Below are 57,671 nucleotides of genomic sequence, written 5' to 3'. Positions count from 1 at the left end.
CAAAGTACTTCACTTTTGCTTCTCCTAAACCTCTAGCTACATCTCTTACTTGCTGCTCTGTAAATGCATGTCGCATAGAATGACTGCCATCCCGCAATGTAACATCTAACACTGTTAGTTGTTTTGTCATCATGCCCACCTCCATTAGTTCGACTTAACTGTTTCATGTTGCTGCTTAGCCATTTGATTACCAACTTGAACAGCTGCCGCCGTCATAATATCAAGATTTCCTGAATACGGTGGGAAGAAATCCCCCGCCCCCTCAACTTCTATAAAAATCGAAATTTGATTACCGTCAAAAATTGGCGCACTTGTCATGCGATATCCAGGTACATATTGCTGTACAGCGCACACAATATCTTCAATCGCTTTTGTAATCTCTTCTTCCTTGCCCACTTCATTTACTAATACATGTACAGTGTCGCGCATCATAATTGGTGGCTCCGCAGGATTTAAAATAATAATAGCTTTGCCTTTTTTTGCTCCGCCTACTTCTTCTATTGCCCTTGCTGTTGTCCGTGTAAATTCATCAATATTAGCCCGTGTGCCAGGTCCTGCACTTTTACTTGCAACTGTAGCAACAATTTCTGCATAAGCGACATCCGCCACTTCGTTAATGGCATAGACAATCGGAATCGTTGCTTGCCCCCCGCAAGTCACCATATTGACATTGTCAACGTCCATATATTTTTCTAAGTTTGCACAAGGTACAACAAATGGCCCGATAGCTGCTGGCGTCAAATCGACTATCTTTTTGCCAAGAGCAAGTACCTGCTCACTATGCAACGTATGCGCATTGGCAGTTGTCGCGTCAAACACAATATCAAAAAGCTCAGGACATGCAACTAAGCCCGAAATCCCATTTGTAATTGTATGATAACCACGATCCTTCGCTCGTCGAATGCCTTCCGATGTGGAATCTATTCCAACCATGACACTCATCGTTAAATACGCACTACGCTCAATTTTGTACATTAAATCTGTACCAATATTACCTGAGCCTAAAATTGCGACTTTCAATTTGACCATCTTTACTTTTCCTCCTTCCTTCTAAACGTAGCAGACACAGCCCCAAGGTGAGCGAACTCAGCTCTAAACGTATCTCCATCCTCTATCGTTACTGCCGATGTTAATGCGCCTGCCAAAACGATTTCACCAGCCTGCAGCCCAATATGATACTTGCTAAGCTTGTTGGCAAGCCAAGCTACTGCACGTAGTGGATTTCCCATTACAGCAGCCGCTGCCGCACTATCAAAAAGCTCACCATTACGGTAAACATTCATGCCTATATGAGGTAAATCCACCTGCGTCAATTCCGTTGGTGTTCCTCCAATAATGACCATAGCGGAGGAACCGTTATCTGCTACCGTATCTTCAAAGTTAATTTTCCAATCGATAATACGACTATCAATGACCTCTAGGGCTGGTACTATATAATCTGTCGCCTCGATGACATCATTCACAGTAATAGCTGGTCCATACAAATCTTTCTTCAGAACAAATGCAATTTCAAATTCCAATTTTGGCTGTATGAAATGATTGAGTAATATTGTTGCACCATCCACCTCTACCATATCCGATAAAATATGACCGTAGTCTGGCTCTGTTACTTGAAATTGTTGTTGCATCGCCTTACTTGTTAAACCAATTTTTTTACCAATTATTCGCTTTCCCTGTTGTTGCTTTGAAGCAATTTGAAGTAATTGGATTGTATAAGCGTCATCTACAGTTATGTCCGGCACAGTGGATGTTAATGGCGCAATAGGTTGCTTTGTTTCCTCAGCTACTATTAATTTCTTTGCATAAAGTTGTGTATCCATCCCCAACCTCCTATACCTGCATTGTTGTTTCCGCTGCGAGTGTGCCATATCTTCCATTAAAGAATAGTAATGGCTCTCCTTCTTCTAATTGAATGTTCTTTACACTGCCAATAAATAACGTATGGTCACCTTCAACGTATGTGCTTGCTACTTCACAGCTTATTTGTGCAATCGCACCATCAATTGTCGGTGCGCCTTGTAAATCGCTGAAATTCACATTCCGTTTTTCTTTGATTTGGCCCGCAAATAACATAGACAATTCTTGTTGTTGTGCCGATAAAATATTGACAATAAAAGTCCCACTTTGCTTGATATGCTCAAGCATTGAAGCCTTTTCGCCTATAGAAATTACAACTAATTTTGGATCAAGTGAAACAGACATGAACGCATTCGCAGTCATGCCATGAATAGTACCATTTACATTTGTTGTAATTACCGTTACACCTGTTGCAAATTTCCCCATTGCATTTCTAAACAGACGATCTTCCATTACATAACCTCCTCATCATATAGTGCTGTCTCAAATTCTAGGAAAAAGCATTTAAGACAGCAGTTTAGACACGCTTACTTTATTAAAAGACGTTACTCGTAATCTATTTCACAGGAACCTTTACTGCACGATCAGGAGTACCATACAAAAAATACTCATTAGGCAGAGGTGAGCCGTACCAAATAATCGCTTCGTCTAACTCATTCTCACGCCAAGTTATTGGCTTCCAGTCAGGATCAAAAATGAGATAACCTGAATCTCCGAATAATTCAACTCGGTTTCCGCCTGGCTCCATTACATACATGAAATAAGCTTGACTCACCCCATGTTTACCTGGTCCTGCTTCTATTTGAATTCCGTTTTCTACAAAAATATCTGCTGTATCCATTAGGTGCTGAGGATAACCATACCAAAACGCAATATGATGGAAGCGGCCACTATTGCCTGTTTGGTCGTTCATTAATGCTACTTCATGTACTAACGGGCTAACGCTCATCCATGCGCCAATTTCTTCATTATTATTCAATATAATTTGTTCTCGTAACTTAAAGCCTAAATGCTCAGACATAAACTCACGATTTTTTGCTACATCTCTACACATTAAGTTGATATGGTCTAAACGTCGTGCAGGAACACCCATTAATGGACGTTTTTGCGGACGGCTTTTTAATAATGTTTTTTGATCTTCTGCTGGCTGGAAATAATCCACTTCCCATAATATTTCTTGATTATGTCCATCTGGTGTAACAAATTGATAAGCACGACCATGACCTAAATCTCCATCAATCCAGCCTTTCCCGTAGCCACTTTTTTCTAAAGATGCGACGCGGCGTTCTAACGCCTCAGGTGAACTTGCCCGCCATGCGGAATGTCCAAGACCCGCTTCTTTGCCCTCTGTAAGCTTTAATGTGTGATGATAAAAATCCTCGTATCCTCTTAAATATATTGATTGCCCTTCACGCGCTGTAATTTGTAAACCCATATAATCCGTAAAAAATTTTAAAGATTCCTCTGGTTTCGGTGTAAAAAGTTCCACGTGCGCTAATTGTGCTACATCAAAATTTGACATTAATCATTCCCCCTTAATGTTTTTATTTATTTGCAAAATAATTTACATCATCTGGATTTACCCAAGTTGGATCTGTCCAGCCTGTTAAATCGTAATCTGCCATGCACTGCTCTGCAAAAGCTATAAACTCATCTGTTTTACCGCTTCCTTGTGCACCAAACAACGTTTGTAAGCGAATGTCTTCATGATTTCCAGCATAATTACGTTCATATAACTCGCTACGGCCACCAAATTCTGTTCCAATTGCATCCCACAATAACTTGATCGTTTTAATTTTTTCAAGTGCCTCAATACCGTTTGAACCACGATAAAGCTTATCTAATGTAGGGCGGAATTCTTCGTTTAAAAAATCTCTTGCACTAGAAGGCTGAACAATCAAATTCCCTGCTACAATTTGTTGAATAATACCTTTAATCTTCGGCCAGCCTTCCTGTAAAAATACGCGATACGCTAATCCGCCATTTAAATTTGGAATGACGATGCCATTCTCTTTTTTCTCTGGGTTAAGCGCCATCGCATCACTTAATGACCAGAACATATGACGCCAAGCCATAATTTCACCTATATGCACCTGAACACCACGGAACTGATCAGTACCTGCTGTTTTTAATGCCTTTAGTAATACACCTATAATAAAATCTAGTTTCACGGCTAAGCGTGTAACACCTTGGAACGTAAAACGATTAATGAAACCGCTTTCTACAAAGAACGAAGTCGTCTTTTGCATATCTTCATAAATTAAAATATTTTCCCAAGGTATGAGAGCTTGTTCGAAAACAAGTACTGCATCATTTTCATCGAAGCGACTACTTAGTGGATAATCGAATGGACTTCCCATAATCGCGGATGTCATTTCATACGACGCACGGCTAATTAACTTCACTCCAGGAGCGTCCATAGGTGCAATAAAGACAACAGCAAACTTTTTATCTTTAATAGGTAAACCATACGTTCCTACAAAATTGTAGTTCGTAATAGCTGAACCTGTAGCTACCATTTTTGAGCCGCTAACGATTAGGCCCTTATCCGTTTCACGTTCTACTTGAATAAAAACATCCCCTACTTCGTGGACGTCTTTATGACGATCTACTGGAGGATTCACAATGGCATGATTGAAAAACCAATTGCGTTCTTGCGATTCTTTGTACCAACGCTTTGCATTTTCTTGAAAAGGTGAATAGTATTCGGGATTCCCACCAAGTGTGGCAAGGAATGAGGCTTTATAGTCTGGTGTACGTCCCATCTGTCCGTACGTAAGACGTGCCCAAGCAACGATAGCATCTCGCCCTTGAATTAAATCATCCGCGCTCCGTGCTGCACGGAAGTACTTATGTGTATATCCCCCGCTACCCGTATCCGTTTCACAAGTTAAAATATCTTTGTATTGCGGGTCATGCATAGCATCATATAAACGTGATATTGATCTTGCTGAATTTCGAAAAGCTGGATGTGTCGTGACATCCTTAACACGTTCACCATGTAACCAAATTTCTCGACTATCTTTTAAACTTTCTAAATATTCCTGCCCTGTCAATGGCTTCGTGCTTTGCTGAACAACCATTCCCTTCCCTCCTACAAATATTTTTTCTTGTTTGACATGTCTATTTCAATTTAATACTTTTTGAATTTTTAGATAATTAATAAAAAGTATAGTATTCTCTATTTTTTCTTTAAAATTTGAAAGGGATTTGCGCACAAAATAGAAAAAACCAGCGAAATCGATGGATTTTCTAGTTTTTATGTTCTAGCGTTTTAATTGCATAATAAATTTTTAAAGCTAAATGACATCGAAAACGTCCATCTCCTGTACGCATATCTTCTTGTAATAATGACTCAATCTTTTCCATACGATACCGAAAACCAGGAATCGATAAATTCAAAGCTTTTGCAGTTTGATTTACGTTGCCACTATGGTCTAAAAAAACTTCTAACGTATGGACAAGTGTTGCATTATTTTGTTCATCATATGTTAATAACTGACCAAGTACCTCTTTATAAAACTGTAATAGTTCCTTTGGATTTGTCGTTTTTAAAAATAACATGATGTGCTGAAAATTTTCATAAATTGCAGATTGTGTTTGTTGGGGTGCTGCACAATGTAGAAAATGGCATATTAATTTTGCATCGTTATAGCTACTTCCGATTTCTTCTAATTTCTCAGCATTTTTTCCTACTCCAATTTGGAATGTTGCTTGTTTGAATCTCTCCTTTAGCCTTTTCGATAAGACGGTAAGGAAGTTCGACATATACTTAACATCTTTCTCACAATCTTCGAGAATAATCAGTACTTCTTGATTTTTAATAAAGCACTCTACATTTAAATATTCCGTCACTAAAAAGCTGTGCACTGTTTCTAGGTCTTCTTTTTCTGTTGTTATGACAATGACACGATTATTCTTACTCGGATCAAAATAAAATATATTTCGCGCTTTTTTAATAAGCTCCTCCGTTGAAGATTGGTGGCTCATAACTTCATCTAAAAAGTCAGATTTTTTCTTCCACTGAGATTGGGCAATTTGTATTTGTGTATATAAATAAATAGAAAAAACCGTCACGGCACGTTCAATAATCATTTCCTGTTCACGCGTTAATTCATTGTGACTTAATATCACTAATATTCCCAATTGTTTTTTCATCGTCATAATATCATATTCATGTCGAAATTCTTTTTTCTTACGACTAGCCTCTATATAAAGCTGCTCATCGCTGTCATGTATAAAATAGTAACCAATTGGCTTCATTAAGTATCTACGTTCAACTGTTACACTGCATTGTAACGCATCACTTAAAAGATGTAACAACTGATTTAATGTATATCCTTCCAGCATTGCATGAGTCATCTTCTTATGGATAGTGTCTGAATGTACAATAGAATTATTGAGCCTTTTTAACTCATTAAAGGTCGCATCCAATTCATCTGCTAAAGATGTATCTTGAAAATATCGTAATATCTCCAACTGTTCTGCTGTAGCATGCTCCTTTGTGCGAACAACAAATTTACAATAATCATCGCATTTCCCACGACACTTTTCTTCAAAAACGACAATCTCTTTAGGATAGGTTTTTGCAAGAAAGCCTGCTACATAGCCGATTAATGTCCAACATACACTTTCATCGCTAAAACCAAAATGGCGGACATGTTCCTCTGCTTCATAAGAATGGAACCACTTGCCTTCCATTTCAAATTTATCATCACTTATTTCCAAAACATCAATCTGTACGCTTACAACGCCCTCTAACGTATGAATTGCTGCACCGGCTCTAATTAACTCTTTTAATTCTTTCCAATTGTACATTTTTTCAATAGATCCACCAGCACTGTACCCGCATGCCCAACCATACCGTAATAAAAAACCTTTCGCACGCTCCATATTCAATGTTTGAATAATATCGCGCCTAAAAAAACCAAGCGCTTCAGCGGATTTTAAAATCATTCGGTTGCCATTAAACTTAATAATGCCTGAACGTGGATTAATATCTATAGCATTTTCAAACACTAAACGATTTGCTTTCATTAATATGCACCCCCATAAACATGCTAATTTCCCCAACATGTTACTAACTGTGTTCCTATCTTCCCTACTGCTACAAGCATTTTTTCTTAATGAAATAAAGTAAGCGCTTTCTCTAAATAAAGCAAATAAGAGTACATAGAAATTATAGTAATGGCAAATAATCATAAGATTTTAAAGTGTTTAATTTACTATCAATCATAGTATATTTTTAGTTTTCAGACAATTTAAATTACTAGACGCGAAAATATATAAATGTTCATGAAAAAAAGTACTGATAAATTAAAAATCAGTACTTCATCTTTAAACCACTATTAATTTTATATAGAAATATATCTTAAAGCTCTTTCACAAGTTTTAAAAAAGCTGTTAATGAATCTACCTCATAAGTTGGTGTGACAACTCCTGTTGGTACATTGTTTTCACGGTTAATCCAAACATTACGCATACCAACTCTAGATGAACCTAAAATATCAGTGTTTAAGTTATCGCCAACCATAATTGCCTCGTCGGCAGTAATGCCCGCCTTTTCCATCACATGCTCAAAGATAGAAGCATCTGGCTTCCCTTTTCCAAAATCACCAGAAATGATAATATGGTCAAAATACGGAGCAATTTCCGGAGTAATTTCTAATTTTAAATTTTGTAAGCTTGGTGCACCATTCGTTAATAATATAAGTTGATATTTACCTTTCAGCTCATCTAAAACAGTAAACGTATCTTCATATAAAAGTGGTGACACTTTGCGTTCTGCTACAAAGCGTTCTCCTAGTTCGGCTCCAAACTTTGCATCGTCAATTCCAAGTGCCGCTAAGCCCTTTGTCCATGCTTCTGAGCGGTATCCAGGTACAATTTCTTTCATCTTTTGGAAAGAATCAGTTGGATCATCGAATGTTCCCCAAAGCCCTTCAAATGGGTTAATTCCGATTAACACCGTATAATCATATGTTTCGTAGCTCTCATAAAGGGCACGTGCTTCTTTGCGGACGGCATCCTCTAACTCAGCTGAATTTATTTTATGTAGTGTTGCTGCATATTCGCATGTTTTTTCAAATGCTGTTTTAACAGATTTTTTGTCCCATAACAACGTATCATCCAAATCAAAAATAATTGTACTAATTGACATTGTGTCAGCTCCTAGCTTCTTTTCTACTTGAACAAAAAGCATTCATATCGCTTATTTTAGCATATTTTCAAAATAGTTAGCATAGTTTTTGTGCACAGTTTCTGCTCTACAAGTATCGTTAATAGCTAAGAGAAATGATTTGAGCTATCAGGATTTTTTTAATTAGTTAATCAGGTTAATATTGATGAAAAGTAAAGGCAAATTAAAGTAAGAAGTAGGTGCTTTTGTTGCTTTTGTTTCCTTTTTATACGTTATGATATATTAAAAAGGAATATACGAAAAGAAAAACAAACGATAACAGTCGATTTAGATAATTATCAGCTTTAAGCAAATATCGACACCAACTACATCAAAGAAGTCACTAGTATTATTGAAGTAAAAAAATAATAAGTATGTTCGTCTTGGTTATTTTACAAGCCTCAGAAACTCTTACACTGACGGAGTTCAAAGTAATTAATTGCACACAAAATATAAACTTACTACCGATAATCAAGAAAATACGGAACTATAACAGTATATATTCCAAATAATTCTGTAAAAGTTGAGATTTTAGTTAACGACATTGATTTATAATACAACATCATAATTATTAGATTTTGTAGATTAACCCTGTTTTTGTGATCCCAAAACATTTAGTTTATCAACAATTTTAGAGAAAATAGCCCTAATCTTTTTCATACATCATTAAATCTACTTTTATTATAATAAGAGTGAGAATAAGTATTCATTTATGTGGTACCGACGTACTAATTGTCGGTTACCGACATATTAATTTTCGGTTACCGACATATTAATTTTCGGTTACCGACACATTAATTTTCGGTTACCGACACATTAATTTTCGGTTGTAATGTCGGTATTTGTAGTGCTAGGATTAAGTTAACTCGAGTAAGATTTTAATATAGCTATAGCAAAATATCTTGATATTATATCTTTTTTATCACAAATAAAATTACGGGGTGTTAAATAATGTTAAAAAAATTAGGAGTAACGTCATTATTATGCGGTTCTCTTTTATTTTCAAGTGTGCCGTTTGCAAGTGCTGAGAGTGAAAGTGTGTCGATTTTAAAAAAGGATGTTAATGAAGCCGTTGTCGAATATAACGGTAAGGTAATAAATTTAAACTTCGATAATTCGGAAGTTTACAACAAAATTACAGAAGATATTATTAAAGATATATTAAAAGAGTCAAATGGTGGTGGAGACATTACTATCCATGAGATAGGCAATGAAGATATTAATAATTTGACTCCTGATGTATTAAATCAAGGTCCTAATAATTCTGATGAAATAAATGAATTAGCTCCCTATTCAGTACTACATGATTACCAACTTACAAAGAAAAGAGATACAATTTATAATACACCTATGGCCGCAATACAAGTTGAGTCTGTATCTTATGGAGAAACGGTAACTTTGAGTGAGTCAAAATCTTTTACAAACCAATTCACTTTAAGTGGTGAGTACGATTCTGGAGCAGGTGCTAAATTAGGAGCGTCAATGAATGCAAGTGTAACTTACACATACGCTAAAAGTAGAAAGTTGGATGGACCCCCTAAAGGTTACCTTACTAGAATTTATTACCATACAAAATACGTTGACTATGGAGATTGGGAAGTATCTAAAACAAACAAAATATCTGGTCATACTGTTTACCAATCAGGTACTTATAGAGAACCAACTGATGCAACTACAAAGTATGTAAATTGGTCTCAAGATTATAAATAAGAATAAGTGAAATTCGGACTAATGATAAAAACAAAGACCTTTAACAACAAAAGGTCTTTGTTTTGTTGTTAATTTTTAAATAAAGGAGAAAATACTTATGACTTCGTCTAATGAAGAAAAATTTATTAAAAATTTCCTGTATGTACTTGTGATAGGTATTATAGTAGGTATTGGTTTAGGCGTTCTTTTTGTATCTTCCAACTATAAAGAATATTTAAGTGATGGTACGCTTGTTACTACAAAAATAAGCGATTTAGAGTATATTGTTAAGATATTAAAAATTACTTTTATCTCTAGTTTTACTTTTGCAATTAGTTATTCATTTTATAAATTTTACCAAAAAATACGAAATTCCCCTAAACGTTAGATACTAAACTAACGCTTAGGGGGGATTCTTCATGGAAGTGACCGTCTTCTAGTATTTACATTGAATATAACTGTTAGAACTATTAATAATCTCTTCATTAAATTAATTTATAAGTGCCTGTATTCAAATAACGCATATAACCATGTAGCACTTCCTGGTACTTTAAAGGCGGTGCTTTTCATATGCCACATCAAAAAGGTAACAATTTCTCCATCACATTACAAACAGAATTCAAATATTCCACTCTAGCAGCATCAACAGACGCCCTACTATAAGCACTCGCTATATCACAATTGCACCAGTAATATATCCTTCTGTGATGGTATACAAACCAACTTGAGAGAGTAAAAAAACCTTTAATCCATAATTTCACAAACCATAAAAAAACATAATTTATAAATCGGGGAAAATCAATTAAAAAATCATCTTTCAACTAAGAATTACTAGATGAAAGATGATTTTTATCAAACTGTTCTATTTCAATAAAACTTTCTTACACAGATCCCCATTTGGTAGTATTTTAGTTTGGGTGCCTGGCACTCATTTTTTTCTGCGTAATTTATCCATTAAGCTCTGCACTTCGGCTTTTTTTTGTTCAGTTTCTTCCTTTAAGAGGTCGATATGAAATGTGTTATCGATTTCTTGAATGAAGACGCGATCACCTGCTTGTAACGACTGATCAATGGCAGTGATAGGTAGAATCAATTGCTCTATTTCCTCAGGATATTTTAAAAAAACGGCAAATCCATCTTCAATGCGGTCCAATGTGTATTTAGTCGAGTTCACTTACAACTTCCCCTTTCGCATTTAGTAATTGTGCACGATCTCCGTCATTCAACCAAATCTGTCTTGTTGTCCATTTCAAATAATTTTGCCCCTCGCGTGCATTCGTTCCACTTGTGACATAAATCGTTTTTCCTGGCTGCAACTCTACATTTGGAAAATTAAATATTTGATTTCCTTCTATAGATACAAGTTGCCAATCTTTTAAAGAAACCGTATCTGGCCCGTTATTTTTAATCGCCACTACTTCTTCAATTAAGTCCTTGCTAACAATTTCTACACCTTGTTTCACTGTTGGCTTTTCGACAATGGCTCCTGACCACTCTTTGGCACTTACTTCATAGCTTACCCCGTCTGTCGCAACCGTAACTGTGCCCGCTTCGGCTGTTGCGTAAATTTTACTGCCAATCGCCTGTAAACGCTCTACAACCTCTGCATGTGGATGTCCGTATTTATTGTCCTCCCCATAGCTTAAAATCGTCACTTCAGGTTGCACTGCTTGAATAAAGCTTTGTGAGCTACTTGTATTAGAACCATGATGCCCTGCTTTTAAAATCGTGGCCTTTACATTTTGTTGTAGCATGTCTTTTTCTAAAGCTACACCGGCGTCCCCTGTTAATAAAAATGAAATATTTCCATAAGTTACTTTCAATACAATCGATGCATCATTATTGTCGACCGCATTTTCGTTGGCATTTAGCACCTTTACTTCCAGTTCATCATCAAACGCAATACTATCACCTGTTTTTGGCACGTTATACGGAATATTATTCGAATCAATAAGCGAAAGCATTTCTTCAAATGTTTGTGATGTATGTACTTTCCCAGAATCATAAAACTGTTCAATAGGAATCGAATTTAATACAGGAATTAAACCACCTATATGATCGGCATCAGGATGTGTCGCGACAACTACATCAAGCTTTTCAATACCAAGTTCATTGATATATGAAACGACCTGTTGCCCAGCACCTTTAACACCTCCATCAACGAGCATCGTTTTGCCATTCGGTGACTCAATTAGTATTGAATCGCCTTGTCCTACATCAAAAAAATGCACACGCATTTCATGACCTGCTGCCACTGGTATTTTTTCTGTTTCTAATGCTGAAGTACAACCTGCTAATACAAAAATACAAAGGAGCACTGCGAGTAATTTTTTCATAGAATAACTTCCTTTCTATTTACTATTATACAAAAAAAGAGAGCGAACCCGAAGGCTGCTCTCTGTTTCTACTCTATCTAATTGCAGTTAATAAAAATTCGAAAACTTCTGCTCAAGCAAGTTAAACTAATATCCACCACAAAATCATCGTAATCACAATTGTAACAAGCCCCTGCAATAATGTCGCAACAGTTTGTGCTTTATAGGCTTGCGTAACTTCCATCCCACTGTATTGCGTAATAACCCAGAAAAAGCTATCATTCACGTGACTAACCGTCATTGCACCTGCACCAATTGCCATCACAACTAATGCTAGAGGAACAGCGCCTTCAATGCCAAGCGTAATAAGCATCGGAGCTACTAGTGAAGACGTAATAACTAATGCTGTAGTTGACGAACCTTGTGCTGTTTTTAAGGCAGCTGCTACGATAAATGGAACAACTAGGAAAAGACCTCCAGTTGCAAACATACCTAAATCCATCTCCTGCAACATCTCACCAACGCCAGCATTTTTAATAACCGTTCCAAAAGAGCCGCCCGCACCAGTAATTAATAAAATCGGAGCAGCCTCTTTTAAGCTGTCACCAATCCAACCAGTTAACGTTTTTTCACTGACTTCAGGTAATAATAACATCGCTGCTGCAACACCTAAAAATAAGGCAACTGTTGGTGACCCTAAAAAACGACAAATCATATTAAATGTAGCTTCACTATCCCCAACTAATGCTGCAATCGATCCTATACCGATTAACACAATTGGAAGCACAATCGGTAAAAATGACTTAAACGTCGAAGGCATTTTACCAAATGATTTAATAATTTCTTCATAATCCAATGCCTCTAAGTCATCTTCAGGCACACGAATTTTTGTCGCTACTTTAACTGACCATAAATAACCTACAAATGTCGCTGGAATCGCTACTAACAATCCAATAACAATCACAGTTCCTAAATAATCTGCCGCCCCTATATTCCCAGCCGCTGCTATTGGCCCTGGCGTTGGCGGTACTAAAACGTGTGTAGCAAAGAGCCCTGTTGCCAACGCAACAGCCATCGAGGCAATCGTAACATTTGCGCGCTTTGCTAATGATTTTTGTAAACTCGATAAAATAATAAATCCTGAATCACAGAAAACTGGAATAGATACGATATAGCCGATTAAAGACATAGCTAATTGTGGACGCTTTGGACCAACGATTCGCAATACAACTTCTGCCATTCGATAGGCAGCCCCTGATTTCTCTAAAATTAACCCGATGATTGTTCCAGCTATAATGACTAAACCAATGCTTGTCATCAAGCCTCCAAATCCAGTATTTATACTTTCAACAACAGTTAATAATGGCATACCAGAAGCAATGCCTACAAAAAATGCACTAATTAATAATGCTAGAAACGGATGAAGCTTTAGCTTTGCTGTTCCGACTACAACAAATAATACCCCTATTAAAATAATAACGAACAACATTTACTCATCCCCCATATATACATAATTCTCAATTATTTTTTTCGTTTTTAGACGAATCAAACGATAAGGCTCTTGCATTGCTTGCTGGACAGTAGTCGATTCATCTACTAGTGATTCCACAACAGAAAAGTAATTGAGCAAAACAGACTTATCCTCTTCATCAATGGCTCCAGACAATAACATTGCCTGTATGTTTGTTGTTTTTGCAGCCATTGCTACCCCCAATGGCGCCTTTCCATGTAATGTTTGACGATCCGATTTACCTTCACCAGTAAGAACAATTTGTGCGTCTTTCAAATGTTTTTTTAACTGTACAGCATCTATAACAATATCTATGCCTGCATGAAAAGTGCCATTTAAAAAAGCAATTAATGCGCCACCTACACCTCCAGCAGCACCTGCCCCTTTATAATCATGTAATCGAATATGAAATTGCTTTTCCACAATATCTGCAAATTGCTTTAAGCAATTATCAAAAAAAGTAATTTCATGCTCTTTCACACCTTTTTGCGGGCCAAAAATGGCTGTAGCTCCGCGCTCTCCAATCAATGGATTATCGACGTCACATGCAATTGTAAATGTTGCTTCAGACAATCGTGCATCAAGTTGACTATTATCAATGGATGCTAAATCTAGCAATGCTGACACGCCATTCGCAATAGGAGTCCCATCATCTTTTCTAAATTGCAAGCCTAGTGCCCTTAATAGACCAATACCAGCATCGTTTGTTGCACTGCCACCTATTCCAATAATAAATTTACGAAACCCTTTATTAAGTGCAGCCTTTATTAACTGCCCAGTCCCATATGTCGATGCAAGCTCAGGGTTTTTTTCACTGTCCTGCAACAGCGTAATACCAGATGCCTGTGCCATCTCGATAACACATGTTTCATCATCCCCAAGCACACCAAACTTTGCTTCGATTGTTCTGCCTAGCGGATCAAGTACATTTTCTGAAATATACTTCCCCCCTGTTGAAGCAATGAGTGACTCTAACGTACCTTCTCCACCGTCTGCCACTGGTAAAATAACTGTTTCAATCGATTGATCAGCATCCAAGATTCCTTCCTGCATTGCATTCGCTACTTCAAATGCAGACAAAGTACCTTTATAAGAATCAGGACAAATTATGACTTTCATGTTTTTACCCCCACTTTACATCCATTCATATTTACGTTGGTGCTCAGCTGTCAGACGATATAGTTTTATCGCATACAAGAAATTTCTTCTACTCAAAGTTAAGCGCTTACAAATTATTATAATGACAATAAATTCAGAAAACATTATAATGAATGTACAAATTAACTGTCATATAACAGAGGTTTATTTATGCGAGGTGTATAAGCATGTTAACAAAAAAATTAGCAGAAGAAATAGTGCATCAAACAATGTTACGATTACGTCGCAACATTAATGTCATTAGTCCAACCGGAGTTATTTTAGCATCTGGCGATAAAATGAGAGTTGAAAATATTCACGAAGGCGCACTTTACGTGGCAAAAACGAAAGAGACACTCATCATTAATGGGGAAAATATTGATGCTTATCCAAATACAAAACCTGGCATCAATATGCCGATTATGTATCAGGATGAGGTCCTTGGAGTAATCGGCATTACAGGCGATTCTGAGGAAATTTTAGAAATTGCCAATCTCGTACAACTAACAACTGAAATCATGACACATCAAGCTATTGTGGAATCAAAAAGTGAGTGGCAACGTAAAAATAACGATTACATATTCGAAGCGTTGGTACATGGTAGTAAGATAGACGCTGCCTTACAAGAACGCATTCAAAAACTTCCGTTCACTTTAGAAGCACCCTTTCAAATAATATTACTGAGCATGGATGCACCGTCATCTGCGGAAAATAGCCTCCCTCTGTTTTTTGAGGATTTATTTTATAAGCAATCTGTTCTTTCAGGTCATAGCCAACTACATGAATATTATATTTTACTAACAAACTACGATGAACAGCAAAAGCTGCAAATGATGAAAGCATTACGTAAAAAAAAGCACAAGCTACCTTCATTACAAATTGGGGTGGGACCGACTGTACCCAATTTAGCGCAACTTCCACATTGTTATAACGGCGCTAAAACAGCACTTGAATTTGCCTTAATTAATAAAGAAATTACGTTTTTTGAAGATGTCGAGTTATTTTCTCTTTTTAAAAAGAGAGATTCCGAGGAAGTACAAGCATTCCAAAATCGCGTTCTAAAAAATATGAATGCTAAACAACTCGAAACATTACAAACCTTTTTTGATTGTAATTTACAACTAAAACTTTGTGCACAACAACTGAATATTCACCGTCACACACTTACCTACCGATTAAATAAAATTCGGGAGCTTACAGGCTACGATCCACAATATTTTGAGGATGCCGTCATCTTAAAAATGGCCTGCACTTTACGGTAAATCATTTAAGGTAATGTTGACGAAGGTTTAGGGTGACAGGCACTCAAACAATTATCCGAGTTGATGGTAGCGGAGGCGGTGACTCCTGCGGGAACGCACGCAGCGTAAGACGCAACAAACCGCGCGTTAGCGAGGGTTGCGGCTTACGGTGTGCCCGCGGAAAGCATCCGCCGTAGCGGACATCAACGTCACAAAAAAAAGTGTCAGATTGATTGCAGTCAATCTAACACTTTACTCTTTTGCCCTTTAAACATTATATAATTCATTTAATAGCTCAATTTTTTTGCCAATTGCGTCTTCAAACGTCATGATGTAAGCTGCAGGATCTTTTGGATTATGGAATTGTGTAATCTTCCCTGTCTCAGGATGAACAAATTTTGAAGATGCTCCACAACCAATACCTAAAATCGTCTGCACTTCCTCCATGATCACAATATTATAAATGCTTTCTTCGCCCGCTTTACTGTAGCCTACATTTTCTAAATTACCTAAAATATTTTTTTGACGGTATAGATAGTAAGGAACATAATCATTTTCCTTCGTCCATACTTGCGCCATCTGCATCATTTGTGCGACCGTATCACGATCTGCCACCTTGTATTTATCTTTATTGCGCGTCATTTCGGATGCACGTTTAAAGGATAGTGTGTGGACTGTTAATGACTCTGGTTGCATTTTTGCAGATTCCTCTAATGAATGTTGGAACTCTTCCGTCCCTTCATTTGGCAATCCAATAATTAAATCCATATTAATATTATTCATACCTGATTCGCGTGCTAGCCAAAACTTATCAATCGTTTCTTGCACCGTATGATGGCGTCCAATTGCCTTTAATGTTTCATCTGTATAAGATTGCGGATTGACACTAATACGATCAATGCCCCATTTTTTTAGTACAGCTAATTTCTCTGGTGTAATCGTATCTGGACGACCTGCTTCCACCGTTACCTCACGAATCGTTTCTGGGTTCGGGAAGGCGTCATACATTGTTTGATACAATGCATCCATTTCATGTGCCTCGATCGAAGTAGGTGTACCACCGCCCCAATAAATTGAAGTGATTTTCATATTATTTTCAGTCAGCCACTTACCCATCTCACGTAATTCAATGTGCAGTCCATCTAAAAATGTCTCTACACGACCTTGTTTACGGTTACTACCAATCGCATAAGCAGGGAAAGTACAATATGCACATTTAGTTGGACAGAATGGAATGCCAATATAAACACTAATCTCTTTTCCAATACTATCTAAGTCAGGTATAGTAACTAGCTGACGAGCTACAATCTCCTTCAACAGCGCTACCTTTTCCTCTGACAATCGGAAGTCACGTACGAGCACTTCAGCAATTTCTACATCATCCATACCTGCCTGGCGGAATTTATGATAGAGCTTTGTCGGGCGCACACCTGTTAAAATACCCCATTGCTGATGCATCCCCGTATGCTGCTCTAACACATCTAAAAACACGTGCGATAATGCACGTTTCATGCGAATATTTTGCTCACGACCAACCGCCTCTATCTCATATTCAATATGGTAATCATTCGTATAACGTTTACCTTCTACCTCTAGCACCGCTCTAGTATAGATAGAAAAATTTTCTTCAACTCGGTAGCTGAAAGCAACGGACATATCCGCTTCCTGCGCAGTCGTACTTAACTTCGAATCCTCAAAAAATAAATTCGCAATATGATTTAATACGCGAATCCAATCCTCAGGATATTTTTGATCTATTTGAATAATTTTCATTGTTTTCGCTCTCTTCTTTCAATATTCCAATGTACATTACTAAATTAATGATTGCCTCAATAGTTTAACAAATTTTTATAAGTTTAAGCAAAGCTACTAATTGTAAGATTCCGTTAACAGAATATTTAGACTAATTATAGACAAATTATTTAATTATACTTATAATTTTTAGTAAAGGTGGTGTTGATAGTGGTTGTAATAAAAGAAAACTTTTCTGCTGTTTCTAGCTTTATTCAGAAATTAGAAGTTGCCTTCCATCATTTTGATTTACAACGTTGTGACGAAAAGACATTGTATGTCACTATATTTTTAAAATACCGCGGGCAAAAGGTGCTTTGCGATTTTATTTACATTATTAATCACCAAGAAATGTATGGTGCTATCTCTATTAACGAGCATTATAAACATGCAAGAAACTTTATTCAACAGCATTTCCACCATATCCTTTTATACTCTGATGAATTACGATTAGCACGAAACTTTATGAATACATTTTATTTCAAGCAAAGCTTACAACAGTTTGCCAAAATATATCCTAGATTTCTTGCTAATAAACAGCTTTTGGCATAGGACAAGTGTAAGTTATTTTCTAACAAGAAGGGAGGCGTCTGTAGTATTCGACGCCTCCCCTTTCAATGTTATTCCTTTATTATTTCAATAAGCCCTGTAATATCAATTCCGTTTAATGCTTGTGTTGCCAGTCTATCTGCTTCTGCATTCTCTTTCCTCGAAATAAATTTGTAGTCTGGTCGAAGGTTTAGCTCACTTAATTTCGCGTCAATTTTGTCCGCCCATCCTGCTAAATCCTTCTCCAGTGCAGGCCATTCCCCATTTAGCTGATTAATCACTACTTGTGAATCCCCAATAATGCTTATCGGCAAATGATGAGCATTTAATAATTCAAGCTCCACTAAACCTAAATAAAGGGCTGCATATTCTGCCTCATTGTTCGATTTGAGCTCCGCGGAAAAGGCATTTTTTCTTAGCCTATATGGTTTACCATTTTGCTCATAATAAATGGCACACCCGAGTCCTGATTGAGTAGTTGCACGATCAAACCCTCCATCAAAATAAACAGTAATATTGTGGGGTTCTGTGTCAACTTCTTTTAGATATGCCTTTAACTCCTTTATAGACCAGTTCGTATCTTGTCGATCAATAAATTGTAGCGATTTGACACGTCCTGTACGTTCCATATCTTCCGCCAACAATAATGCTTGAGCTGCTGGCATTTCTTCTGATCTTAAAATTGTCCCTGCACCCTTTGGTGTTTTATAAGTCCATTCAATTACAACATGCATGACATTCCCTCCATAAGTGAAAACGTGTCTCGAATAGCCGAGACACGTTTTCCTTCTTACTTTGTTATATGTGCAAATATTCGTTTATTTATTCCTCACAAAATATTAAACGGTATATGCTGATAAAGATGCTTGCTTACATGCCCTCGTACAACGATTGAATAGGTTTTACTAAAATACGGTTTACTTCTTCGATAACGCCACTTAGCTTCATCTCTGCTTCAAGCATAGCTACAATTTTCTCATTTTGTTGCGCGAGCTGCGCTGTTTTTTGAGCATAGAGTAGCTCATCTTCCTGTAAATCTTCCCCAGCCATTTGTTTTTGCTGTAAATCTATTTGAATCTTACGGAAGTTTTGGAATAGCTTTATTGCATCCTCATCCGCTTTGACTACTGCTACTGCCTCTTCTAATGTTTTAAATTCCGCCGTTTTGCGGAAAGTTGCCTCCAAAGCATTAATTTCATTATAAATATTAACCATTATTTCTTTTTCCCCTTTCTAAATAAAGTAGACGATTAAACCTTGCACAATACCAATTAGTCCACCAAGAACTGCACCAAGAACAGTAATCATTTTAAATTCACGCTTCGAAATACCAAGGACAAGCTCTTCAAGTTTTGATACTGGGAACGAATCAACTTGTTCACGTACTATTTCTTGTAAATTTAAGCGTTTTAACACATCTTCTAATTTGTCTTCTGCTCTATCAAATGCTTTTTCAATCATTTGTGGCACTACTGTTTCCCTCATCCAAGTACTACCGTTAGGCCAGTAATATGAAATAGGATGCTGTAAGCGTTCTGTAACTGCTAATTGATCTTTTACATAGCTTTGTAAATTTGCTAATATCGGTTCAAAGTCAATATCCCCTAAATAATCCATTGCTGGACGATCCTTTAATTTTTCCCACTCCTGTGTGAAAATGTTCGTTAGTAGTGCTGTTGTTCCAGGAGCCTGTATAAACTTCACAAGCTCGCGTTGTACTTTGCCCATAAGTGACGAGGAATCACCTAAAAACATATTAATCATACCGCCAAGTGATCCTTTTGACGATAAAAAGTCATCAATCATCGCCTTTATCGTCATTTCACCAGCTGGCGATAAAAAATAATCTTCACCTTTCTCTAAAATATGTCCGACTGCTACTGGAATTTTAGCATCAATCGTATTTTGAATGTCCTCCGATAACAGTGTACGAATTGATCTCGTGGATAATGTATTCTTTACTGATTCAAATTGTCCGGCTACAATTAGCTCTACCTTTTGTTCGATAGTAGCAGGCATATTGGAGAAACCAGCTAAAGATAACCAATCTTGAATCGTTTTAGCATCCGTAAAGAATGTTTCTTCTACCTTTGTTTGTACAAATTGCTCTACTTTATCTTGAATGTCCTTTGAAAAAAACTTCTTCCTAAAGGTCTCAGGTGTCAGTAGATAATTTACAACTGTTAGGCCAAGCTGTTTCGCTAATTCATCACGTCTTTTTGGAATAAGACCCGGTGTAAATGGCACACGCCAATTTTTAATATAAATCGCTTCATGAGGTCGAAAAAGCATTTTAATTGCTAGATGATTTGTTATACCCCCGATTGCAGCACCGATGATTGCCATAAATAATAATGTCACTATAAAATTGTCCATTAGCATCCTCTCATTTCAATCGTATTCACATTTGGCGTATTTTGTCGCCTATTGGACTCATTATAGCAGAGCAATGAAATCCAACGAAAGAATACCCTCCATTTAATTACGACAAAGCATAATTGTACCTATCTTTAATCAATGACAATTTGTTTAGTTGCAAAATTACCGCTATGCTTGAATAATATTAAATACATATAAATAGAAATGGGGTTAGTATATGATTCAGCATTTTAGCTTTAAACCTTTATTTGAAAATACACAGCTTCCTGGATGGGCCATTTCATTTTTTTATCAGCGTGAACGCTACGCTGCAGAATATTTAAAAGATGGCGTCATCCAATGGATTGGACCTATTCCTCCAGATGAAGAAGATGTTAAAAAAATGATTCACGAACTTATGCTTTTCCATATTTATGACTAAAAATATCGATACTTTTTTGCTTTCACCCACTTAAAAATACCTAATATTTACTAGAAAAATCACTGCTATTATACGAAAATTGCTTGTTTATATTGATATTCCTGTATTTTTCTTATACATTTAATAAATGAATTTATTTCTAAATGTTTTTTATGCAGGAGGCTATTTCAATGAGTAAAGTCGCACTTTCTGATGACTTAAACAACTATAATTCAAAAGCATTAATTCGTGCAAAAGTAAAAGAACTTTTTTCTGAATTTTCGGCAAAAATTTTTGGGTTAGTCGATGAGGCAAGTACTATCGATAGTAAAAAATTTGAAGCACTATCTGGCTTTAGTAGTAATTTTTACAGTGAGTATTGCAACCAATTAAAAGCTATTTTTGAATCCCCAACTGGAATCGGGAAACGTGCCAGTAAACAAATGTACTTAATTTATAATGGCAATCATTATATCCTTACACAACAAGGGTTGACAGAAAAAGCACCTATCACCATCTCAACTTTTACAGACGCAATCCCTTCAAAGGAATCTGTGCATGATGTGGAAAAGGCTTGTCTTAAGTTACGCTTTCAACAATAATTTTTCCGATACATATTGACGCAAAAAAGAGGTTGTCTCCTATAATTGAGACAACCTCTTTTTGTTGCATATTAAAAATAATTCATTTAAAAAAATCCACAAGTAAAGCACTCTTGAGATTTTTGACGTGTCGTTTTATATGAGATGCAAATGCTTCTTTCTCTAAATAAACTATCCTTGCTCCATATAAAGTTAGCATAATGCATATTGATTTTCAATCATTTGTCATCTAGATAATGTCCATTTTTTTAAAAGCAAAGCCTTCTAAAAATAGTATAAAAAAGTCGTTGTCAATATTTGTGTTTTAGTTATAAATAACTTATGATTAAAACATCCAACAATTTTTTAAATCATAGGAGGTGTACACTTTGTTTACTTCCCTCATTCGGGCGGGGACAAAGGAATTATTTGGACGGAGACATATTGGAAATAACCATAAGGTTGGCGGCATTCGCCCTACTAATCATAATGACAGGATTTTTCGTTGCAACTGAATTTGCAATCGTAAAAGTAAGAACTACCCGCATTGATCAATTAGTCGCAGAAGGCCATAAAAAAGCGAAAAATGCAAAACGTGTTGTATCGGATTTAGACGAGTACTTATCCGCTTGTCAGTTAGGTATTACAATTACAGCACTTGGACTAGGGTGGCTAGGTGAACCAACGTTTGAAATCATTTTACATCCAGTGTTCGAGTTTCTAAATCTGAACGGTAGCATAACATCTATCCTTTCATTTATACTTGCATTCTCAATTGTAACGTTTATGCATGTAGTTATCGGGGAATTGGCGCCAAAAACTTTAGCCATCCAAAAAGCAGAATTTGTTACATTAAACTTGTCTGGTCCGTTAATTTTATTCCATAACATTACGTATCCAATCATAAAATTATTAAATGGCTCTGCTCGTGGTTTAACAGGTCTATTTGGTCTTAAAATGATGTCAGAATCAGAAGTTGCGCATACTGAAGAAGAATTGCGTATGATTTTGTCGGATAGTTTAAAAGGTGGAGAAATTAATAACGCAGAATATGAATATGTTAACAGTATCTTCGAGTTCTCAGATCGCCTTGCAAAAGAAATCATGGTGCCACGTACTGAAATCGTCGGAATTGAGAAAGAGCTTACTATTAAAGAAGTTTTTGATTTAATGGGTGTTGAGCAATATACTCGTTATCCAATTATCGACGGTGATAAAGACCATATTATTGGTTTAGTCAATATGAAGCATTTATTAACTGCTTACATTAAAGACCCAGCAAATGGTGATAAATTAGTGATTGACTATATGCAACCGATTATTCGCGTTATGGAAACAACGCAAATTAATGAATTATTACTCAAGATTCAACGTGAACGTATTCATATGGCTATTTTAATGGATGAGTATGGTGGAACATCGGGTCTTGTAACCATTGAAGATATTATCGAGGAAATTGTCGGGGACATTCAAGATGAGTTCGATGAAGATGAAATCCCAGAAGTACAAGAAGTTGCAGAAAATCATTTTATTTTAGATGCAAAAATGCTACTAGAAAACGTCAATGATATGCTAGGTACTGACATAGAAGATGATGATATCGATACGATTGGTGGTTGGTTCATGACGAAGCGTTTCGATGCTGTCGAAGGTGATAGTATTGAAGAGCAAGGTTTTGAATTTACAGCTAAAGAACTAGACGGTCACCACATATTATACTTAGAAGTTCTGAAGTTACCTGAACTTGATTTAGTAAATGACATCGAAGAATCGAAAGACTATAAATAACACAGCTAAGACGGCTCCCTTTCATATAAGGGGGTCGTTTTATAATGCCCGAAAGTTTTGCGAGGAGGAAACAAAATGGAGCTCTATACAAATTTACGTCAAGGGGAAAAAGGCGCTTGGTTATCTATAGCTACCTACTTAATACTGAGCTCAGTAAAGTTAACAATTGGCTATATTGGAACATCTGAAGCTTTAAAAGCAGATGGATTAAATAATACAACTGATATCATTGCATCTATTGCCGTTTTAATCGGCTTACGTATTGCCCAAAGACCGCCAGATTCAAATCACCAATATGGCCATCTACGCGCTGAGACTGTTGCGTCACTTGTTGCATCTTTCATTATGCTTGTTGTCGGCTTACAAGTTTTGATTGCTTCTTTACAAGGACTGTGGGAGCCAACTGGCACAACCCCATCCATGTTAACAGCATTTGTTGCAATTGGGAGTGCCGTAGTAATGTATATTGTTTATCGCTATAATTTAGCTCTATCAAAAAAAATACGAAGTGCTGCTGTAAAAGCTGCCGCTTATGACAATCGTTCAGATGCACTTGTCAGCATTGGTACAGCTATCGGGATATTCGGTGCAATTTTCGGCTTCCCGATTATTGATACATTGACAGCTCTTGTTGTAGCTTTTCTTATACTAAAAACTGCTGTAGAAATATTTTGGGAAGCTGTTCAAAGTCTTACAGATGCCTTTGATATTGATGAAGTCGAGACTTTGTCAGTACTAATTCGCAATGTAAACGGGGTTATTGAGCTTTTAGATTTCAAAGGACGCGCACATGGAAATATGTACTTTATAGATGTAACAGTGACTGTGAATCCTTATTTAAATGTCTTTGAAAGCCACCGTATTACAGAAGAAATTGAACGTACAATTATGCGGGAAAATCGCTTCTGTCATGTGCTCGTGCATATTGAACCACACATCGAAGATTTGCCTCCTACAAACAAAAGCCAGTCTCCTACCACTTGATGGTAAGAGACTGGCTTTTTTGCTTTATGCCGCTTCGCAAGCAAAACAATTCGCATTTAACTATTATCATACTTATTTAACTGCAATATAAATATCGACCTGAGACTCATTAGGTTGGCATCGTTCATCATATATTTCAAAGTCACCAGTATACGTTCGTTCTACATCTGAGTTTGCAAACCAAGCCCATATATCTTGCCAAGCTTTAATGACAATCTCTGGCATTGACCCTTTTTCTGAAGTAAAGACTAAATAATTCGAGGCAGGAATTGTTTTAATGGACATCCCATTTGGCACTTCTTTGTCAGTTGATACTTCCACTCCAAGGGTAATCGAGTAATCTCCATTAACATCTGTTTCATAATCCGAATATAGTCCATACATAACGCCCTCGTTCACTTGATTTATCAATTGACCAGTTACATTTTCCTGAAAGTAACTTGTCCATAATCGGGGTATTTTCGCTGTTGGAGTAATTTCATTCGCATTATTTGTGCGCGCTTCTATTCCTACTATTTGAAAGCTTTGTTTTTCTTTCACAACAGGAGGATTGACTTCGCCTGTTCTCCATCTTTTTAAGCTAGGTAAAAACGAAGCTAACATTTGACGTGCCTCTTCTTCTGCCATGCCCTCTTCCTTTAAATGAGGTACACATATGTTAATCATTTCATTGACAGTTATATTTGGCTGTTTGAACTCTCCTAATTCGTAGCAATATGTGCAATAGTCCTGACACACCTGCCCATCTTTTTCAGTTCCTAATAGTTTTGCATCCTCTAATGGCATTCCACAGCTTTGGCAATAAGTTTGCATAATTTATATCCACCCTTCGTTCATTTGTTTTCACTATAACAAAGCAAACTTGACAACTGTATGTCATCAATTGAGCGTAATAAATCACCCTTTGTTTTCTGCATACAATGCTACAATTTCTTGTGCCCGTCTTTTCATAATATCAACTAAATAAGGAGGATTAATAATCTTTATTCGATTCCCAAAGCTCAGTAAAAATCCATATAGCCATTCATCTTCGGGCAATGAAACTTGTACGATCGATTTTTCATTATCTATATGTTCTGCTCCAAATGTTTCTTCCACTAATGTTCGAATAGTTTCATCAAACGACAGTGTAATTTCCACTAAGTTTTTCGGTTGCTGCCAAGCTTTATCCCAAGGCAGTTCTGCTAAATGAACGCTCTTCCGTTCAAAACATATTAACTCTTCTTTAATTTCCTTCATTCTAGAGATTTTAAATAACCGAAAACCATCTCTTAATGTGCAATAACCATATATATACCATACTTTCCCCTTCTGTACTAAAGTATGCGGCTCTATCAAGCGCTTTGTAAGCGTCCCATGCGCGGTTGAATACAAGAAGCTTACACAATGCTCGTCTTCGATTGCCCTTTTTAATAGGGTTATTTGTTCTTTTAATATAACATTCTGTCCCCAAGGGCTTAGGTCAACAAATAAATGATCAATCGATTTTTTCACTTTTTCATCTGCTATCCCTGTTAGTTTTTCTAAAACAGCTGTGGCGTGAGCATCCTCATATGATGTTAAGGCACTTTTAAGAGCAATTGACAGTGAGGTTAGTTCCTCCTTCGTTAAAATTTGCTTATCCATTCTATAACCATCAATTAAACTAATCCCTCCGTTTACCCCTTGCTGACTCACAACTGGTACCCCTGCACAGCTAAGGGTTTCAACATCGCGATAAATTGTACGAACTGATACGTCAAATAACTCTGCCAATTCTTGAGCCTTTACTTTTTTACGATTAATTAAAATCATTGTCATCGTTAGTAAACGATCTAATTTCATTTGTCTAATCCCTCAACTTTGTACATATTTTTAAAACACACACTACTTTTCCACAACAAAGTAATTTTCAATTACTTATATCCTATTATTTTTAAGTATTTTTTAAGTACCTTTTGAGTTTTCTTTAAGTCAAATGTACTATAATAACGGCTATTACATAATACATTCATTAGAATGTTTTACAAAATAAGAAAATAAGAAACTTTAAATCCCTTCAGTCAATTTTCTAGCTTAACTATCGATACTTTCTTTTTTCAAAATAGTTTAATAATAAACGCTTATACAATTATTTCAATTCTCTTAACACTACATAAAAAACTTTTATCCTCTATATAATGGGGAGACCTTTTCAAAAACAATGTACTAGAGTTTAATGGTTTTCAATTTAATTGTATAAAGGAGATTTTGATGTGATTCGAGCCGTTTTAATAGACAATGAACCTCTAGCTTTACACTATTTTCAAAATAAGCTACAAAACTTTCAACAAATAGAGGTTACCCAAACCTTCACTAGTGTAAAACTATTCTTAAATAGCCTTCCATCACTGGAATTTGAAGTAATATTTTTAGAAATAAAGCTTGATGAACTGAATGGACTTGAAGTAGCTGATATTATAAAAAGCAATCGCCCACATGTAATTGTTATATTTATAACTTCGTATTCAGAATTTGCAATCCAAGCATATGAAATTGGAGGACTTGATTATTTACTTAAACCGATTAGCCAAGCACGCTTAGAAAAAACAGTATCACGTATTGAACATGAATTTTCTATGCAACAGTTGGTACAACAAACGTCTAATACGATTTTAAACGTCCAATGCTTTAATCAATTTGCTACCTATAGCAACAATAGTCTCGTTTCCTTCAAAACTGAGAAAACAAAAGAATTATTTGCTTATTTTATATTGCACCCTAACATGCCTATTCATCGGGATGTTTTAATCGAAATTCTTTGGCCTAATTTAGATTATGTTCGTGCTAAATCTAATCTTCATACAGCACTATCTTATTTAAGAAAAACATTAAACAATATGGGCTACGCCAACTGTATAATATTTTCTAACAAATATTATATTTTTGAAAAACCTAATATTTTGTGTGATTTGTACGAATTCCAAGATTGTTTTAGTGACTTTAAGAAGTCTGATTTTCCTCCGATTTCATTAATCAATCAATGTCTTGCTATTTATAAGGACGGCTTACTCATATTTGATGATTATGAATGGGCTACCTCAGATAGAGATAAGCTTACTAAATCATACATAGAGTTATTAGAGAAAGGGTTTCAAACAAGCATTGGAACCGAAACGGAAAAAGCTATTGACTATCTCAATCGTTTATTAGAGTTTGATCCTTATAATGAACATAAGCTTGAACAATATTTACAACTGTTAATCGAGGCAGGGTTGCATACACAGGCATACATTATTTTTTTAACTTATGAGCAAAAACTAAAAGAAGACTTAGCACTCACTCCAAGTTCTACTTTACTAGAAATGTCTAATAAATTATTTAGTCATAATCAATAATTTATATGGAAAGAGAAGCAGGACATACTTTTTTAATTTGAAATAGTAGCAAACATTCGTGTTTTTAGCTATTTACTATGGAGAATAACTTTAGCTATTCTTTCCTTTAGCAATAGATAATTTTTTGCATATAGTAATAGTTGATGGTAGCGGAGGCGGTGACTCCTGCGGGAACAGCACGCAGCGTAAGACGCAACAGACCGCGCGTTAGCGAGGGTTGCGGCTTACGGTGTGCCCGCGGAAAGCATCCGCCGTAGTGGACATCAACAACATAGTAAAAAAAGTGTTAGATTGATTGCAGTCAATCTAACACTTTTTCTCTTTTGTCCAGACCATGTTTATTTATTGCCTACTGGCCGCTGCCTTCTGTCAATCCATGCTTTACTGCATAGAGTGCAGCTTGTGTCCGATCTTGTACTTGTAGCTTCGTAAATATATTGGAAATATGTGTTTTTACTGTTTTTTCAGTAACAAATAATGATGATGCAATTTCTCGGTTACTTTTTCCCTTTGTAAGCTCTGCAAGTACGTCTTGCTCACGTGGAGTTAGCGGATTTAACACATGTAGTGCATTTTCTGATTCTTGACGATCCATCTCAAGTGTTGACGTCGCTTCTGGGTGTAATGTATGTTCACCCTGCATAATGCGGCGAATCGATGATACTAGCTCATCTGGTTCAATATCCTTTAGCTGATATCCCGCTGCTCCAGCTTCCATCGCTGGCACAACATGATCTCGATCAGAGAAGCTCGTTAACATTAAAATTTCGATGTGCGGAAACTTAGACTTTATGCGCTTCGTTGCTTGAATACCATCCATTTCAGGCATGACTAAATCCATTAATATAATATCTGGCTGTATGCTTTCAGCTAGCGCGACTGCTTCCACACCATTTTTCGCTTCCCCCACAACCTCAATATCTTTCTGTGTCTTTAAAAAAAATAATAATCCTCGTCGGACTACATGATGATCATCTGCAATTAGTACACGAATCATTTTTACTCCCCCCTCAATATGGCAGGCGGATTAGCAGCTCCGTTCCCTTGCCAATTTCGCTTACCCAGTCAGCTGTACCCCCCACCGATTTAGCTCGGTCTTTTATCGATTGTAAGCCTATCGATAGGAGCTTTGTATTCTGATCAATTACGAAGCCTCGTCCCTCATCACGAATGACTAATAATATATCAGTAGCTGTTACCGTAATATAAAGTGCCGCTTCAAGTACACCAGCATGGCGACGCACATTATTAAGCGCCTCCTGTGCTACACGAAACAGTGTTTCTTCTATACGAGATGGAAATTGTAAAACACCAGATACAGTTACATGAAGCTTTAATCCAAGCATTTCAGCATACACTTTTATCGCTTCTAACAGTCCATTCTCTAAACCTTTTGGTCGTAGTTGCCAAATGAGTGCACGCATTTCTGTTAAAGCATCTTGCGTTAAATGCTGTATCTCCTTAAATGTTTCCTTTACCTCAGTGTCGTTACTCATCTCAATGCCAGCCCTCGCCGTTAATGTTACGGAGAAAAGAAGCTGATTTACAGAATCATGTAAGTCCCGCGCCAGACGATTGCGCTCCTTCACTAGTGCCATTTCCTGCTCCTGCTTTGTCAATAATATACGCTTAATGGCAGAGCCCATTTGAAAGGCAACCGATTCCAGTAATGCTAGCTCTTCCTCTGAAAAACGCACCGTATTCTTCGATGCTACATTCAAAACACCAAATCGTTCCTGACCTGATTGCAGAGGGACCGTTGCATGATGTGTAATTCCTTCGTGATCGCCAACATTTGCAGCAATTGCACTTTCGATCCTTTGACATTCAATAATATTAGAAGCTTTTTTTAATTCTTCATTGCGATAACGGGATACACACCAGCAGCCTCCCTTTTTTAAATAGTGGCAATTTTTATGTTCGAGTGCCTCTGGTAAATTTTCATGGACAACAAGCTCTGATCGTCCTTTTTCATCAATAAAAAATATCCAGCCCGTTTCAAAATTTGTACCATTTAAAAACTTCACAAGCGCGCCTTTTAAGGTAGTGATTATTTCTGTTTCTTCATTCAGTAACTCAGCAATTTCTTTTAAGATACTAATATTGGAGTGCTCGTTCTCTCTCACAAAAACACCTCTTTTTATTGGCATTACTTAGTTTAATGATAACATTTCCAAGTCAAAGGTGTCTGCCTGAGCCGTTCATACTTTAGACTGAATTTCCATTGTTTTTTATAAGTAATTGTTTGAACGTACTGACTAGGGAGCAATAGAGAAACTCAATAATTGAAACATTTTACTTCTAAATTCAAAACACATATAATCGTAACAAGTACATCGTTAATATAAAGGGAGTTTTTATATGTCAAAAAAAGAGGAAAATACCTTATTGTTTATTTGGATTGTCTCTGTCGTTGCAACACTAGGCTCACTATACTTTTCTGAGATTCGTCACTACGAGCCTTGTAAAATGTGTTGGATTCAACGTATTTTTATGTATCCAATAGCAATAATGACCACTATTGCCCTTATTCAAAAAAATCCACGTATAGTTGTAACAACGGCAGTATTCGCCGTTATAGGTGGCTCTGTATCACTTTATCATTATGGAATTCAGAAACTAAGCTTCTTAGCTGCTTCTGCTCCTTCTTGTGGTGCCGTATCTTGCACCGGTCAATACATAAACTGGCTTGGTTTCATTACAATCCCGTTTTTAGCATTAACAGCGTTTATTTTAATTGCAGGCGCAAGCTTCTATTTAATCAAATCGTTAAAAACTGCAAAATAAAATAATGTAACAAGAACGATAAGTACGTTTTTTGGTTTACAACATAATGTCCGACAAAAAATTCGCGATATGCCTGTGAGATAGCGATTCAAGCCAGCCAGATTATCCAGTGGCTTTAACATCTGGTATCTTGTGAATCGTCCTTCTGCAGAAAGGGAGCGGATTTTTTTGTACTAAATCTTTAAAAAAAGATGCTAAAAAAATGAGCAAGGGTGCTTTGATAGCCCTCATTCCACGGAGGAAAATAGATGTTTCAATATGAAATAAAAGACAATAATACAACGGTCGAGGAGCTACTACGTAATCATTGGCGACTAGGGAAAAAGTTAGTTCACGAATTACGTATGGAAAAGGCAGTCACTTCACTTGATGGAGAGCCACTACTGTGGAAGGAGCCACTTCCAGCAGGAACAATCATTAAATTTTCATTTCCTATCCCTGCATCTAGCTATAAACCGACACCTGTTTGTGCGATTGATGTTGTGTATGAGGATGATCACTGTTTAATTGTTTCTAAACCAAAGGGCATGTCTACTCATCCTAATGATGACCGCGATACTCACACTTGTATGAATCATGTAATGGCACATATGAAAGAGCAAGGTCGAGACTATGCAGAGCATGTTCATCGCCTTGATAAAGGGACAGAAGGTTTACTTTTAGTTGCAAAGCATCCACTGGCTAAATCAATTTTTGATCGTATGATTGAAGAAAAAACAATTATTCGTACGTACGCTGCAGAGGTGCAAGGAAATCTCCGTACTACATCGGGGACTATCGCTGAATCTATTGGCAAAGACCGCCATCACCCAACACGACGCGTCGTATCAAACACAGGTCAACATGCTGTAACACACTATGAAGTTGTTGCACGCTATAAACATTCTTGTGTTGTCCACCTTGTTTTAGAAACAGGCCGTACACACCAAATTCGTGTACACATGGCACATATCGGGCATCCTATTATCGGAGATACGATGTATGGCGCGCGCGAAACAGCTAGCGATGATTATGAACTACATGCCATTCAATTAGAATTCGAACACCCATTTTTAAATAAATTAATTATAGTAAAAGATAAATAATAGGCACAAAGCATTAGTACAGACCAAAGTCATGGTTTGTACTTTTTTTTATGGAAAATATCACTTTTTGATATATTTATTGATTATGAGCCGTTTTAATAGAATCCGTTTTTTGGCTTTTCAACTATTTAAAGTATAAATTTACGAATTCGTATTTTCTTCATCTATTTTTTACAATAATTTTAATATTGATTTTCCAATATTGGTAATGACGATAGATTTCTTTCATGTTAGAATAGAGTAAATTGTCAGTCATCTGACATATAAATGAGGGAGGAAATCATTATTATGAGATGGGTTAAAAGTATTGCGGCAACAACTCTAGTTGCAAGTTTACTAGCTACACCTGGATTTGCTGCACATGCGGCAGAATCAGCACCAACAACTACTAAAGAGGGCTTTAATTTAACAATTTTGCACTCTAATGACACACATGCACACGTAGAGGCAGCACCACAACGAGCTACAAAAATTAAAGAACTACGTGCTGCTAATGCAAACTCATTACTATTAGATGCAGGGGACGTATTCTCTGGTACTCTATACTTCAATCAATTCACTGGAGAGGTTGATATGAAGTTAATGAACTTAATGGGCTATGATGCTATGACATTTGGTAACCATGAGTTCGATTTAGGGTCAAGCCCAGAAGGACATGCTGCTCTTGCAAATTTTGTTAAAGGTGCAGAATTCCCATTACTAGGCGGGAACCTAGATTTCTCAAAGGATTCATTATTTGATGGCTTACAATTCAAAACAGTAGCAGAAGATTTCCAAAACGGCAAAATCTATAACGGTATTATTAAAGATATAGATGGAGAAAAAGTTGGTATTTTCGGCTTAACAACTGAAGAAACACCTTCAATTTCAAGTGTTGCAAACGTACAATTTGCTAACTACATCGACTCTGCGAAAAAAGCAGTAGCAGATTTTGAAAAACAAGGCGTAAATAAAATTATTGCACTTACACACATTGGCTTTGATGACTCTAAAGACTTCGATAATGACCAATTACTTGCAGCAGCAGTAGAAGGTATCGATGTAATCGTTGGTGGCCATACACATACGAAATTAGATAAAGCTGTGAAAGCAGAAACATCATTCAAAAACCCAACAATTATCGTACAAACTGGTCAATACAGCGAAAACTTAGGTGAGCTTGATCTAACTTTCGACGATAACGGTGCTGTTGTTGAATACTTCGGCCAATTACATGCTTTAAATGATAAAGAAAATCCTGTAGCAGCAGACGCTGAAGCAGCTAAATTATTAGCACCATATAGTGCAAAAATCGAAGCAGTTAAACAACAATCAACAGGCAATACAGCTGTGTCAGTTCTTGATGGTAAACGTGGACTTTGGGGTGTTCGTGCTGGTGAAACGAATCTAGGTAACGTTATTACAGACGGTATGCTTGCTGGTGCTAAAAAAATCGATCCAGAAGTACAATTTGCTTTCCAAAACGGTGGCGGTATCCGCGCTAGCATTGACGCAGGAGATATCACTGTTGGTGAAGTAATGACAGTAATGCCTTTCGGTAATGCACTTGGTATCGTAAAATTAACTGGTGCTGAACTATATGAAATTGCTGAACATAGTGTTAAAGAATTCCCGAAAGAATCAGGTGGCTTCTTACATTTCTCTGGTCTACAAGTAGAATTTGATGGTAAAGCACCAGCTGGTAAACGCGTTAAATCTATTAAATTAAATGGTAAAGAGCTTGATAAAGCAGCTTACTATAAAGGTGCAACAAACACATTCACTGCTAAAGGTGGCGACGGCTATGAAACACTAGCAAAAGCTTACGCAGATGGTCGTGTAAGTGAACCTGGTACAGTTGACTTTGAAATGTTCATCGATCATTTAAACACACTTAAAAAAGTAGACGCTAAAGTGGAAGGTCGCATTATCGCTACAATTCCATTTACTGATATTGCAAAAGGCTCTGAAACTGAAGGTTACGTGCGTGATCTTTACTACCGTGATTTAACTCAAGGTACATCTGCAACAACATATTCACCAAATGCTAACTTAACTCGTGCACAAGCTGCATCATTTATTGCTCGTGTATTAAAACTTGAAGCTAAAGGTGAAGCAACATTCTCAGATATTACTAGTTTAGAAGCAGCGACACAAAAAGAGATTACTGCACTTGCAGAAGCAGGAATTGTACAAGGTCAAAATGGCAAATTCAATCCTACAGCAAAAGTAACTCGTTCTCAGCTTGCTTTAATGTTTGCACGTGCTTATAACTTACAGCATGATGCAAAAACTGGATTAACTGCTGATTTCAGCGATATTTCTAAATACAATGAAGAAACACAAAACGCTATCGCACTTATGCAAGATTTAAAAATTGCTAGCGGTTCAAATGGCAAATTCATGCCTAATAACAATGCTACACGTGCACATATGGCAAAAATGCTTTCAAACTACATTCCTTATGTAAAAGAATCTAAATAATACTACACAAAATCCCGCTTCAACAAGTTTGATAGCGGGATTTTCTATGGTTAAAAATTAAATTTAAAATTATCTGGATCTTGACCAAAACGTTGATTACGATTTAATGTTGCCATTTTATCCATCTGTGCTTGCGTTAATTCAAAATCGTATATTTGTGCATTTTCCTCAATACGACTTGGTGTTACTGATTTTGGAATAATCAGCGTATCCTTTTGCAAATGCCAACGAAGCACTACTTGTGCAGCTGACTTCCCTAGCTCTTGTGCAATTTCAAGAATTGTTGAATTATCCAGCACCCCTCCGCGACCTAACGGTGACCATGCTGTAACAGCAATTCCATGCTCTGCACAAAATGCCTTTAATGCATCTTGTTGTAAGTAAGGGTGCAATTCAACCTGATTGACCATTGGCGCGATATTAGCTTTTGATAATAGTTTTTGCAGGTGATGTTCATGATGATTTGACACACCTGTTGCTCGTAGTAACTTCTCATCATACAAACGTTCAATCGCTCTGTATGTTTCCTCATATGTTTCAGGCACTACCCAATGCGTTAAATATAAATCTAAATAATCCATATTTAATTTTTTCAATGATACTTCAAAAGCACGTAGCGTCGCATCATACCCTTGGTCAGTATTCCAAACCTTTGTTGTCACAAAAATATCCTCGCGTTTAATGCCTGAGTGGCGAATTGCCTCACCCACCTCTGCCTCATTACCATATAACGAAGCAGTATCAATCGCACGATAGCCCACTTTCAACGCCTTATCAATAGCCTGTAACGTTTCATCACGTTCTGTCATTTTGTATACGCCTAGACCAAAGCGAGGCATCTCAATACCATTTGTTAACGTTTTTGTTGATTGTAAATTCAAAAACATCAGCCCCTTTCTTTTCCTAGTTTCATTATACAAAAAATTGGATTAAAAATAATGTTTTTCTTGCGCGGGTATTTTGCTCTACTTCGCGGAATTCTCTCCTTGCTTCGCGGAATCCTTCCTCTCCTTCGCGGAATCCTTCCTCTGCTCCGCGGAATTCTCTCCTTGCTTCGCGGAATTCTACCACTGCTTCGCGGAATCCACTCCCTGCTCCGCGGAATCCACTCCTTGCTTCGCGGAATTCTCGCCCTGTTCCGCGGAATCCTTCCTTTGCTTCGCGGAATTCTCTCCCTGCTTCGCGGAATTCTCTCCCTGCTCCGAGGAATCCTTCCTCTGCTCCGCGGAATCCACTCCTTGCTCCGCGGAATTCTACCTCTGCTTCGCGGAATTCTCGCCTTGCTTCGCGGAATTCTCTCCCTGCTCCGCGGAATTCTCGCCCTGCTCCGCGGAATCCACTCCCTAATCTCACGCCTGCTTTGCGTGAGGCTTTCCTATTGCTTGTCTTCGGGTTCTTCATCTACCTGGATCGGGTCTGCAATACGGTCATCCTCGGCAAGTTCTTGACCATCACGGAGATGTTCCATTTGTTTACCTAAATCTTGTAACTCTTTAAAATTTCTCGCCATTGTGCCGTTTTCTATATTCGGAACCTTTTTTTCCATTTTTATCACCTCTATAATAGTTTTCCCGAAATATTAAAGTCTGAACCATTTCTGACATATTTTATTTAGCAAGGACGTTTCATTTTTATAATAGATAGGCTATACTAAAAAGAGATTTGCTTATAAACATGAGGAGGGTTCTTCCATGAAGTTATTATTAATTATTGGTGTAACTGTTGCTTTCTTAGCTGCTATTTTCACTGCTGGGTACGAAGGCGACTACAAAGCGGACAAATAATGCTCAAGAAAATCACTAAGTATGATACTTAGTGATTTTCTTATTTTTTTAGTAGTAGCCATTGCGGTTACTTCTTTTTTTTCGGCTTCATAATTACTTGACTTCTACTACTTTATTAAATATACTTACTTACATAAAGTAACTTGATGATTAATAATAACTAGAAATTGGAGGTTTTCTTCTATGCATTTTCATGAAAAACCAAACACATATGTTACTAATGTTGAAATTAAAGTAAGTGATTTACAACGCTCACTAACATACTATAAAGAAATTATTGGCTTTAAAGTTTTACAACAGGAATCTAATCGAGCTACCCTAACTGCTGATGGTAAAACAGCATTGCTAACTATTGTTCAACCGGAATCGGTCGAACAAAAAACGCGTACTACAAGTGGACTTTATCACTTTGCATTACTGTTACCAACACGTCGTGATTTAGCAAATATAATTACTCATTTCCGTCAATCAAGTGTGTACTTTGGCGCATCTGATCACGATGTAAGTGAAGCACTTTATTTACGCGATCCAGACGAAAATGGTATTGAAATTTATGTAGATCGTCCTGAAAATGATTGGACTTGGCAAAACGACCAAGTGCATATGGTAACTGAGCCGCTTAATATTCCTGGAATATTAGTAGAAGCTAATGGTTCATGGGAAGGTCTTCCTGCCAACACGGTAATGGGGCATATTCATTTATCTGTATCCAACTTAGCTGCTGCTGAGGAGTTTTATACGAAAGGCTTAGGCTTTGACATTGTCACACGCTATGGCGAGCAAGCATTATTTATATCTACTGGACGCTATCATCATCATATCGGCTTAAATACATGGTATTCTGAAGGTGCTCCAAAGCTTGGAGATAATCAGATTGGTCTAAAATCATATTCGCTTCGTTTGGATAATGAAGTGCAGGCAAATAAAATAAAAGCAAACTTACGCCAAATTGGAGCGTCTGTTATTGATATTAATGGCGGTTTCCAAACAGTGGATCCTGCTGGTAATGCTATTTTACTAAAATTTTAAGGAGGCTATCTTATGGAATTTGGTGTATATACATTAGCAGATATCGGAAAAAATCCAGTGAATGGCTATATGCCAAGTGTTAAGGAACGACTAGATGAAGTTATGCAATACGGGCAACTTGCTGATGAAGCAGGTCTTCAAGTATTTGGTGTTGGAGAGCATCATCGTTTAGATTATGCCATTTCAGCCGTACCCGTTGTATTATCAGCGCTATCACAGCGAACAAAAAATATTCATTTAATGAGTACGACAACTGTGCTTAGTACGGTAGATCCAGTACGCTTATACGAAGATTTCGCAACACTCGATTTATTATCAAATGGTCGAGCTGAAATTGCCGTTGGACGAGGAGCCTTTATCGAATCTTTCCCGCTGTTCGGCTATGATGTGGATAATTATGATGCACTCTTTGAGGAAAACTTAGCATTACTTTTAAAATTAAACAAAGAAGAGCGTGTAACGTGGAGTGGACATTATCGCAAACCGCTTCAAAATGCTGAAATTGCACCACGTGCTAGTCGTGAAATTCCTATTCATGTTGGAGTTGGTGGAACACCGGAAAGTGCTATTCGCGCGGGACGCTATGGAGTTGGCTTAAACTTAGCAATTTTAGGTGGAGATCCAAGCCGCTTTAAGCATTTAGTTGATGTATATCGTGAAGCATTGCACACAGCAGGACATGATTTGAATAAAGCGAAAATTACTGTATCTGGTCACGCTTACTTTGCCGAAAGCTTAGTGCAGGCTAAGGAAGAATTTTATCCGTATTACTCAAATTATTGGCATTATGTAAATGCACAGCGCGGTATGCGTTATCATTTATCTAAAGAAGGATTTGACGGTATGACGGCTGGCCACAATGCACTATTTGTTGGTAGCCCAAATGAAATCATTGAAAAGATATTAATGCAGCATGAAATATTTGGTCATTCCCGCTTTATGGCACAGCTCGATATTGGTGCAGTACCATTTAAACAAGTAGCTAAATCCATTGAGCTGCTAGGAACTCAAATTATGCCAGCGGTCAATAAAGCACTAAAAGAGTAATTTAATTACAAAGGCAAAGAAGTTCGTCATTTTTGCTATCGTTGATGTCCGCTATGGCGGATACTTTCTGCGGGCACACCGTACGCAACCCTCGCTAACGCGAGGGTTGTTACTTTGCTTGTGCGTTCCCGCAGGAGTCGCCGCCTTCGCTACCACCAACTTGTGCACTCTGCTGAAGCAAAAAAGTGTTAGATTGATACAGTCAATCTAACACTTTTTCTCATTTCTTAGTGTAAACCTGGGTAGCCCTGTTGTCGTAAAGCCTCGTAAATAACAATCGCGGCAGTATTTGATAAATTTAATGAACGTACATGTTCACTTTGCGGAATTCGTAGGCACATATCTTTGCGTTCATAGGCAAAATCTTTAGGCAAACCTGTCGTTTCTTTTCCAAACATAAAGTAGATATCCCGATCCTTATCACTAAAATCATGCGTAGTAAACGGTTCTTCACTATATGTTTCAATTAAATACACGTCACCTTTTTTAGATGCTTCTAAAAAATCCTCAAGTGAATCGTGGTACACCACGTTGACACTATGCCAGTAATCCAAGCCAGCACGTTTTAGCATTTTATCATCCGTCGAAAAACCAAGTGGACGAATTAAATGTAGTGAGGTATTAGTACCAGCACAAGTACGTGCAATATTCCCTGTATTTGCTGGAATTTCTGGTTGATATAAAACGATATGCAATGGCATAACGAAACACTTCCTTAGCTAAAAAATTGTAATCCTTTGTTTATCTCAACGAGTACTTCCTCGTCTAGTTCCTTTTTCTTTGCAGCAAGTAACGCTATTTCTGCTAGCTCCCCGCCAATCTTGCCTAATGCCCATGCAGCCGTTCCGCGAATAACTGGTCGTTCATCTTTTTCTAGAAGCCCAATTAAATCAGGTACTGCCGCTTCCTCTTTAAAATGGGCTAAAGCTAAAATGGCATTGCGTTGAATTGGCTTTTTACCGCGCCATGAGCCAGAAACATGTCCAAACTTATCTTTGAACTCCCGATTGGAAATTGTTAAAAGGGGTGTTAGTAATGGCTTTGCAAGCTCTGGATCAGGCTTAAATTCCTCATGTATCCAATTGATTTTCCCTTTATTTTTTGGACAAACTGTTTGGCAAGTATCGCAACCATATAAGCGGTTCCCTAGATGTGAGCGGAATTCGTCTGGAAGATACCCTTTCGTTTGTGTTAAAAAGGCTATGCAACGCTGTGAATTTAGCTGCCCACCTTCGATTAATGCACCTGTTGGACAAACATCTAAGCATAAACGGCAATCACCGCATTCATCCTCCATTGGCTTATCAGGGGCAAACGGGATATTTGTCACTAGTTCTCCTAAATATACATATGAGCCAAACTCCGGTGTAATAATTGAGCAGTTTTTCCCGCTCCAGCCAATACCTGCACGCTCTGCTACGGCCCTATCGACAAGTGCACCTGTATCTACCATTGACTCAATGCGCACATTGGGCACTCGTTCTTCTAGCCAAGCTGCTAGTAATGCCAAGCGCTCTCGTAATGCAGTATGATAATCGACGCCCCAAGATGCTCTGCAAAATATGCCCCGTCGTGCCCCCTTTTTACCAATAGGAGCATCTTTCATCCGTGAAGGATATGCGACTGCTATAGCAACAATACTTTCTGCACTGTCTAACAATTGAAGCGGTTCCGTTCGTTTTTCAATATTGCTCTCTTCAAAACCTGATTGGAAACCAAGCTCCTGTTGACGACGCAGTCTATTCTTTAATTCTGTAAAGGGAGCTGCCGTTGTGAAACCTATTTTATCAACGCCAATGGACATTGCATACGCCACAAATTCTCGTTGCAGGTCATGTATGTTCATTTTATTTCCAACTCCTTACATGATATAATAATTAAAATAAATAAAGTAGGTGATTTTTTATGGAAGTATCACTTAATCCATCGTTGTTAACGCAACTTCCAGAGCTGAAAATCGGCATTATTCATTATACCAAAATTGTCGTAGCAGAATCGCCCCAAATGATTAAAGGTCGCTTGCAATTGTATCAGGAAAACCTCTATTTAGAAATGCAGGAACAACCTGTAACTGAACGTAAAGGCATTGCAGAATGGAGACAACTTTGGAAAAAGCTTGGCGCAGATCCGAACCGTTATCGTCACTCGGCTGAAAGCCTAATGCGCAGAGTTAGTAAGCAAAATTATTTAACACCGTTTCATTCAGGTGTGGATGTAAATAATTTTTTCTCCCTTCAATATGAAATTCCAGTTGGCATCTATGATCTAGCTTATCTTAAAGGTAACGTAGAAATTGCACTTGGCAATGAAGAAACCGGCTATGAAGGCTTAAATGGACGCTTTAATACGTTAAATCATATACTTTGTAGTCGTGATGAGGAGGGACCATTTGGTTCACCGTTCGTCGATTCAAAACGTACGGCAGTCTCCGAGGCGACGACTGAAGCTTTACATATTTTCTATCTTCGTCCTTCCCTTTCAACGGAAGATGCCCAAAAGCTTCTTGCGTCTGCCGGTAAAATGTTCAATCAAATTCATGGCGGAGACTATCAAATTGCCCTTTTAACGAATACAACACCATCTACTACTCTATAAAAGGACGTGTTTTCATGATTAATCTTGCAGAAGCAGTTAAACTTAAAAGCATTTTAGCTAAAAAGGTTCAGGAACTTATTAGTGAGTTACATCGTAGTGCCTTTGTGACTGTTGAAAAAGGACAAGCACCTAAAACGAGCAATCGTCCAATGACTGTTGTTGAAGGTGAGCTGGCTCAAGTACGTCTTGATATACGAACATTAGATCGTCTTGTCTATGAGGCGAATATAAATAATACAGTAGACTTTAAGGGTGAGAAGCTTGCACTTGTAGAGGCCATAGAATTGGCTTCACAGCTTCGCGCGGAAGCTGAGCTATGTAAACATTTTGGCACACATGAGAAAGAAAGTGTACGCATGGGTTATGGCGAAGGTACAATGCTTTATGATATTGCTATGTACGAACCAGATGCGTATCGGGAACGTTCTCTTCAACTTGAGAAAGAAGCACATAAGCTCTCTAATTTAATTAATGCCAAAAACTACAGCGTTGAAATACAATTTGACGATTCTCGCTATTTCTAAGCTCGGGGCGGTGAGACTCCAAACCGAGTCGGATGGCTGTTTTCAAAAACTACTTAGGTAGACAACTAGAATAAACCAATAACATGTGACCTGTTACTTTATGACCGATGACCTATAACCAACCATTGGCAAAGGCATAACAAAACTCGAGCATATAATGATTTCAAAACGCCATCCGAAAACTCTCTTGCACCTTGTGTGTGGGAGAGTTTTTTTATGTCTATTTTGCCAATCAATTGGACAAACTTTATTTAGTACAATTGGAAGGAGCAATAGGTATGAACCATTCTCATGAAGAAAAAGATGATACATTAACAAATCGCCAAGGCCACCCTATTACAAACAATCAAAATTTACGAACTGTCGGAAATCGAGGACCAGCGACGCTTGAAAATTACGATTTCCTTGAAAAAATAAGTCACTTTGACCGTGAGAGAGTTCCTGAACGTGTCGTACATGCTCGTGGAGCAGGTGCACATGGCTACTTTGAAACATACGGAGTTGTCGGCAATGACCCTATTTCTAACTATACAAGAGCAAAAGTGTTTCAGGAAAAAGGCAAACAAACACCCGTATTCGTCCGCTTCTCTACAGTTATCCACGGAGGGCATTCTCCAGAAACTTTACGAGATCCACGAGGCTTTGCTGTTAAGTTTTATACGGAAGATGGAAACTGGGATTTAGTTGGAAATAATTTAAAAATCTTCTTTATTCGCGATGCTATGAAATTTCCTGATATGATACATGCTTTTAAGCCCGATCCAATTACAAATATTCAAGATGTCGAGCGCTTTTTTGATTTCTGCGCAAGTTCTCCCGAATCCTTCCATATGGTAACCTTTGTTTATTCACCTTGGGGTATTCCAGCTAATTATCGAATGATGCAAGGCTCAGGTGTCAATACGTATAAATGGGTTAATAGTGAAGGCAAAGGTGTACTTGTTAAGTACCACTGGGAGCCATTACAAGGCATTAAAAACTTAACACAAAAAGAAGCAGAAGAAATCCAACAAAAAAATTTCAACCATGCAACACAAGATTTATACGATGCTATTGAACGTGGCGAATATCCTGAATGGGAGTTAAACGTGCAAATTATGGAGGATGGTCCTCATCCCGAGCTTGATTTTGACCCACTAGATGATACGAAACTTTGGCCAAACGACAAGTTCCCATGGTATCCAGTAGGAAAAATGGTGTTAAATAAAAACCCAGAAGACTATTTTGCTGAGGTGGAACAAGCTACTTTCGGAACAGGTGTCCTCGTTGATGGTTTAGATTTCTCCGACGACAAAATGCTCCAAGGACGTACTTTCTCTTATTCTGATACGCAACGTCACCGAGTTGGTGCCAACTATTTACAACTTCCTATTAATGCACCTAAGAAACGTGTAGCGACCAACCAAAACGGTGGGCAAATGCTGTATAAACGAGATTTAGCGCCTGGACAAAATCCACATATCAACTACGAGCCATCAATGTTAAATGGTTTAAAAGAAGCCGCTCAAACAGCGAAGGAATACACACCATTTATTGAAGGGAATCTTGTTCGAGAATCCATTGATCGCCAAAGCAATACGAAGCAAGCAGGTGAAACCTATCGTAATTTTGAGCAATGGGAACGCGATGAACTGCTGGAAAACTTGATTAGAGATTTATCGACTTGTAATATGGCGATTCAAGAGGCAATGATTGCATTAGCTTCAGAGGCAGATGAAGAATATGGTCGCTTATTAAATGAAGGTTTACAAATGGCACAAACCAATGCATCCTCTGCAAAACCTCTCGGTAATATTGACGGTGATAACGCACCTAAAGAGGCTGTCGACAAAGGACATGATGCCGAACCATATTAAAAAAAAGTGACAGGCACTCAAACAATTTTTAATTTTCAGATAACAATAAAATAAAAATCCACTTATACTCCTTTCGGGAATGTACAAAACGTAAGATGCAACAAGCCTCGCTTTAGCGAGGGTTGCGTTCTTACTTTGTGCCCGAGAAAAGCAAAGTGGATTTTTGCTTCTTTTTAAACTAGTGCCAGGCACTCAAACAATTTAATGAACACCCGGTAAAAGACGAAGCGTTTTTTCCTGTGCATCTAAAATTGCATCGACCCCTAATGGAATAGCAATATTCGTTGTTTCATGCCCGATTTTAAAACCTGCTACGACAGGTATTCCTAAATCGCTAAAATACTCTTTCATTAACGTTAGAAGAGCATCATCACTTGCTTCTGTTTGCGTAAATGAACCAATAACTACACCTGCTAATTGTTCTAGCTTTCTTGCTTGCTTTAACTGCTGTAACATAGAATCAATCCGTGGAATCGTTTCTGCAATATCTTCTATCACTAAAATTCTACCTTCAGTATGGACTTCAAATTTTGTGCCCAAAGTGCTTACTAGGCGACGTAAATTACCGCCTATAATTGGTCCACGTGCTATCCCAGGTGCAATCGTTGTTAACGACGAAATAGCCTCTGTATACTGTATTTCCATCGGAGTAAACAACTGTAAAAACATCTTTTTCGATAAATCATCCATTTTATCTGTAGCCATTAGCAAAGGTCCATGGAAGGTCACTATATTTGCATATTCATTAATTGCACAATGCAAATATGTAAGATCAGAGAAGCCCCAGAAAATTTTCGGGTTTTCTGCTAGTAGCTCATAATCAATTTTACTAGCAATTCGCGCAGAGCCATATCCACCTTTTACACAAAAAATTGCCTTCACCTCAGGGTCTCGAACCATTGCATGAAAGTCTGCAAGTCTCACTTCATCACTACCTGCTAAGTAGTCATGCTTCGCCGTAATCGTGTCCCCTATTTTATAGCGGAGGCCTAACTCATCTAGAAAAGCTAATGCATCTCCTAATTTTTCTGGCTCCACAAGACTGGACAAACATACAACACCAACCGTATCGCCTTTTTCTAAATGTGCGACTGTACTTATCACACTACCCCCTCCAATTCTATCTCTAATTCTAGCATATGCATCATTTATCAGACTAAAATAAAAAAGCGTAGACTGCAAAATGAAGTCTACGCCTTAATTTTTTATTTTGTACCACCGTAAATAACAGTAACATTAGGATGATTTAATAATCTGCTAGCTGGGAACGTTTCTGTCACTTCCCCGCCTCGTAACTTTTCAATAGCTTCTAGCTTCTTTTCTCCAAATGCAATGAGAACAATTGCCTTCGCATTCATAATTGATTGGATACCCATTGTAATAGCATGCGTAGGTACTTCCTCTGGGCGATCAAAATAAATAGCATTTTCAGTTCGCGTTGATTCTGTAAGTTCGACAATGTTTGTAAGCGAATCAAATGACGTACCAGGCTCATTAAAGCCAATATGTCCATTTACCCCAATACCAAGCAGCTGTAAATCAATACCACCAGCTTCCGCAATTCGAGCATCATATGCTACACATTCAGCGGCTAAATCCTCCGCCTTACCATTTGGTAAATGTATATTTTCCTCATTGATATCTACATGATTAAATAAATTCTCATGCATAAACGTCCAATAGCTTGCAGGGCTAGTTTGTTCTAAACCTACATATTCATCAAGATTAAATGTTTTAACTTCCTTAAAGGAAATATCACCAGCTTGTTGACGCTTAACTAATTCTTTATACATGCCAACTGGTGAACCACCTGTTGCTAGTCCTAAAATGCTTGCAGGTTTTGCTTGTAGTTGCTCAGTAAAAATATGTGCAGCTACCTCACTCATTTCTTCGTAAGAATTTACTTCTATCCACTTTATTTCATTCGTCATTTATATACCTACCTTTAGAATCGTTATTTTTAACTAAAAATGGGAAATTCATTACTATCTAGTAGTGAATATATTAATTCTACAAGTTATTTAGCTGTATTTCTATTATTTTCTTTATCTATTTTTTACGTGTATTCTTTTGCTATTTCGGTTATGTTAATTAGTAAGGAAGTGAGGCGATTTTATGAATTCTCAAATACAACAATATTTAAATTATCTTCAATTTCAAGGATCTATAGAGCCGTCTATCAAGCTACTTGGTCAATTACAAACAAAACATCTACATACAATACCCTATGAAAATTTAGACGTTGCCTTGAAACGCGGCATCTCCTTTGCTATTCCTGATCTTTTTCAAAAAATCATTGTTCAACGACGCGGAGGCAATTGCTTTGAACTAAATATTTTATATAGCTGGTTACTTCGTGAACTCGGTTTTTCTGTCACAAATCGCTATGCACAATTTTGGCGCAATATGGATGCAAATACACCACTTGAAGATGTCCCTATGCATCAGCTACTTCTCGTCCAATTTGACGGTGTACCTTATATCTCTGACGTTGGTGTAGGTGCACTAGCCCCATGTAAACCAGTTCCGTTAATTGCTCACCACGAACATCGAGAAGGTAATGAGCTATACAAAATTGAATGGGATGACACGTACGGTTGGATGCTTTATGAGCAAACACCACACAATTGGCGTCTACTTTACAACTTCACAGATAACGATAACGATGCCAATTTTGCCCCACGGCTTTCACACCAAAAAAATAAAATCGCAATGATTCGCACTCCTTCTGGACGACATACTATGTTCAATAATGAATTTCGTATATATGAAGGGCAATCTTTAACAACTTATACAACACATACTGAGCAAGAGTGGCAGCAAGCTCTTGAACGTTATTTTCATATATCGATCACTTAAAAAAGGATGCATTGTTGGAATGCATCCCTTTACGCTTCTAATTTGCTGTTCGTTTTAGCAACTCATATACTACTTCGCCATTGTGTAGTTCCTTGACTAAACCAATTCCATCTACAAAATAATAGGTTTTCACTACATCAATATATTTAAAACTTTCTTCTAGTACAGCTACATTTTTATAGTTAACACCACCTGCTCGAATCGTTCCATCCGTCGTTTGAACAGTTATACGATTACCGTTAACTGGACCTTCATCGTCTTCGTGAACAATTACGCCAATTCTTAGAGGAAGCCCTATATAGAAGTCGTAATGTGAGCTATATTCTTGAGCAATTGCTTGAGCATATACTGAGCCATCATAATATAATAACTCATCATTAAACTGCTTATTATTGGTCATATTAGCAATTGACCAAACATCGTTTTTATTATCATTATGGCTGTATTGATAATTTAATGTATATCTTAGGCCATCATCTGGTGAGTAAAATGCATAGGTGTATTTATATGCAGGATCCTTTTGTAAATTTGGCTTTGAAAGGGTCATAGCACGAGCAACAAATGCTGAAAAATGTGCACGTGTTAATGGCAATTTAGGTTTAAATGTACCATCCTGATAACCGCTCGTAATATTATTGTTCGCTACCGCTAATATTTCCTTATAACCTGGTGTTTTCTCCGTAACATCCGTAAAATAATAAGGGCTCGTTCCCTTTAATTTAAAAGCACGTTGTAAAACAATGGCCATATCTGCTCTCGATAGCGTGCCATTTGGATTAAATTTCTTTGTTGCCTCGAATATGCCAGCATTTTGTGTAGCAGCGATTTCTTTATAGTAGACATGTGATGTCGGGACATCTTGATACTTCGGATTTTTCACATTCGTCGTTTTCAATCCTAATGCACGAGTTAACATGACAGCTACTTGAGCTCTTGTTACATATTCATTCGGTTTAAAAGTGCCATTAGGATACCCTTTAATAATCCCACGGTCAACTAAATAATCTATTTCCGTACTTAACGTATTGTCAGATGACACATCTTTAAAACTAGCTGCATATACAGGCTGAATCTGTAATAACCCAAAAATCAAAACTACAATCAACATCCTACTTATTTTCTTCATACTATTCCCCCTATATTTACTCCCATCCTTGTTATCCTATTCATCAAGTAAAATAAATATTAACTAAAAAGACATTTTTAATAGTTTTCTTGCACTAGTATCTAATCATTCCATACCCGTTTGAAAATGTACTTACACTTCTAATAGAGCCTATAGAACTTGTAAAATAAAAAACCTCTGCAAGACTTTGCAGAGGCGTTAAAGTTTTATTTATTTTTCTTATTTTGAATTAAACCAAAACCTAGTCCAGTAGGGTCTACTAAATACGCAAGATAAAATTCATCAAATTCCATTTTTTCTCGGACAATAATAGCTCCCTCCTCCATAGCTTTTGCAATAGCGTCATCAATTGAATCTACTTCAATTTGCACGCGTACTCCATGTGGATAATCACTTGGACCTTTTCCAATTCCACCGTTAATACCATTTTGCTCGCTGGCACCTGTTGTAACAGCCCAGTAATCCCAATGAGGCTCAGCAATTTCCCATGCGAAAACTTTAGAATAAAAATTCGCTGCTTTCTCGGGATCTTGACTATTTAGTTCGAAACCTATTACTCTGCCCAATTCATTTCCCCCTTTTTTCACTTGTAAAAATTAAAGAAAAATAAATTAAAATTCCTGTTAAACAAATAAGCACGATAGCAACTACTTTTTTAAACATTACATAATCGCTATATATTTATAAAGCCATCTAGTAAAAAAAATAGCTGCTACGAGAGTAGTAAAAATGATAATAGTTTATTTTTCATAATTATTACCTCCAAACCTAACATCTAAAAAAGTATTACATATGGATAATTCTAAAAATATAACTTTTAAGTATATCTATTATGCGTTTCCTTACGTTAATATGCTTTTGTTACCTTGTACTGTTTCAGAATATAAAAAAAGACCTCAACAGAGTTGTTGAAGTCTTTTAAATTCACTTTGGATACCGGTGGTCGGGGTCGAAATAACGGTCAAAGAATTGATTTAATAACGTTCTGTGGATGCAACGTGTAAAATTTGTGTAAAAAAAACTTCATCTTGTACTTTAGATTGACTTAAAGTATTAAGGGGAATTTGTATAGAATTTTATATAAAATAATATTTGTAAGGAGATAAATCTATGAGAAGACCAGATTTCACATAAAATAATTTCTTTGTTTTTAACGGCTTCTTCATGCTGTTTTTTTCAATTCTTTTAAATATTCTACAGTATATTTTTTTCCGTTACCATAGAGAGGCATTGATTTTGCTTGTCAGTAGCTTTGCACGCTCAGTAAAAAACTCATCAAATCTCTGTGTTTTCCAAAGTTCACATTCTTGAGGAATGAAATGACGATTCAAATACCCCTGTCTATTTTCCGTATCGATTCGATTATTTATCCAGTCGAATAATTCCTTTCCGTTCTTCTCGCCACGGTTTGTCCCTGAATCGAGCAGTTGGTAATTCACGATATTATTTATTTTACTTTCATCAACTCCTGCGGCATACAAAAGTGAACGTGGATGGATATGATCGATATCCTCACTCCGAATTGTTGGTTGACCATTATAAATTAAGTAAAATACATACTCTTGATCAAATACGTTTAGATTTGTTTCATTCACCGCTCCAATAAAGTGAAGAGGGTGATAATCATAAGTTCTAAACAACATATCTTTCGGGAATAACTTACCCTTATTACTTTGCATTACTGTATGTATTTTCTTGATGCCTGTCTTGTAGGGAATCCAACCACACCCCCGGCTGAATACTTTGTTTAACAATGACAGTCTCAACCAAACCGCCATATCCTGACAATTTTTATCGTTTGTATCAAATCGATCAAACATATTTTCTAGAGCATTGTTTGTTGTTTCGCTATGAAAAATATGATAAGTCAAAAAATACAACGGAATCGCAGATCGATTTTTCGCAGCAGAGAACCAATTGTAATTTGAAGTAGCTATTAAGAACTTTTTCAGTGCTTTTAGTGCAGCCTGGATTCGTTCGTAATTTGAAGTAGCAAATTCAGCATCCTCTGCAGTAAGGTCTGACATTTCTTTTGATGGCTTGTCATTAAGTATAAGCAGTAGTTTAATCAGCACATCTTGGTCGATTCCAATATCTACGTTCTCAGCTACAACAGTATCCAAAAAATGTTCCATTTTATAGTCAAAGCCTTTGAACATAGAAGCGACTAAATCATACGATGAGAGCTTTGTTCCACCGTCATTTAAACGTCTGAATAATTCAACAATGCGTTGTCTGTTTTCTATGACATCTTTACTCTTGTTGACGGATACCTTTGAGATGCCAACGCTCTCGTCAGCGAAAACAGCATCAAAAAAATCCTGAATATTAGTTTCAATTATGTCCATTTGTGTGTCGTCTTCAACGTCAATATTTTTAATAATTTCTCTTGCTACTTGCCTTGCTTTTCTTGTTATTGACAACCGCTGAAATAAGTCATCCACTGGATACCAAAGGCAATTACTAACAGAACCAGAAACCCGCTCTTTGTTTGCTTTGGGCAATTCATCAGCTTTGATGGCAAACTTAAAATCATACTCAGAATCCGCATAATCGCTAAGCAAATCAAAAAAAAGTCGCTTACCGTTAAATGTACCAGTCAATCCTATAAAAAAGCTCTGGAGACGTTGCTGTCCATCGATAATAAACCACTGTGTTTTCGATAACTCATCAACTTCGATCGAGGCTACATTATTACCGTCACGGGTAAAAAAGCGGTAGGCAAATAGCGGTTTGCTTTCCTTTTCCTCTTCGATACAGATAATGGAACCAAAGGAGTTTCCTTTCAACAAGGAGTCGAAGAGAAGTTCCATCTTGTCCTCTGACCAGACAAGCCGTCTTTGGATGACGGGCAAGACAATTTCCTCATCCTTGATTTTTGTAATTGCGTTCTTCACACTGAGGTGTGTCCAATTCGCCATAGTTTAGCCTCCTTAAATAGCTTAAAATATCTCTTGTGTTCTTCTATACTTAATTTCAACTTTGATTTTTATTTTCCTCCCTTGTTTTGTTACGTTTTTCTGTATATTTGTATACCACTATTCAAGATTAAGAACTGAACGAGATACAGCAAAAAAATACGAACTTTTAAAATCGCTTGAAAACAATTTTCGAACCCTTCTGCTTATTCTTTACTCCTAACTATCAACGCACAGCACTCCACATGTGGTGAGTACTGATGGTAGATTAAACATTTAAGGTTGATCTATTAGAATTGGACTTCTTCTTTTAAAAATCAAACTGAACTTCAACTTCTAAGCTTCTCGTTTGTTTATACCATAAGAGAAAATCTTCTGTCATTCTTAGTATCCATAGCGCGTCGGCCATTGTTGTATTTTCGGTATACAATACTCCATCAAGCATAGGCCCTTCTGTAGCATGGGGACCTAAGTCTGATGCTAATGAATATAGATAATATACTAACTTAAATCTAGCAAACTTAAATTCAACATTTTTAATACCTAAAGATTTATTAGCCGTATTATCTATAATATTTTTAGGCACATTGACATTTTGTATATAAGTATCCGTGGAAATCTTTTGAAGTCCTTTTAACCATTTCGTATCGTCGTCTTTATCATCTTCACATATTCCTAGAATAATATTTCTGCAATTTGAAATACAAGAAATCACTTTACCGTTAATGTAATTTTCTAATGCTTCAACATACAAATTAGCGACTTTTGGGTTTTTAACTTTTAACCAATCCAAAATTGTAGAACCTTTTCTTTCTAATTCATTAGCTCCTTGTAGAGTAAATGGCTTTAAACATAATTCCCCATTTTCAATCACTAAATCAAGATTTAATATTTGTAAGCTTTTATGTAAATCTAAAAAATCCTTCTTTGCATTTGCTAGAATTAATTCTAAGGCATCCTCATTACTTAACTCTTCTAGCATCTTTGTTATTTCTCGATCCGAGGAATATGAATAATAAGTATTCTCCATATATTTTTCCGATAAGATTAATCTTATCTCAAATTCTTTAATAATCGATTCAAAGAGCAAATACAACTCTTCTAAAGAAGGACTATTTAAATATACTGTTTTTAGTATTTGATTTATGGCACTATAACAGCCACTATATTCCGGATCAGGATTTTCCCAAGTACCGTTGTAATAGAATGGTCTAAGTTTATTTTGATATAAATCAAATAACTTACTTTGTCCAGAAGTAGAAAGAATTCGTTCCCAAACTGAATTATTACTAACTTTAAATATAGTATCTTTGGTTAATATTGCACCTATTTTTGATAATGTTATTTCCTCAATTGTATCCATAATTCCCTCCAATTTAATTTACAACTTTTTAGCTAACTCTAATCTTCTAAAAACCGGACACAAATACATTTATCTAATTGCACATGAGCCATCGAAATTAATAAAAGAGCTTGGATAGCATCTCTTTCATTCTTGTCATCATACATTTTTGGAGAATGTGCAGTTGGATTTCTATATAAGTAACAAATAGTATTTAGTAAAGACTTTAAACCTTGATATTGACTCTTCTCAGTATCATTAACCATATAATTATCTTTTATAATTATGGAAGGATTTTTCAAGTTAAATGAATCATTAATTAATGTGTTCCCATCTTTTCCAGACAAATTTAAATCCCTAATTCTTTGTAAAACACTTTTACTTGCTTCTAATACCGCATGGAAGTAATTTTCTTGTAACAACTCTTGTTTACAATATTTCACAACCTCTAGATGAACATCATACTCATTTAATTTAGTATATAAATTGTTAGTTCTTTGGATGGCCTCCTGAAGAGTATCAATAGGTTTTATCTGAATTACTTTTCCATTTTCCAATAATTCTAATCCACAAAACCCTATAACTTTGTTAATATCATTTAAAGATTCATTCCATAAATTGATATCATTTCTAAATTCAAATGGCTTCATAATATCTTCAATCAGTTTAATAAATGGTGTAATAGAATTAGATTTATCCATTTCAAAATTCAACGTATCTTCTATCCGCTTCCATTTTGTACTTAACATTTTATCTCCTGTTGAAGTGTAATAATCTCGCCATTTATTTTTTTTGAATAAATATGTAATCTTGCTCCCTGTAACAAGTTCGCCCAATATTTTAGAAATTTCTTGTACAATTTGACTATCCAATACTTATCACCTACTTTGTAAGATAAATGACGTTTGTTCGTTAAGTCTTTGTAAAATAGACGAAACGACGTGATTATTCAACTTCAAGTAAGAACTTATAATCTTATTTTGGGTTTCAGAGGTATTTTGATTTAAATGTAATCCATCATTATATAATGGCTGTAATAAATAATATTCTCCTGGAACATTTACTCCTTTTGATTCCGCAAATAAAATCTTTTTATTTGTAGTATGAGTAGACAGGAAATCCTCTTTAGAATTATCATCAGTAATTAAATCAAAAATTTGCTTTTCTATCATAATTCTTGTAGCACATAGTACCATTAATGGACTATACTCTTGATTATTTAAATATTTTTCTAATTCTTGCTGCGTTGCATCATAAAAACTATAAGAACTCCTATGTTCAATAAAATTAAGAATAGTTTTTTCTTCATCCGTAAATACATAGTTATTGTTATGGTAATGCAATAGATATTGTTGAACTTTATCTGATAAATCATCTTTATTATTTCTATATAATAAAAGGTTGGTAATTCCTTGGTCTTCTCTGTATGAACAGTGTCTTAAGTAATGAATTCGCTGTCTTTTTAAATAAAAGTTCTTAAAAAGCATTGGATCTAAATGTGTTAATACTATAGGGAATATGAACTTTCCTTCAGCTTTTAGCTCCTCTATTAACTTAGCAAGGTAAAACTGTGCTACTAATAGATTTCCACCATCCAGATAATCGAAAATTTCATCTATTATTAAGATACCTACATTTTTATTTATTTTGATTTTAAACAAAGTTAATGATGCAATAAATGATAATACATCTCTTTCTCCATTTGAAATTTTATTAGGTGATAAAAATTCAACTATAAATTTACCCGATTTTTCTTTTGCTTTAATAGTTCTATTAGTAGTATTGAAAATTTCAAGTTGTTCATTTAATTCTACTTTAATTTTTTCATATTGAATTCTCTTTATATATCCTTTAAGCTCCGATTTCTTTAACGCAGTAACAGAAATAATTTGTAAAATAGTTAAAACCAATTCTAGTTCACTGGAATAGTATTGTTCTATTCTTCTAAAAGATTTTACTATCCTACATATTTCTATGAAATCACTATTATTAGTCAGCCCATGTTCATTATATACAAAGCTTGCTTCAATACCGATTTCTGACACTGAATTATAAAATTCTTCAATTAGTTTTTTAGATCTTTTCTTTGAATAGAAACCATTAAATAATGAATAATTTTCATAAATTAAATATAAATTTTCAGTATCTTTTAAAAGCTCCTTTAAATCAACATAATGCTTAGATAAAATTTTTGAACTTCTTCTAAATACTCTTATATCATATGGGAATCCTACTTTTGATGGAATTGAATCATATAAAACAATATTTTTCATTGCCATTTTGGCATACTTAACTGGGCCTCCAGCTGATGCTGTTTTAGCAGTTAATAGACTAGTAATAACGTCAGTATATAAATATTCCTTAAGTTCATTTTTTTCAGGATTTGCAATTAGTTTTAGCTGTCCTGCTTCTTCAAGAATTATATTTAACTCTATCTCTGGTATATTCTCAACTTTATTCTCAAAAAAATCATCTTTATTAAGTTCAAGCTTGTTCGCTTTTAGCGATTTAAAACTTTGAGCTATTGTACTTTTACCAAACCCATTTGGTGCTACAAATATACTCACATAGTTTGCCACTAAATCTTTAAAAGTTAAGGATAAATTACTATGCCCTTTAACATTCTTTATAGTTATACCTTTTATCAAATTCAAAAACTCCACCCCTCCACTAATCCATATTATACCATCATATTTTTAATTTTCCACATATTAAAAGGTACTTTTTTACTATTCGAAAGCTATAATGAATAACGCTTGAGGCCACCAGCATTAATTATCACAGCTGAAGCTGATGTACTTCGTGACGAAGGAGAAGCATATGCCGTGGAGCAATTGATTTTGCCACAACTTGGTTACGCAAAGGGTTTTAATTAATCTACATAGAGACTACAGCAAACAAATAACAAACAAGCAAATCCACTCAAATAATTAACTATTCGAGTGGATTGTATATTTATTCCTTATCCCGCAAACCAAATATAGCCCTTTTCATGAAGAAAGACGCGTTCTTATTTCAGAAAAGCGCCCGATTGTTGAAAACTTTAAATGCTATTTTTTCCTCAATTGAGTCCTTCTTTTAACAAAACTTCTATCCTAAAAATGCAATTTCACCATTTTCTTTTTTTGCTCGAATTGCAATTTCACAAAATAAAGTAGCCATTATTGCTTGTGCAAATAAGCTTTTACATTGGATTTATGCGATTTTAAAAACGAGGCGATTGCTCTAATTGAACTATTGCTCCCCGTTAGTTAAGTGCAATGCTTCACAATCTAACAAATAAAATTGCATAATCCAAGATAAGTTTTTAATATTGTTTAATTTCAATAGGAAAATATTTCATACTCCTCTATATTCTAATAACATAAATAATCATTGTTAAAGGTATTGTAGTAACCATAATGCAGAATAAAACAATCAAAGTTAGAAATTGTATAACAAAAATAGAACCCTCTCCACTAGAGAAAGGGTTCATTATCTAGATATTCATTACATAAACAGGTTGTGAATAATTGAAAAAGCAATTGGAGAGAGGAAATTAAACATACCATGAGATATCCACGCAGCTAAAAATCCGTACCTTATAAAAAATAAGCTATGTAGAAAAAAACTTCACCTGTGGTTTTTCGTTCTTAATTACGTCGTAAATAAACAAAGTAAAATCATAGAATTGGCGCGATAGTCGGGATTCTTCATAAAAAAATATTGCTTCTATGTTGTGATCTTCTGATAAAGTTTTTTCTAAAAGATCATTCATTGCCTGCCTTTTCGTCACTACTTTATGATACGCACTATTAGCCCCATCAACAAGGACCTCAACAATGTTATACCCTTCTTTCTCGGCACGGATGCGAATTTCTTCTGTTTGCGTTTCGATGGATGCATTGAGTAACTGGTTAATGTAAGATACCCTTGCAATACCAATTGCATCTTTAAGGAGGTTTTCAGTTGACGCAAAAGAAGAATTCGAAAAATATGCAAATTACCAAGACAGTATTTTATTGTTGAATGGTCTTAAAGATCGATTAGATCAAGGTTTAGATTATTATTTGCTATTATTAGGTTTAACAACCGGATTACGTTTTGAAGAATTAGTTGGTCTTGTATATAGTGATTTTGACTTCAATCATAATGAATTAAATGTAGATAAAACCTGGGGATATAATAACAGAATGCCTACAGGATTTGGACCTTTAAAAAATAAAGCGTCTAAAAGGAAAATCAAAGTAGAAGGCACAACAATGGCATTATTTAAAGACCTCTTCAAAACAACTTCAGATAATGAACATCATTTAGTATTTTATAATGAAAAGTCAAAATACAAAGTAATAACAAATGAACGAGCAAATGATGTTTTAAAGGAAGTATTACTCGAATCAAATATTCGACCACTTATTACAATGCACGGTTTAAGACATACTCATGGAAGTATTTTATTACACAAGAAAGCGACTTACCAATACGTAAGTAGACGCTTGGGTCATGAAGACATTGAAACAACAATGAGAACTTATGCACATCTTCTGAAAGAAACCATTGAAGAAAATGATCAATTGGCAATTGATACTTTTTCCGAAATGTATCAGTAGAAGAGCAATTAGCACCTCACAATGATCAAATTTGACTTCGTTAAAAAGCTTATGTTTGAAAAAAACATGAGCTTTTTTCTGTATAAATAATTTATTTTGATTCCTTGGTTGGGAGTGAAAAGCTCATGTATGTTTTATTTTGCTTCCCTTAATTAATCACGATTTCACGGATCGCAGCTTGTGTAAAAACTTGTGTAAAATGATTTCGATTCTTATCGTTTCCTATCGTAACACAAGAAATGTAAAAAGCTCACAAACCCTGTACTATCAGGGTTTGCGAGCTTTCCAAACTTACTAAACGTAACATATATGTACGTGATGATACCGGTGGTCGGGGTCGAACCGACACTCCAAAGGAACACGATTTTGAGTCGTGCGCGTCTGCCAATTCCGCCACACCGGCATAATACTTTAGAGATAAAAAAAATCGGAGTATCCGATTAAGTAAAAAATATGGAGGCGGCAACCGGATTTGAACCGGTGATAAAGGTGTTGCAGACCTGTGCCTTACCACTTGGCTATGCCGCCATATTATTGGAGCGGAAGACGAGGTTCGAACTCGCGACCCCCACCTTGGCAAGGTGGTGTTCTACCACTGAACTACTTCCGCATAAATGGCTGGGGTACCTGGATTCGAACCAGGGCATGACGGAATCAAAATCCGTTGCCTTACCGCTTGGCTATACCCCAACAATGGGGCGACTGATGGGAATCGAACCCACGAATGCCGGAACCACAATCCGGTGCGTTAACCACTTCGCCACAACCGCCACTGCTTTATAGTTTTACGTTAATTTTATATTAAATGGGGCGACTGATGGGAATCGAACCCACGAATGCCGGAACCACAATCCGGTGCGTTAACCACTTCGCCACAACCGCCATAAAATTAATTGGCAGGGGCAGTAGGAATCGAACCCACATCAAAGGTTTTGGAGACCTCTATTCTACCGTTAAACTATGCCCCTATAAAAAAACTGGTGGAGGGGGACGGATTCGAACCGCCGAACCCTAAGGAGCGGATTTACAGTCCGCCGCGTTTAGCCACTTCGCTACCCCTCCGGGAAAACATGGTGCCGGCTATAGGAATCGAACCCACGACCTACTGATTACAAGTCAGTTGCTCTACCTGCTGAGCTAAACCGGCAAAAAAACCTGATGGGTCAGGACGGAATCGAACCGCCGACACTTAGAGCTTCAATCTAATGCTCTACCAACTGAGCTACTGACCCATATTAATATTTTGAAAAAATGGCGGTCCCGACCGGGATCGAACCGGCGATCTCCTGCGTGACAGGCAGGCATGTTAACCGCTACACCACGGGACCATTTTGGTTGCGGAGACAGGATTTGAACCTGTGACCTTCGGGTTATGAGCCCGACGAGCTACCACTGCTCCACCCCGCGACAATACTATTTGATTTTAACAATGGTGGAGGATGACGGGCTCGAACCGCCGACCCTCTGCTTGTAAGGCAGATGCTCTCCCAGCTGAGCTAATCCTCCATCTGGGTATTCGTTATAAATGGTGACCCCTACGGGATTCGAACCCGTGTTACCGCCGTGAAAGGGCGGTGTCTTAACCGCTTGACCAAGGGGCCTTACTAATTGGAATCGTAAAGTGCTGGCGGAGAGTAAGGGATTTGAACCCTTGAGACAGTGTTAACCGCCTACACGATTTCCAATCGTGCTCCTTCGGCCACTCGGACAACTCTCCAAGAATGGCTCCGAAGGCAGGACTCGAACCTGCGACAACCTGATTAACAGTCAGGTGCTACTACCAACTGAGCTACTTCGGAATAATGTTATTATGTATAGCCTAGCGACGTCCTACTCTCACAGGGGGAAGCCCCCAACTACCATCGGCGCTAAAGAGCTTAACTTCCGTGTTCGGTATGGGAACGGGTGTGAC

The 57,671-nt window shown here is 36.7% G+C and carries 53 protein-coding genes, 16 tRNA genes and 1 rRNA gene (1 of these 70 running past the window's edge); 19 read left to right on the top strand and 51 right to left on the bottom strand.

Annotation, left to right across the window (positions count from 1 at the left end; translation table 11 throughout):
* The 8 genes from dmpG to ACIQXW_RS16995 all read right to left on the bottom strand — a co-directional run.
* A protein-coding gene (dmpG, locus tag ACIQXW_RS17030) for a 4-hydroxy-2-oxovalerate aldolase (RefSeq protein WP_340822439.1) crosses the window boundary here: on the bottom strand, window positions 1-130 show its start. 884 nt of this gene lie to the left of the window's left edge; the window shows 130 of its 1,014 coding nt (coding positions 1-130); its start codon is at window positions 128-130; its stop codon lies beyond the left edge, outside the window.
* 14 nt (window positions 131-144) lie between these two features.
* A complete protein-coding gene (locus ACIQXW_RS17025) occupies window positions 145-1,029 on the bottom strand; it encodes an acetaldehyde dehydrogenase (acetylating) (protein ID WP_340822436.1) in 885 nt (294 codons plus the stop codon).
* A 2-nt stretch (window positions 1,030-1,031) separates the two neighbouring features.
* Window positions 1,032-1,820 (bottom strand): 2-keto-4-pentenoate hydratase, encoded by a 789-nt coding sequence (locus ACIQXW_RS17020; protein ID WP_401020094.1) that lies wholly within the window; start codon window positions 1,818-1,820, stop codon window positions 1,032-1,034.
* Between the two features lie 10 nt (window positions 1,821-1,830).
* Window positions 1,831-2,310, bottom strand: a complete 480-nt coding sequence (locus ACIQXW_RS17015) for a flavin reductase family protein (protein WP_402764089.1) — start codon at window positions 2,308-2,310, stop codon at window positions 1,831-1,833.
* A 103-nt stretch (window positions 2,311-2,413) separates the two neighbouring features.
* Window positions 2,414-3,379, bottom strand: coding sequence for a catechol 2,3-dioxygenase (locus ACIQXW_RS17010; RefSeq protein ID WP_402764086.1), 966 nt, complete (start codon window positions 3,377-3,379; stop codon window positions 2,414-2,416).
* Between the two features lie 22 nt (window positions 3,380-3,401).
* Entirely contained in the window at window positions 3,402-4,940 is a 1,539-nt protein-coding gene (locus ACIQXW_RS17005) for a 4-hydroxyphenylacetate 3-hydroxylase N-terminal domain-containing protein (protein ID WP_401020102.1), read from the bottom strand.
* Window positions 4,941-5,109: 169 nt separating this feature from the next.
* A complete protein-coding gene (locus ACIQXW_RS17000; RefSeq protein WP_402764082.1) occupies window positions 5,110-6,894 on the bottom strand; it encodes a XylR N-terminal domain-containing protein in 1,785 nt (594 codons plus the stop codon).
* 334 nt (window positions 6,895-7,228) lie between these two features.
* Window positions 7,229-8,017 (bottom strand): HAD family hydrolase, encoded by a 789-nt coding sequence (locus ACIQXW_RS16995; RefSeq protein ID WP_402764079.1) that lies wholly within the window; start codon window positions 8,015-8,017, stop codon window positions 7,229-7,231.
* Between the two features lie 969 nt (window positions 8,018-8,986).
* Between ACIQXW_RS16995 and ACIQXW_RS16990 the strand changes: the two genes are divergently transcribed.
* On the top strand, window positions 8,987-9,745 hold the full coding sequence (locus ACIQXW_RS16990) for a hypothetical protein (protein WP_402764076.1): 759 nt from the start codon (window positions 8,987-8,989) through the stop codon (window positions 9,743-9,745).
* Between the two features lie 97 nt (window positions 9,746-9,842).
* Window positions 9,843-10,112 carry a hypothetical protein gene (locus tag ACIQXW_RS16985; RefSeq protein ID WP_402764073.1) on the top strand — a complete coding sequence of 90 codons (270 nt, stop codon included), beginning with the start codon at window positions 9,843-9,845 and terminating at the stop codon, window positions 10,110-10,112.
* A gap of 540 nt (window positions 10,113-10,652) precedes the next feature.
* On the opposite strand, the gene ACIQXW_RS16980 is transcribed toward ACIQXW_RS16985, so the two are convergent.
* The 4 genes from ACIQXW_RS16980 to ACIQXW_RS16965 form a co-directional block, all read right to left on the bottom strand.
* Window positions 10,653-10,898 (bottom strand): DUF3006 domain-containing protein, encoded by a 246-nt coding sequence (locus tag ACIQXW_RS16980; RefSeq protein WP_402764070.1) that lies wholly within the window; start codon window positions 10,896-10,898, stop codon window positions 10,653-10,655.
* On the bottom strand, window positions 10,885-12,060 hold the full coding sequence (locus ACIQXW_RS16975) for an MBL fold metallo-hydrolase (RefSeq protein ID WP_402764067.1): 1,176 nt from the start codon (window positions 12,058-12,060) through the stop codon (window positions 10,885-10,887). The genes ACIQXW_RS16980 and ACIQXW_RS16975 overlap by 14 nt, the downstream gene beginning before the upstream one ends.
* Before the next feature lie 121 nt (window positions 12,061-12,181).
* Window positions 12,182-13,528, bottom strand: coding sequence for a GntP family permease (locus ACIQXW_RS16970; RefSeq protein WP_401020117.1), 1,347 nt, complete (start codon window positions 13,526-13,528; stop codon window positions 12,182-12,184).
* Entirely contained in the window at window positions 13,529-14,668 is a 1,140-nt protein-coding gene (locus ACIQXW_RS16965; protein ID WP_402764064.1) for a glycerate kinase, read from the bottom strand. It abuts the gene before it with no gap.
* A gap of 206 nt (window positions 14,669-14,874) precedes the next feature.
* Here ACIQXW_RS16965 and ACIQXW_RS16960 point away from each other — a divergent pair, with 206 nt between their 5' ends.
* A complete protein-coding gene (locus ACIQXW_RS16960) occupies window positions 14,875-15,948 on the top strand; it encodes a CdaR family transcriptional regulator (RefSeq protein ID WP_401020121.1) in 1,074 nt (357 codons plus the stop codon).
* Window positions 15,949-16,194: 246 nt separating this feature from the next.
* On the opposite strand, the gene ACIQXW_RS16955 is transcribed toward ACIQXW_RS16960, so the two are convergent.
* A complete protein-coding gene (locus ACIQXW_RS16955; protein WP_340822419.1) occupies window positions 16,195-17,700 on the bottom strand; it encodes a coproporphyrinogen III oxidase in 1,506 nt (501 codons plus the stop codon).
* A 189-nt stretch (window positions 17,701-17,889) separates the two neighbouring features.
* Between ACIQXW_RS16955 and ACIQXW_RS16950 the strand changes: the two genes are divergently transcribed.
* Window positions 17,890-18,270, top strand: a complete 381-nt coding sequence (locus tag ACIQXW_RS16950; protein WP_402764060.1) for a hypothetical protein — start codon at window positions 17,890-17,892, stop codon at window positions 18,268-18,270.
* A gap of 68 nt (window positions 18,271-18,338) precedes the next feature.
* On the opposite strand, the gene ACIQXW_RS16945 is transcribed toward ACIQXW_RS16950, so the two are convergent.
* The 3 genes from ACIQXW_RS16945 to ACIQXW_RS16935 form a co-directional block, all read right to left on the bottom strand.
* A complete protein-coding gene (locus ACIQXW_RS16945; RefSeq protein ID WP_402764057.1) occupies window positions 18,339-19,001 on the bottom strand; it encodes a ribonuclease H family protein in 663 nt (220 codons plus the stop codon).
* Between the two features lie 136 nt (window positions 19,002-19,137).
* The gene (locus ACIQXW_RS16940) at window positions 19,138-19,482 is read right to left on the bottom strand and encodes a YlbF family regulator (protein WP_340822416.1); all 345 of its coding nucleotides are present in this window, start codon (window positions 19,480-19,482) and stop codon (window positions 19,138-19,140) included.
* 18 nt (window positions 19,483-19,500) lie between these two features.
* Window positions 19,501-20,643 carry a DUF445 domain-containing protein gene (locus ACIQXW_RS16935; RefSeq protein WP_340822415.1) on the bottom strand — a complete coding sequence of 381 codons (1,143 nt, stop codon included), beginning with the start codon at window positions 20,641-20,643 and terminating at the stop codon, window positions 19,501-19,503.
* 220 nt (window positions 20,644-20,863) lie between these two features.
* Here ACIQXW_RS16935 and ACIQXW_RS16930 point away from each other — a divergent pair, with 220 nt between their 5' ends.
* From ACIQXW_RS16930 to ACIQXW_RS16915, 4 genes are all read left to right on the top strand, one after another.
* Window positions 20,864-21,067 (top strand): YheE family protein, encoded by a 204-nt coding sequence (locus ACIQXW_RS16930; protein WP_340822414.1) that lies wholly within the window; start codon window positions 20,864-20,866, stop codon window positions 21,065-21,067.
* A gap of 170 nt (window positions 21,068-21,237) precedes the next feature.
* Window positions 21,238-21,648: a hypothetical protein gene (locus ACIQXW_RS16925; protein ID WP_340822413.1), complete on the top strand. Its 411-nt coding sequence runs from the start codon at window positions 21,238-21,240 to the stop codon at window positions 21,646-21,648.
* 423 nt (window positions 21,649-22,071) lie between these two features.
* Entirely contained in the window at window positions 22,072-23,415 is a 1,344-nt protein-coding gene (locus ACIQXW_RS16920) for a hemolysin family protein (RefSeq protein ID WP_255639588.1), read from the top strand.
* 75 nt (window positions 23,416-23,490) lie between these two features.
* Window positions 23,491-24,399 (top strand): cation diffusion facilitator family transporter, encoded by a 909-nt coding sequence (locus ACIQXW_RS16915; RefSeq protein WP_340822412.1) that lies wholly within the window; start codon window positions 23,491-23,493, stop codon window positions 24,397-24,399.
* 72 nt (window positions 24,400-24,471) lie between these two features.
* Here ACIQXW_RS16915 and ACIQXW_RS16910 read toward each other — a convergent pair whose 3' ends face one another.
* On the bottom strand, window positions 24,472-25,212 hold the full coding sequence (locus ACIQXW_RS16910) for an effector binding domain-containing protein (RefSeq protein ID WP_402764051.1): 741 nt from the start codon (window positions 25,210-25,212) through the stop codon (window positions 24,472-24,474).
* 84 nt (window positions 25,213-25,296) lie between these two features.
* Window positions 25,297-26,223 (bottom strand): helix-turn-helix transcriptional regulator, encoded by a 927-nt coding sequence (locus ACIQXW_RS16905; protein ID WP_402764048.1) that lies wholly within the window; start codon window positions 26,221-26,223, stop codon window positions 25,297-25,299.
* A gap of 410 nt (window positions 26,224-26,633) precedes the next feature.
* Here ACIQXW_RS16905 and ACIQXW_RS16900 point away from each other — a divergent pair, with 410 nt between their 5' ends.
* On the top strand, window positions 26,634-27,755 hold the full coding sequence (locus tag ACIQXW_RS16900; RefSeq protein ID WP_340822408.1) for a response regulator: 1,122 nt from the start codon (window positions 26,634-26,636) through the stop codon (window positions 27,753-27,755).
* A gap of 349 nt (window positions 27,756-28,104) precedes the next feature.
* Here the strand turns inward: ACIQXW_RS16900 and ACIQXW_RS16895 are convergent, their stop codons facing one another.
* The gene (locus ACIQXW_RS16895) at window positions 28,105-28,752 is read right to left on the bottom strand and encodes a response regulator (protein ID WP_340822407.1); all 648 of its coding nucleotides are present in this window, start codon (window positions 28,750-28,752) and stop codon (window positions 28,105-28,107) included.
* A 13-nt stretch (window positions 28,753-28,765) separates the two neighbouring features.
* A complete protein-coding gene (locus ACIQXW_RS16890) occupies window positions 28,766-29,881 on the bottom strand; it encodes a GAF domain-containing sensor histidine kinase (protein WP_402764045.1) in 1,116 nt (371 codons plus the stop codon).
* A gap of 235 nt (window positions 29,882-30,116) precedes the next feature.
* Between ACIQXW_RS16890 and ACIQXW_RS16885 the strand changes: the two genes are divergently transcribed.
* The 3 genes from ACIQXW_RS16885 (at window position 30,117) to ACIQXW_RS16875 (ending at window position 34,090) form a co-directional block, all read left to right on the top strand.
* Window positions 30,117-30,542, top strand: coding sequence for a disulfide oxidoreductase (locus tag ACIQXW_RS16885; protein ID WP_340822405.1), 426 nt, complete (start codon window positions 30,117-30,119; stop codon window positions 30,540-30,542).
* Window positions 30,543-30,790: 248 nt separating this feature from the next.
* A complete protein-coding gene (locus tag ACIQXW_RS16880; protein WP_401020140.1) occupies window positions 30,791-31,627 on the top strand; it encodes an RluA family pseudouridine synthase in 837 nt (278 codons plus the stop codon).
* A 288-nt stretch (window positions 31,628-31,915) separates the two neighbouring features.
* The gene (locus tag ACIQXW_RS16875; protein WP_340822402.1) at window positions 31,916-34,090 is read left to right on the top strand and encodes a 5'-nucleotidase C-terminal domain-containing protein; all 2,175 of its coding nucleotides are present in this window, start codon (window positions 31,916-31,918) and stop codon (window positions 34,088-34,090) included.
* A 50-nt stretch (window positions 34,091-34,140) separates the two neighbouring features.
* Here the strand turns inward: ACIQXW_RS16875 and ACIQXW_RS16870 are convergent, their stop codons facing one another.
* Genes ACIQXW_RS16870 through ACIQXW_RS16860 form a run of 3 tightly spaced genes read right to left on the bottom strand, consistent with a single transcriptional unit; the run spans window position 34,141 to window position 35,636 of the window.
* On the bottom strand, window positions 34,141-34,971 hold the full coding sequence (locus ACIQXW_RS16870; RefSeq protein WP_402764040.1) for an aldo/keto reductase: 831 nt from the start codon (window positions 34,969-34,971) through the stop codon (window positions 34,141-34,143).
* 31 nt (window positions 34,972-35,002) lie between these two features.
* Window positions 35,003-35,443: a hypothetical protein gene (locus tag ACIQXW_RS16865; RefSeq protein WP_402764037.1), complete on the bottom strand. Its 441-nt coding sequence runs from the start codon at window positions 35,441-35,443 to the stop codon at window positions 35,003-35,005.
* Between the two features lie 22 nt (window positions 35,444-35,465).
* Entirely contained in the window at window positions 35,466-35,636 is a 171-nt protein-coding gene (locus tag ACIQXW_RS16860; RefSeq protein WP_173479841.1) for a hypothetical protein, read from the bottom strand.
* A 421-nt stretch (window positions 35,637-36,057) separates the two neighbouring features.
* Between ACIQXW_RS16860 and ACIQXW_RS16855 the strand changes: the two genes are divergently transcribed.
* Both ACIQXW_RS16855 and ACIQXW_RS16850 read left to right on the top strand, forming a co-directional pair.
* Window positions 36,058-36,903, top strand: coding sequence for a VOC family protein (locus ACIQXW_RS16855; protein ID WP_402764033.1), 846 nt, complete (start codon window positions 36,058-36,060; stop codon window positions 36,901-36,903).
* Window positions 36,904-36,915: 12 nt separating this feature from the next.
* Window positions 36,916-37,950 carry an LLM class flavin-dependent oxidoreductase gene (locus tag ACIQXW_RS16850; protein ID WP_402764030.1) on the top strand — a complete coding sequence of 345 codons (1,035 nt, stop codon included), beginning with the start codon at window positions 36,916-36,918 and terminating at the stop codon, window positions 37,948-37,950.
* Between the two features lie 227 nt (window positions 37,951-38,177).
* On the opposite strand, the gene trmL is transcribed toward ACIQXW_RS16850, so the two are convergent.
* Together trmL and queG are read right to left on the bottom strand one after the other, a co-directional pair.
* A complete protein-coding gene (gene trmL / locus ACIQXW_RS16845) occupies window positions 38,178-38,651 on the bottom strand; it encodes a tRNA (uridine(34)/cytosine(34)/5-carboxymethylaminomethyluridine(34)-2'-O)-methyltransferase TrmL (RefSeq protein WP_340822398.1) in 474 nt (157 codons plus the stop codon).
* A 14-nt stretch (window positions 38,652-38,665) separates the two neighbouring features.
* Window positions 38,666-39,796, bottom strand: a complete 1,131-nt coding sequence (gene queG, locus ACIQXW_RS16840; protein WP_402764027.1) for a tRNA epoxyqueuosine(34) reductase QueG — start codon at window positions 39,794-39,796, stop codon at window positions 38,666-38,668.
* A gap of 59 nt (window positions 39,797-39,855) precedes the next feature.
* Here queG and ACIQXW_RS16835 point away from each other — a divergent pair, with 59 nt between their 5' ends.
* The 3 genes from ACIQXW_RS16835 (at window position 39,856) to ACIQXW_RS16825 (ending at window position 42,925) form a co-directional block, all read left to right on the top strand.
* Window positions 39,856-40,545, top strand: coding sequence for a B3/B4 domain-containing protein (locus tag ACIQXW_RS16835; RefSeq protein WP_402764024.1), 690 nt, complete (start codon window positions 39,856-39,858; stop codon window positions 40,543-40,545).
* A 14-nt stretch (window positions 40,546-40,559) separates the two neighbouring features.
* Entirely contained in the window at window positions 40,560-41,069 is a 510-nt protein-coding gene (locus tag ACIQXW_RS16830; RefSeq protein ID WP_401020152.1) for a hypothetical protein, read from the top strand.
* Between the two features lie 278 nt (window positions 41,070-41,347).
* Window positions 41,348-42,925 (top strand): catalase, encoded by a 1,578-nt coding sequence (locus ACIQXW_RS16825; protein WP_401020154.1) that lies wholly within the window; start codon window positions 41,348-41,350, stop codon window positions 42,923-42,925.
* A gap of 201 nt (window positions 42,926-43,126) precedes the next feature.
* On the opposite strand, the gene ACIQXW_RS16820 is transcribed toward ACIQXW_RS16825, so the two are convergent.
* A complete protein-coding gene (locus ACIQXW_RS16820) occupies window positions 43,127-44,029 on the bottom strand; it encodes a S66 peptidase family protein (RefSeq protein WP_402764021.1) in 903 nt (300 codons plus the stop codon).
* A gap of 101 nt (window positions 44,030-44,130) precedes the next feature.
* A complete protein-coding gene (gene nagB / locus ACIQXW_RS16815; protein WP_402764487.1) occupies window positions 44,131-44,844 on the bottom strand; it encodes a glucosamine-6-phosphate deaminase in 714 nt (237 codons plus the stop codon).
* A 196-nt stretch (window positions 44,845-45,040) separates the two neighbouring features.
* On the opposite strand from nagB, the gene ACIQXW_RS16810 reads away from it, so the two are divergent.
* Entirely contained in the window at window positions 45,041-45,784 is a 744-nt protein-coding gene (locus ACIQXW_RS16810) for an arylamine N-acetyltransferase family protein (RefSeq protein WP_340822390.1), read from the top strand.
* Between the two features lie 37 nt (window positions 45,785-45,821).
* On the opposite strand, the gene ACIQXW_RS16805 is transcribed toward ACIQXW_RS16810, so the two are convergent.
* From ACIQXW_RS16805 to ACIQXW_RS16775, 7 genes are all read right to left on the bottom strand, one after another.
* Window positions 45,822-46,910 carry an S-layer homology domain-containing protein gene (locus tag ACIQXW_RS16805; RefSeq protein WP_402764018.1) on the bottom strand — a complete coding sequence of 363 codons (1,089 nt, stop codon included), beginning with the start codon at window positions 46,908-46,910 and terminating at the stop codon, window positions 45,822-45,824.
* Between the two features lie 206 nt (window positions 46,911-47,116).
* Entirely contained in the window at window positions 47,117-47,476 is a 360-nt protein-coding gene (locus ACIQXW_RS16800) for a VOC family protein (RefSeq protein WP_402764016.1), read from the bottom strand.
* Between the two features lie 648 nt (window positions 47,477-48,124).
* Window positions 48,125-49,831, bottom strand: coding sequence for a DUF262 domain-containing protein (locus ACIQXW_RS16795; RefSeq protein ID WP_402764013.1), 1,707 nt, complete (start codon window positions 49,829-49,831; stop codon window positions 48,125-48,127).
* A gap of 307 nt (window positions 49,832-50,138) precedes the next feature.
* Window positions 50,139-51,191: a hypothetical protein gene (locus tag ACIQXW_RS16790; RefSeq protein ID WP_402764010.1), complete on the bottom strand. Its 1,053-nt coding sequence runs from the start codon at window positions 51,189-51,191 to the stop codon at window positions 50,139-50,141.
* Between the two features lie 38 nt (window positions 51,192-51,229).
* Window positions 51,230-52,042, bottom strand: coding sequence for a TIGR02391 family protein (locus tag ACIQXW_RS16785; RefSeq protein WP_402764007.1), 813 nt, complete (start codon window positions 52,040-52,042; stop codon window positions 51,230-51,232).
* 6 nt (window positions 52,043-52,048) lie between these two features.
* Entirely contained in the window at window positions 52,049-53,824 is a 1,776-nt protein-coding gene (locus ACIQXW_RS16780; protein WP_402764004.1) for a P-loop NTPase family protein, read from the bottom strand.
* A 941-nt stretch (window positions 53,825-54,765) separates the two neighbouring features.
* Window positions 54,766-55,089, bottom strand: a complete 324-nt coding sequence (locus ACIQXW_RS16775) for a recombinase family protein (RefSeq protein ID WP_402764485.1) — start codon at window positions 55,087-55,089, stop codon at window positions 54,766-54,768.
* An 85-nt stretch (window positions 55,090-55,174) separates the two neighbouring features.
* Between ACIQXW_RS16775 and ACIQXW_RS16770 the strand changes: the two genes are divergently transcribed.
* Window positions 55,175-55,759, top strand: coding sequence for a site-specific integrase (locus tag ACIQXW_RS16770; RefSeq protein ID WP_402764002.1), 585 nt, complete (start codon window positions 55,175-55,177; stop codon window positions 55,757-55,759).
* Between the two features lie 322 nt (window positions 55,760-56,081).
* On the opposite strand, the gene ACIQXW_RS16765 is transcribed toward ACIQXW_RS16770, so the two are convergent.
* The 17 genes from ACIQXW_RS16765 to rrf all read right to left on the bottom strand — a co-directional run.
* Window positions 56,082-56,162 (bottom strand) — tRNA-Leu (locus ACIQXW_RS16765).
* A 51-nt stretch (window positions 56,163-56,213) separates the two neighbouring features.
* Window positions 56,214-56,287: transfer RNA gene (locus ACIQXW_RS16760), tRNA-Cys, on the bottom strand.
* A gap of 7 nt (window positions 56,288-56,294) precedes the next feature.
* Window positions 56,295-56,369, bottom strand: a tRNA-Gly gene (locus ACIQXW_RS16755).
* A 5-nt stretch (window positions 56,370-56,374) separates the two neighbouring features.
* Window positions 56,375-56,449: transfer RNA gene (locus ACIQXW_RS16750), tRNA-Gln, on the bottom strand.
* A 4-nt stretch (window positions 56,450-56,453) separates the two neighbouring features.
* Window positions 56,454-56,529: transfer RNA gene (locus ACIQXW_RS16745), tRNA-His, on the bottom strand.
* A gap of 36 nt (window positions 56,530-56,565) precedes the next feature.
* A tRNA-His gene (locus ACIQXW_RS16740) sits at window positions 56,566-56,641 on the bottom strand.
* Between the two features lie 12 nt (window positions 56,642-56,653).
* Window positions 56,654-56,727 (bottom strand) — tRNA-Trp (locus ACIQXW_RS16735).
* A 10-nt stretch (window positions 56,728-56,737) separates the two neighbouring features.
* Window positions 56,738-56,821: transfer RNA gene (locus ACIQXW_RS16730), tRNA-Tyr, on the bottom strand.
* Between the two features lie 9 nt (window positions 56,822-56,830).
* Window positions 56,831-56,906, bottom strand: a tRNA-Thr gene (locus ACIQXW_RS16725).
* Between the two features lie 12 nt (window positions 56,907-56,918).
* A tRNA-Phe gene (locus ACIQXW_RS16720) sits at window positions 56,919-56,991 on the bottom strand.
* 20 nt (window positions 56,992-57,011) lie between these two features.
* Window positions 57,012-57,087: transfer RNA gene (locus tag ACIQXW_RS16715), tRNA-Asp, on the bottom strand.
* Between the two features lie 4 nt (window positions 57,088-57,091).
* Window positions 57,092-57,166: transfer RNA gene (locus tag ACIQXW_RS16710), tRNA-Met, on the bottom strand.
* Window positions 57,167-57,189: 23 nt separating this feature from the next.
* Window positions 57,190-57,265 (bottom strand) — tRNA-Val (locus tag ACIQXW_RS16705).
* 20 nt (window positions 57,266-57,285) lie between these two features.
* Window positions 57,286-57,360, bottom strand: a tRNA-Glu gene (locus ACIQXW_RS16700).
* Window positions 57,361-57,384: 24 nt separating this feature from the next.
* Window positions 57,385-57,476, bottom strand: a tRNA-Ser gene (locus ACIQXW_RS16695).
* Window positions 57,477-57,481: 5 nt separating this feature from the next.
* Window positions 57,482-57,558, bottom strand: a tRNA-Asn gene (locus ACIQXW_RS16690).
* Between the two features lie 18 nt (window positions 57,559-57,576).
* Window positions 57,577-57,671: ribosomal RNA gene (gene rrf / locus ACIQXW_RS16685) — 5S ribosomal RNA — on the bottom strand; the annotation flags it as partial.

Source organism: Lysinibacillus sp. NPDC097162, from assembly GCF_044762185.1.
Classification (GTDB): Bacteria; Bacillota; Bacilli; order Bacillales_A; family Planococcaceae; genus Lysinibacillus.
This window is presented reverse-complemented; position numbering and strand designations above follow the sequence as displayed.

Bases quoted from the DNA above. Each gene is read 5' to 3' on its own strand.
- ACIQXW_RS16930 (WP_340822414.1), top strand. From the start codon at position 20,864: ATGATTCAGCATTTTAGCTTTAAACCTTTATTTGAAAATACACAGCTT.
- ACIQXW_RS16795 (WP_402764013.1), bottom strand. From the start codon at position 49,831: ATGGCGAATTGGACACACCTCAGTGTGAAGAACGCAATTACAAAAATC.
- ACIQXW_RS16835 (WP_402764024.1), top strand. From the start codon at position 39,856: ATGGAAGTATCACTTAATCCATCGTTGTTAACGCAACTTCCAGAGCTG.
- ACIQXW_RS17015 (WP_402764089.1), bottom strand. From the start codon at position 2,310: ATGGAAGATCGTCTGTTTAGAAATGCAATGGGGAAATTTGCAACAGGT.
- ACIQXW_RS16895 (WP_340822407.1), bottom strand. From the start codon at position 28,752: ATGATTCGTGTACTAATTGCAGATGATCATCATGTAGTCCGACGAGGA.
- ACIQXW_RS16855 (WP_402764033.1), top strand. From the start codon at position 36,058: ATGCATTTTCATGAAAAACCAAACACATATGTTACTAATGTTGAAATT.
- ACIQXW_RS16860 (WP_173479841.1), bottom strand. From the start codon at position 35,636: ATGGAAAAAAAGGTTCCGAATATAGAAAACGGCACAATGGCGAGAAAT.
- queG (WP_402764027.1), bottom strand. From the start codon at position 39,796: ATGAACATACATGACCTGCAACGAGAATTTGTGGCGTATGCAATGTCC.
- ACIQXW_RS16985 (WP_402764073.1), top strand. From the start codon at position 9,843: ATGACTTCGTCTAATGAAGAAAAATTTATTAAAAATTTCCTGTATGTA.
- ACIQXW_RS16925 (WP_340822413.1), top strand. From the start codon at position 21,238: ATGAGTAAAGTCGCACTTTCTGATGACTTAAACAACTATAATTCAAAA.
- ACIQXW_RS16975 (WP_402764067.1), bottom strand. From the start codon at position 12,060: ATGAAAAAATTACTCGCAGTGCTCCTTTGTATTTTTGTATTAGCAGGT.
- ACIQXW_RS16945 (WP_402764057.1), bottom strand. From the start codon at position 19,001: ATGCATGTTGTAATTGAATGGACTTATAAAACACCAAAGGGTGCAGGG.
- ACIQXW_RS16910 (WP_402764051.1), bottom strand. From the start codon at position 25,212: ATGCAAACTTATTGCCAAAGCTGTGGAATGCCATTAGAGGATGCAAAA.
- ACIQXW_RS16935 (WP_340822415.1), bottom strand. From the start codon at position 20,643: ATGGACAATTTTATAGTGACATTATTATTTATGGCAATCATCGGTGCT.
- ACIQXW_RS16885 (WP_340822405.1), top strand. From the start codon at position 30,117: ATGTCAAAAAAAGAGGAAAATACCTTATTGTTTATTTGGATTGTCTCT.
- ACIQXW_RS17025 (WP_340822436.1), bottom strand. From the start codon at position 1,029: ATGGTCAAATTGAAAGTCGCAATTTTAGGCTCAGGTAATATTGGTACA.
- ACIQXW_RS16850 (WP_402764030.1), top strand. From the start codon at position 36,916: ATGGAATTTGGTGTATATACATTAGCAGATATCGGAAAAAATCCAGTG.
- ACIQXW_RS16915 (WP_340822412.1), top strand. From the start codon at position 23,491: ATGGAGCTCTATACAAATTTACGTCAAGGGGAAAAAGGCGCTTGGTTA.
- trmL (WP_340822398.1), bottom strand. From the start codon at position 38,651: ATGCCATTGCATATCGTTTTATATCAACCAGAAATTCCAGCAAATACA.
- ACIQXW_RS16830 (WP_401020152.1), top strand. From the start codon at position 40,560: ATGATTAATCTTGCAGAAGCAGTTAAACTTAAAAGCATTTTAGCTAAA.
- ACIQXW_RS16940 (WP_340822416.1), bottom strand. From the start codon at position 19,482: ATGGTTAATATTTATAATGAAATTAATGCTTTGGAGGCAACTTTCCGC.
- ACIQXW_RS16810 (WP_340822390.1), top strand. From the start codon at position 45,041: ATGAATTCTCAAATACAACAATATTTAAATTATCTTCAATTTCAAGGA.
- ACIQXW_RS16875 (WP_340822402.1), top strand. From the start codon at position 31,916: ATGAGATGGGTTAAAAGTATTGCGGCAACAACTCTAGTTGCAAGTTTA.
- ACIQXW_RS17020 (WP_401020094.1), bottom strand. From the start codon at position 1,820: ATGGATACACAACTTTATGCAAAGAAATTAATAGTAGCTGAGGAAACA.
- ACIQXW_RS17005 (WP_401020102.1), bottom strand. From the start codon at position 4,940: ATGGTTGTTCAGCAAAGCACGAAGCCATTGACAGGGCAGGAATATTTA.
- ACIQXW_RS16965 (WP_402764064.1), bottom strand. From the start codon at position 14,668: ATGAAAGTCATAATTTGTCCTGATTCTTATAAAGGTACTTTGTCTGCA.
- ACIQXW_RS16955 (WP_340822419.1), bottom strand. From the start codon at position 17,700: ATGAAAATTATTCAAATAGATCAAAAATATCCTGAGGATTGGATTCGC.
- ACIQXW_RS16805 (WP_402764018.1), bottom strand. From the start codon at position 46,910: ATGAAGAAAATAAGTAGGATGTTGATTGTAGTTTTGATTTTTGGGTTA.
- ACIQXW_RS16995 (WP_402764079.1), bottom strand. From the start codon at position 8,017: ATGTCAATTAGTACAATTATTTTTGATTTGGATGATACGTTGTTATGG.
- ACIQXW_RS16880 (WP_401020140.1), top strand. From the start codon at position 30,791: ATGTTTCAATATGAAATAAAAGACAATAATACAACGGTCGAGGAGCTA.
- ACIQXW_RS16825 (WP_401020154.1), top strand. From the start codon at position 41,348: ATGAACCATTCTCATGAAGAAAAAGATGATACATTAACAAATCGCCAA.
- ACIQXW_RS16790 (WP_402764010.1), bottom strand. From the start codon at position 51,191: ATGGATACAATTGAGGAAATAACATTATCAAAAATAGGTGCAATATTA.
- ACIQXW_RS17010 (WP_402764086.1), bottom strand. From the start codon at position 3,379: ATGTCAAATTTTGATGTAGCACAATTAGCGCACGTGGAACTTTTTACA.
- ACIQXW_RS16960 (WP_401020121.1), top strand. From the start codon at position 14,875: ATGTTAACAAAAAAATTAGCAGAAGAAATAGTGCATCAAACAATGTTA.
- ACIQXW_RS16990 (WP_402764076.1), top strand. From the start codon at position 8,987: ATGTTAAAAAAATTAGGAGTAACGTCATTATTATGCGGTTCTCTTTTA.
- ACIQXW_RS16905 (WP_402764048.1), bottom strand. From the start codon at position 26,223: ATGAAATTAGATCGTTTACTAACGATGACAATGATTTTAATTAATCGT.
- ACIQXW_RS17000 (WP_402764082.1), bottom strand. From the start codon at position 6,894: ATGAAAGCAAATCGTTTAGTGTTTGAAAATGCTATAGATATTAATCCA.
- ACIQXW_RS16970 (WP_401020117.1), bottom strand. From the start codon at position 13,528: ATGTTGTTCGTTATTATTTTAATAGGGGTATTATTTGTTGTAGTCGGA.